The organism is Dankookia rubra, assembly GCF_004355005.1.
In the GTDB taxonomy this organism is placed as follows: domain Bacteria; phylum Pseudomonadota; class Alphaproteobacteria; order Acetobacterales; family Acetobacteraceae; genus Paracraurococcus; species Paracraurococcus ruber_A.
This window is the reverse complement of record NZ_SMSJ01000001.1, coordinates 1-55,126: the sequence shown is the minus strand read 5'-3', so window position 1 is coordinate 55,126 and position 55,126 is coordinate 1. Positions and strand designations below refer to the sequence as shown.

Sequence of the window (55,126 nt, the reverse complement as noted above, 5' to 3'; positions counted from 1 at the left end):
CAGCGTTCGCCCGCGAGGAACAGCGCCTCAAGCTTCGAGAGGTCGTGCTGAGACAGCAGCCTGCCATCTGGGTCGTCCCGCTTGATCGCGCGGATCGCGGTCGGCGCGGTGAACATCGCCTTGACGCCGTGCTGGGCGCAAACCCGCCAGAAGGTGCCGGCATCCGGGGTGCCGACCGGCTTGCCTTCAAACAGCACCGTGGTCGCACCGGTCAGCAGCGGTGCATAGATGATGTAGGAATGCCCGACGACCCAGCCGACATCGGAGGCGGTGAACATCACCTCGCCAGGCTCGATGCCGTAGAGCATGGCCATGGAGTTGCGCAGTGCGACGGCATGCCCGCCGTTGTCGCGCACCACGCCCTTTGGCTTGCCCGTGGTGCCGCTAGTATACAGGATATACAACGGGTCGGTCGCGGCGACAGAAACGCAGGCGGCAGGCGCTGCGGTGACTTCGGCCGCCAGCCAGTCCTCGTCGCGGCCTGCGAGCAGCTCGGCCACGGCCTGTTCGCGTTGCAGCACCAGCACAGCGTTCGGCTTGTGCGGCGACAGAGCGATGGCCGCGTCCAGCAGCGGCTTGTAGGCGACGACGCGCCCGGGCTCGAGCCCGCAGGAGGCCGCCAGGATCACCTTCGGCTTGGCATCCGCGATGCGCGCCGCAAGCTCGGCCGCGGCGAAGCCGCCGAAGACCACCGAATGCACCGCGCCGAGCCGGGCGCAGGCCAGCATGCCGATCGCCGCTTCAGCCACCATTGGCATGTAGAGCACGACGCGGTCGCCAGCGCCGACGCCGCGAGCGGCCAGCGCGCCGGCAAGCCTCGAGACCCGGTCGAGCAGCGCAGCATAGCTCAGCGTCTCGACCCGTCCGGTCATTGGGCTGTCCCAGATGATGGCAGGCTGCGCACCGCGGCCGGCGGCGACATGGCGGTCGACGGCGTTGTGGCAGGTATTCAGGCGGGCATCCGGGAACCAGCGGCCATAGGGGCCGGATGCAGGGTCAAAGATCCGCTGCGGCACGCGGTCCCAGTCGATGCGCCTGGCCGCTGCCGCCCAATAGCGTTCCGGGTCTGCCTGCCAAGCGGCGTAGGTGGCTGCGTATTGGCTCGAGCCGTCGCTGGTTTGCATGTATGCCTCCCGGGTTGCCCCCCGGCAAACTGGCAAGGCCCGGCACAGGCCGCAAGCCGCTGCGGGGGCAAGGCGACGTATCCCGAAGCGATGGGACTGGCGCGTCCTGCGCGGGGCGGTTAGGCGAGGCCCGCTGACGCTGCATTGCGCTGGATCAATACGCCGGCGATGGCGCCCAGCCTATGCTGCAATGCACCTAAACTAGCCGCCAGGGAGGACTTGACGTGGCAACATCGGAACAGGACCGTATTCTCGGCAATCCGAAATTCCAGGAACTCGTGCGCACCCGCTCCAGCTTCGCCTGGACCCTCGCCGCGGTCATGCTGGCGATCTACCTCGGGTTCATCTTCCTGGTGGCTTTCGCGCACGATCTGATGGCGGCGAAGGTGGGCGGCGGGGCAACCTCGGTCGGCATCGTGCTCGGCCTGATCGTCATCGTCTCCGCCTTCCTGCTCACCGGCATCTATGTGCAGCGCGCCAATGGCCGCTTCGATGCGCTGACCCGCGACCTGCAGAAGGACATCGCCTGATGCGCCGCCTCACTCTCGCGACGGGGGCCGGCCTCGTCGCTTTCCTCGGAACGCATGCGGTGGCCTGGGCGGCCGGCGCGGTCGACGGCGCGGTGGACAAGCAGGGGCTGAACATCGCCGCCATCGCTATGTTCTTCCTCTTTGTCATCGGCACCCTGTTCATCACCTATCGCGCCGCTGCCTCGACCAAGTCGGCGGCGGATTTCTACGCGGCGGGCGGCGGCATCACCGGATTCCAGAACGGCTTGGCGATCGCCGGCGACTATATGTCCGCGGCCTCCTTCCTCGGCATCTCGGGCCTCGTCTTCGCCTCCGGCTTCGACGGGCTGATCTACTCGATCGGCTTTCTGGTGGGCTGGCCGATCGTGCTCTTCCTGATCGCCGAACGGCTGCGTAACCTCGGCAAGTTCACCTTCGCCGACGTCGCCTCCTTCCGGCTCGACCAGACGCAGATCCGCATCCTGTCGGCGACCGGGACGCTGGTGGTGGTGGCCTTCTACCTGATTGCCCAGATGGTCGGCGCGGGGAAGCTGATCCAGCTGCTCTTCGGCCTCGATTACCTCTATGCCGTCGTCATCGTCGGCGCGCTGATGATCGTCTACGTCGCCTTCGGCGGCATGAAGGCGACCACCTGGGTGCAGATCATCAAGGCCTGCCTGCTGCTCGGCGGTGCCACCTTCATGGCCTTCATGGTCATGCTCCATTTCGGCTTCAGCCCGGAGGCGATGTTCGCCGAGGCGGTGAAGGTGCACCCGAAGGGCGATGCCATCATGGCGCCCGGCGGCATGGTCGCCGACCCGGTTTCCGCCATTTCGCTGGGTCTGGCGTTGATGTTCGGTACCGCCGGCCTGCCGCATATCCTGATGCGCTTCTTCACCGTCTCCGACGCCAAGGCGGCACGGAAGTCGGTGTTCTACGCCACCGGCCTGATCGCCTACTTCTACATCCTAACCTTCATCATCGGCTTCGGCGCCATCACCTTCCTCATGGTGGACCCGGGCTACTACGCGGCCGGCCCAGGTGGCGTGATTAACAAGATCACCGGTCTGCTGGGCGGCACCAACATGGCGGCGGTCCACCTGGCGAACGCGGTCGGCGGCAGCCTCTTCCTCGGCTTCATCTCGGCGGTCGCCTTCGCCACTATCCTTGCGGTTGTTGCCGGCCTGACGCTTTCAGGCGCCTCGGCGGTCAGCCACGACCTTTATGCCGAGGTCATCGCCCGCGGCCGCACCAACGAGAAGAAGGAGGTCAACATTTCGAAGATCTCCGCCGTGGTGATCGGCATCGTCGCCATCATCCTCGGCTACGTCTTCGAGAACCAGAACGTCGCCTTCATGGTGGGCCTGGCCTTCGCCGTCGCGGCGAGTTGCAACTTCCCCGTCCTGCTGATGAGCACGATGTGGAAGGGCTGCACCACCCGCGGCGCCATGGTCGGCGGCTTCCTCGGCCTTTTCTCGGCGGTGGCGATGGTGGTCCTGTCGAAGGCGGTCTGGGTGCAGACGCTGGGCAACAAGACGGCCCTCTTCCCCTACGACAATCCGGCGCTGTTCTCGATGACCATCGCCTTCGTCGGCATCTGGGCGGTCTCGAAGCTGGACAGCAGCGCCCGGGCCAGGAGCGAGCTGGCCTCCTACGACGCGCAGTATGTGCGGTCGGAAACCGGGATCGGCGCCGCCTCGGCGCATATCCACTGAGACGCGGCGGGCGACCGGGCAACCGGTCGCCCGCATCACGCCGATGCCAAGCGCCTTCGATGCCAGCAACCCACCCTTCGATCGCCTCACGCAGGAGGAGATTGGCGAACTCCGCGCCGCCCTCGACATCGCCTATCTGCGGCCGGGCGAGGCGGTGCTCATCCCGGGCCAGAAGTCCGAGCACCTCCACGTCGTCATCAAGGGTTCCATCGAGGTCCGCGACGGCGGCACCCTCAACGCCGTGCTCGGCCCGAAGGACGCCTTCGACAGCCGAGCCCTGGTGCACGGCGCAGCCGGCGAGGACTTCATTGCCACCGAGGAGACGCTCTGCTACCTCATCCCGCGCGGCGTCGTCCTCAACCTCATCTCCCGCAATGCCGGCTTCGCCGCCTTTTTCTACTCCGAGGTCTCCGCCAAGCTCGACGCCTTCGCTCGTGCCCATCGGCAGGAGGGCATGGAGAGCGTGCTGCGCGCCCGCGTCCGGGAGGCCAGCCGCGGACCAGCCGTCATGGTGCCGGGCGATGCGACGCTTGCCGAAGCTGCGGCGCGCATGCAGGAGGCCAGCATCAACGCTGCCTATGTGCGGGAGGATGGGCGGATCGGCGTTGTCACCGGCATGAACCTGGCCAAGGCGGTGCTGCTGAAGCAGCTGCCGCTCGACACGCCGGTGCGGCAGGTCTGCCACTTCGACGTCATCGCCGTCGACGCCGAGGATTTCATCTTCGAGGCGCTGCTGCTGATGACCCGGCACGACAGGCGCCGCGTCGCGGTACGGACCGCGGGCGAGTTCACCGGCTTCCTTGAGGACATCCATATCCTCGGCCTAGTCGCCGGTAATTCGCAGCTCATCCCCGGCCGCATCGATCGTGCCCGCAACGTGGCGGACCTTGCCGCCCCGGCGCAGGATATTCAGGGCCAGGTCGAGCGGCTACATCGCCAGGGCGTCAAGGTGGAGCAGATCGCCGAGATCACCTCCGATCTCAACCGGCGGCTCTTCGTCAAGCTGTTCGACCTGTTGGCGCCGCCCGCCATCCGCAAACATGGCTGCCTGATGATCATGGGCTCGGAGGGCCGCGGCGAGCAGACCGTGCGGACCGACCAGGACAACGGGCTGCTGCTGGACGGGCCAGTGCCGGCGGCGGAGTTGACGCGGTTTCGCCAGGATTTCTCCGGCGCCCTGGCCGACTTCGGCTTCCCGCCCTGCCCGGGCGACGTCATGGTCCGCAACCCGCTCTGGTCGCAGCCGCTGGACGGGCTGCTGCGGCAGCTCCGGCTCTGGATCATGGACCGCACGCCGGAAGCGGCGATGAACCTTGCGATCTTTTTCGATGCGGTTGCCGTCACCGGCCGGACCAGCCTGCTGGCCGAGGCGAAGCACGCCCTGGCCGAGATGATGCGCGGCGAACGCGCGCTGATCGCCCGCTTCGCCAACTTGGTCGAGAGCTTCGAGACGCCCGGCCTCGGCGCGTTCTCGGCCCTGATGGAAAAGGTCGGGGTCGCCGCCGACGCAATCGACATCAAGAAGGCCGGCATCTTTCCGATCGTGCATGGCATGCGCGCGATGGCGATGGACCGCGGCATTATGGCGACCTCGACCGCTGGGCGGATCGAGGCGCTGGTCGCCGCCGGCGCCTTCAGCGCGGCCTTCGGGCAGGAGTTGCTTTCGGCGCTGCGCGTCTTCATGGAATACCGGCTGCGGGCGCAGCTGGAAGCCGTACGGCGCGGTGTGCTGGAAACGGAGGCGCTGGTTCTGCCAGGCAGCCTCTCGCCGGCCGACCGCGACATCCTGCGCGACGCGCTCCGCATCGTCCGGCAATTCCGAGAGACGCTGCGGTCCCGCTACAACTTGGCTGCCTTCGGATGAGCCGCGGCGCGCTGTGGCGGCTGTTCTACAGAGCCTCGCTCGGCGACCATGCCTACAAGTTCCTCTTCGAGCCGGGGCCGCCGGATGAGGCAGTGGCGCTTGACTGCGAGACCACCGGACTCGATCCGCGGCACGACGACATCGTGGCGGTCGCCGCTGTACGCATCCGCGGCAACCGCATCCTGACCAGCGAGCGCTTCGAGGCTTTCGTCAGGCCGGAGGACAGCCAAGCCGGCGCGGAGTCGATCAAGGTGCACCGCATCCGCCAGCGCGACGTGGCGGATGCCCTGCCGATGCGGAAGGTTCTGCCGGACCTGCTTCGCTTCATCGGTGGCCGGCCGCTGGTCGGCTACTACATCGATTTCGATGTCCGCATGCTGGACAAGTATGCAATGGACCTGATCGAGGTGAAGCTGCCCAATCCGCAGATCGAGGTCAGTGGGATGTACTACGATCGCAAGTATGGCAATGCGCCGCCCGGGACGGTCTTCGACCTGCGCTTCGATAACATTCTGAAGGACCTCGGCATTCCGCCCTTGGCGGCGCATGACGCGCTGAACGACGCGGTGATGGCGGGGATGGCCTACCTCGCGCTGCGCGACATGAAGGCGCGCGGTGTCCGCATCCGGCGGGATCGGATGGGGCAGGGGCCGCCGCCGCCGACTGGCGGGTGAAGGGCATGAGAAAAGGCGCCGGGGTTACCCCCGGCGCCTTCCTTGTTCGACTGGTCCAACTACGCCCTGTCTTCGGCGTAGATATCCACGTCCTTGGTTTCCGGCACGAAGAGCACGCCGATGACCACCGTCGCCACGGCGATCACAATCGGATACCAGAGCCCGAAATAGACGTCGCCGGTCTGCGCGATCATGGCGAAGGACGTCGCCGGCAGCAGACCGCCAAACCAGCCATTCCCGATGTGGTAGGGCAGCGACATCGAGGTGTAGCGGATCCGCGTCGGGAAGAGTTCCACCAGCGCCGCGGCGATCGGGCCGTAGACCATGGTCACGTAGATGACCAGGATGGTCAGGATCCCGACCAGCACTGCCGGCTGCTCGCGGAAGATGTCGAAGGGGTTCGACATCTTGACGACCGTCGGGTTGGACGCCGCCGGGTAGCCGGCCGCGGTCAGTGCCTTCCCGAGGTCAGTGGCGAAGGTCGGGCTATTGGCCGGGATGAGTTCGCCACCTTGGATGCGGACCGCGGCAACCGCGCCTGGTGCGTTCTCGACGGAGTAGTTGACCGAGGCGCGGGCCAGGGCGGCTTTGGCGATGTCGCAGGGTTGGGTGAACTTCGCCGTGCCAGTCGGATTGAACTGGAAGGAGCACGCGGACTGGTCGGTCACCACCTGAACCGAGATCTCGCTATGGGCCTTGGACAGGGCCGGATTGGCCTCGTGGCTCATCAGCTTGAACAGCGGGAAGTAGGTCAGCGCAGCCAGCAGGCAGCCGCCGAGGATGATCGGCTTGCGGCCGATCTTGTCGGACAGCCAGCCGAACAAGACGAAGCCACCCGAGCCCAGCAGCAGCGACCAAGCTATCAGCATGTTGGTGGTGAAGGGATCGACTTTCAGCACCGTGCCCATGAAGAACAGTGCATAGAACTGGCCGGTGTACCAGACCACTGCCTGACCCATGACCAGGCCAAGCAGGGCAATGATGGCGACCTTGGCGTTCTTCCACTGGCCGAAAGCTTCGGAGATCGGCGCCTTCGAATGGGTGCCCTCCGCTTTCATCTTCTTGAAGGCTGGGCTTTCCTCCATCTGTAGGCGGATCCAGACGGAGATGCCAAGCAGGGCGATCGACAGCAGGAACGGCACGCGCCAGCCCCAGGCCTTGAAGGCGTCCGGGCCCACCGCGACCTGGGTAAACAGGATGACCAGCAGCGACAGGAACAGGCCGGCCGTGGCGGTGATCTGGATGAACGAGGTGTAGAAGCCGCGCCGGCCGTGCGGCGCATGTTCCGCCACATAGGTCGCCGCGCCGCCGTACTCGCCGCCAAGCGCCAAGCCCTGCAGCAAGCGCAGCACGATCAGCACGATTGGCGCTAAGATGCCGATGCTGTCTGAGGTCGGCAGGATGCCCACCACGAAGGTGCTGCCGCCCATGATCAGGATGGTGACGAGAAAGGTATACTTGCGCCCGACCAGGTCACCGAGCCGGCCGAAGACCAGTGCGCCGAATGGGCGCACCAGGAAGCCCGCTGCAAATGCCAGCAGGGCGAAGATGTTGCGGGTGCTCTCCGGGAACTGGCTGAAGAAGTTGGCGCCGATGACGGCAGCCAGAGACCCATAAAGATAGAAGTCGTACCACTCGAACACCGTGCCGAGCGAGGAGGCCAGGATGACCTTTCTTTCCTCGGGGCTCATGGGAGGGGTCTTGTCGTCGGTTTTCATTGTAGCCGCTTGGCTGGCCATTCCTCGCCCCTGTCAACGATCTTATGCCTTGCGCTGCCACGGCGACCATCCCTTTCACCGGACCCGGCGTCCGGCACAATTTCAGGACATGCCTGCCACGGCAAACGTAGGAATGAGCGTCAATCAGAACGGTGATGCACCGTCAATCCGATTTCAGCAAACAGGATAGAAATAACAACGCGAGCAATGTTCCTGGATGGCAGAGCAGGCTTCTGCCTAATCGAACCGGACGCTGACGCGGCCGAGCCGGCCGAAGGAGGCATGCAAGTCGAGCCCAGTCTCAGGTTCCAGCGATTCGCCCAGCGGCACCACCAGGAAGGAGCCGCGCGGCAGCCCGCCGGCCCGGCGCGCCGCGAGCGCCGCCGCCATCAGTGCCTCCTCCAGGTCGACTTCCTCGCCGCGTCGCCAAGTTCCGGTCGGGGCGAGGGAGATCCGCAGGCGCATCGGCGGCATCCGCTTCGCCCTGCCTAGTATTATGAAGCCGAGCCCGGCAAGGTCTGCCGCGGCCAGGGCACCTGTCGAGGGCGGCTCGGGAAGGCGCCAGCTGGCAACATCGACGGCGGGGTGCAGGGCGGCAAAATTCGGCGTCTCGTCGCCGCGCCGGGGCAGGTCTTCAGCCAGTTCCCCGACCACTGCGGCGCTGGCACGCGGATGCCGCAACATCGACATGGATACGCTTGCGCCTTCCTTGAGCAGTCGCTCTTCCAACACCGGGCCAGGAACTGGCCGGCTGTGGGTAGGATTGGTCAGGCGCAGGCCACAGGTGGAAAGATCCAGCATGTCGAGGACCCGCGCGGCGATCCGCTGGCCGTCTAGCATGCTGCGCGGCGTTGCAAAGGCGGGCAATGGCGCCCCCGAATCACCGGATTTCACCGCGTCCGCCAGCCATCTTGCTGCGCCGTCGCGCAGGGCTGCATCCATCGGTCGTCCTTTCCCAGTGATGGCGCCTGCGACAGCGCCCAGCACCGGGCCCTGGGATACCTCACCCAGCCGCATGCGGTACAGATGCTGGCACGCAACCGATCCCGAAGCCCTTCCCGCCAAACGAAACCGTGATTGATACAACTCGGTCCCGTTGGGTCCGCCTTGAATGGCGTGGCCATGCGGACGGCGGTGTTGCGGGCTACTGGAGAAGCCCGGCTGAGGTCGCCACTATTTTGTAACGAACGCCTTTTCGACCACGTAAGTGCCGGGCTCGCTGTTCGAGCCCTCGGTGAATCCGCGGGCTTCGAGCAGCGCCTTCACGTCGGCATTCATCGCCTCCGAGCCGCAAAGCATAACCCGGTCGTGCTCGGGCGAGAGGGGCGGAAGGCCCAGATCGGCGCATGCCTTGCCGCTCTCGAGCAGAGTGGTGACCCGGCCCTGAGTCGGGAAAGCTTCCCTGGTCACGGTCGGATAGTACAACAGCTTGCCCTGCAGCATCTCGCCAAGGAACTCATGCGCCGGAAGGTCATTTCCGATATAGTCATGGTAGGCAAGCTCCTTGACCTCTCGCACCCCGTGCATGAGCACGACATGCTCATAGCGCTCGTAGACTTCGGGTTCGCGGATCAGCGACATGAAAGGGGCGAGGCCCGTACCGGTCGAAACCATCCAGAGCGTCTTGCCGGGCAACAGGTTCTCAATCAGCAAGGTGCCGGTCGGCTTCTTGCCGATCAGCACCGTGTCGCCAGCCTTGATATGCTGAAGACGAGAGGTCAGCGGGCCGTTCTGCACCTTGATGGAAAGGAATTCGAGTTCCTCGTCCCAGGGCGGACTGACCATGGAATAAGCCCGCACCAGCGGTTTGCCGTCGACCATTAAGCCAATCATGGCGAACTGCCCGGCGACGAAGCGAAGCGCTGGATCGCGCGTGCAGCGGAATGAGAACTGCTTGTCGGTCCAGTGATGGACCCAGGTCACCCTCTCGCCGAAGAAGGCGGGCGGGATGGCGGGCTTTGCGGCGGCAAGGGGAAGGGCGTCCATGGCCGACCTAGATGCGGAACTGTGCGCCGCAGTGCAACAGGTGATGGCGCAATCCTGCCTTGCGTCGGTATCGCTCGGTGTCGGGCGCCGTCGGAAGTCTCGCGAACTATCACTTCCATGGGCAATAAATTGCTGTTAGGTTAAAATATATCCACTTAAGGGAGGCAGTCGTGCCCGCCATGGAATTGACCGAGGTTGTCGCCTGGGCATTGATTATGGGCGGTGTCGCTTTCGCGGCGCTGGAGCGGTGGGGCGGCCTGCCTGCCGCTGCGGTGACCGCCACCCTCGCAGCGTTGGCCACCAAAACGGTACTGCTGGGCTGACCGGCGGGCCGCAGCGGCGCTCGGCAACCATTTTACTTGGCAGCGGAGTTGCAACATCCTGCCACCTACAGGCGGGATGGAAAGACGATGGCCGAAGCTCGGGATTCTGGCGACCTGACCGACACGGTGGGCGCTTTCGTGCCGGGGCCGAGGGTGGAACGCCCGGGCGCCGCCATCGGCGCGCTGGCCGGCCTCGCTTTCGCGGTGAAGGACCTTTACGACGTCGCCGGCACGCCGACGACCTATGGCAACCCCGATTGGGCCCGCACCCATCCCGTCGCCGCCGCCACGGCACCGGTGGTTCAGGCGCTGCTCCAAGCCGGCGCTTTCCTGCGCGGCAAGACCAAGACGGTTGAGCTCGCCTATGGGCTCACCGGGGAGAACGTCTGGCACGGCACGCCGGTGAACCCCGCGGCACCGGACCGGTTCCCGGGTGGCTCCTCCTGCGGCTCGGCGGCCGCGGTCGCCGCCGGCCTGGTCGATTTCGCCATGGGATCGGATACCGGCGGCTCGGTCCGCATCCCAGCCAGCTATTGCGGCGTCTTCGGGATCCGCCCCACCTGGGGTGCGGTCAGCCTGGCCGGCGCCTGCGGCCTCGGCCCCAGCTTCGACACGGCCGGCTGGTTCGCCACCCGGGCCGGCGTGCTGGCTCAGGTCGGCGACGTGCTGCTGCCGGAGGACAGCGCGCCCGGCGCCAGCCTGGGCCCCTTGCTGAAGGTCGAGGAAGCCTGGATCAACGCGCTGCCCTCGACCGTGCTGGCATTGGCTGGGCCGCTGCAGGCAGTGGAGAAAATGCTCGGCCGCGCCACGCAAATCGACTTGGTTCCGGAAGGGTTGGCCACCCTATACGAGAGCTTCCGCTGCGCGCAGGCTGAGGAAGCCTGGGCGACGCTCGGCAGCTGGGTCACCGCCGCGAAGCCGAGCTTCGGTCCCGGCGTGCAGGAACGCTTCGATGCCGCCCGTACCATGCCGCCGGAGAAGGCCGCTACCGGGCGGGCCTTTCGGCGCATCTTCCAGGCGCGAATACGGGCGTTGCTCGCCGGCGGCGCGGTGCTCGTCTACCCGACCAGCCCGGCCGCGGCGCCGAAACTGACTGCGACTTTGGCGGACCAGAATGCGGTGCGAGAGCTGACCATGGGAGTCGGCGCGATCGCCGGCTTGGCCGGGCTCTGTGAGATTTCCATTCCGGCGGGCCGGGATGGCGGCGCCCCGGTCGGCCTTTCGCTGGTCGCCGCGCCGGGCCGGGATCGCGCCCTGCTGGCCCTGGCGGCGCGGCTGGCCGAAACGATGGGCCTGCCCGGCTGACGCGCTTGTCGCTGGGGAAGCAGGCCGCTACAGCTTCCCTAACATGGGCTGATCAGTACGAGGACGCTTGCATGCACATCCGCGACGCCGTGGTGGCCGACCTTCCGGCCATCACCGCCATCTACGCGCATCATGTGCTGCATGGCACCGGCACCTTCGAGGAAGTGCCGCCGACCGAGGCAGAAATGGCGGCGCGCTTCACCGAAGGCAAGGCGCGCGGCTGGGCCTGGCTGGTGGCGGAGGGCGAAGGCCTTCCCGGTGAGGCGCCCGGGCTGATCGGTTATGCTTATATCGCGCAGTTCCGCAACCGCTCAGCCTACCGCTTCGCTGCGGAGAACAGCGTCTATGTGCGGAATGATGTCCGCGGCATGGGGGTGGGCAAGGCGCTGGTCGCGGTGCTGATCAAACGGGCCGAGGCGGCCGGGTTCCGGCAGATGTTCGCGGTAATCGGCGACAGCGACAATGTCGGTTCGATCGGCCTGCACCTCTCGCTGGGCTTCCAGCGTGCCGGTGTCCTGAGGGCGGCCGGGGTGAAATTTGGACGCTGGTTGGACGTTGTGTTTATGCAGCGCAGCATCGGTGTCGGCGATCGCGACGTTCCGGAGTGACGTCAAGGTACAGCTGGGAAGGGAAAGGTACTCGCGTCGCAAGCCCCACCCTTCTTTTTTTTGAGTCGGCGGCCAACGTGCGGAAGTAGCCGACCGAGAGTAGGTTCTGGGGCGATTCCTGCTTGCCTGGCTTACCTGATAACCAACTGTCGGACGGCATCTCAGACAGTCAACAGCCGCCGCACCGCCTCGTCATCCAGCTCGTCGACCGGGCCGCCCAGCGCCACCTCGCCGCGGACCATGACGGCGATGCGATCGGCTAATTCGCGCGCGAATTCGTAGTATTGCTCTACCAGTACAACGGCGAAATTTTTCTCCCGCGCCAGCAGCCGGATGACCCGGGCAATATCCTTGATGACGCTGGGCTGGATGCCCTCGGTCGGCTCGTCGAGGATGAGCAGGCGCGGTCGCGCGGTCAGCGCTCGGGCGATCGCCAGCTGCTGCTGCTGGCCGCCCGAGAGGTCGCCGCCGCGCCGCCTGAGAAACTGCTTGAGAATGGGGAAAAGCGCGTAAATCTCCTCCTCCGGCACCCTGCTGCCCTTGGGGGCTGCGGCGAGCGCGGTCTCCATGTTCTCCTGGACGGTGAGGAAGGGGAAGATCTCGCGTCCCTGTGGCACGTAGCCGATGCCAGCGCGGGCCCGGTCGGCCGGCGCCAGTCCGGCGATGTTCCGGCCATCCCACATGATCCGGCCGGACTGGACGCGTTCCAGCCCGACGATCGCCCGCATCAAGCTGGACTTGCCGACCCCATTGCGGCCCAGCACGCAGGTGATCCTACCGGGATCGGCTTCCAGCGAGACGCTGCGGAGGCAGCGGGAGGCGCCATAGGAGAGATCGATGGTCTCAACGCGAAGCATCCGTCAACGTCCCAAGTAGACTTCGATGACCCGCGGGTCGCTCTGGACATGGTCGATGCTTCCTTCGGACAGCATGGTCCCCTCACAGAGCACCGTCACCTTGCTGCCGAGCGCGCGGACGAACTCCAGGTCGTGCTCCACCACCACCACGCTGCGCGCGCCGGCGATGCGGACCAGCAGCGCGGCGGTATGCTCGGTTTCCTGGTCCGTCATGCCGGCCACCGGCTCGTCCACCAGCAACAGCTCGGGATCCTGCATCAGCAGCATGCCGATCTCGAGCCACTGCCGCTGGCCATGGCTCAGCACGCCGGCACGGTCGTGGGCGCGGGCACCGAGCCCGACCTCCTCCATCACCCCCTCGATCTTCCGCCGCGCTTCGCCGGTCAGGATCCAGCGCAGGCAGGCGAAGGGGCCACGCGGCGCCTTCAGAGCCAACTCCAGGTTCTCGAAGACCGTCAACGCGTCGAACATCGTCGGCTTCTGGAATTTCCGCCCGATGCCGAGATTGGCGATCGTCGCCTCGTCCAGCTTCGTCAGGTCGTGCTGGTGGAAGCGGACGGTGCCTTCGGTCGGCCGGGTTTTGCCGGTGATGACGTCCATCATCGTGGTTTTGCCAGCACCGTTGGGACCGATGATGGCGCGAAGCTCGCCCGGCTCGACGAAGAGCGACAGGTTGTTCAGCGCCTTGAAGCCGTCGAAGACGACGGAGACGCCATCGAGGTAGAGGACCGGATTGCCGCTGCCGCCGCTCATGACTTCGCCTTCGAGAAAAGGCCAATCAGGCCGCGCGGCAGGAACAGGGTGACCGCCACGAACAACCCGCCGAGGGCGAAGAGCCAGAGGTCGGGGGCCACGGTGGTCAGCCAGGTCTTCAACGCATTGACCGAAAAAGCGCCGAGTACCGCCCCGACCAGCGTGCCGCGGCCCCCGACCGCGACCCAGATCACGGCCTCGATCGAGTTGCCCGGGCTGAACTCGCCGGGATTGATGATGCCGACCTGGGGCACATAGAGTGCGCCGGCGAGTCCGGCGAGCACCGCCGAAAGAACGAAAACGAAGAGTTTGTGCTGCGTCACGTCGTAGCCGAGGAAGCGCACCCGGCTTTCGGCGTCGCGGATCGCCACCAGCACCCTGCCAAGCTTCGACTGCGCGACGCGGGTGCAAAGAAAGAAGGCGACAACCAGCAGCACGAGCGAGGCATAGAAGAGCACGGCGCGGGCATTCGCCGTGTTCAGCGACATGCCCAACAATTCCTTGAAATCGGTGAAGCCATTGTTGCCGCCGAAACCCATGTCATTCCGAAAGAAGGCGAGCATCAGCGCATAGGTCATCGCCTGGGTGATGATCGAGAGATAGACCCCGGTGATGCGGCTGCGGAAGGCGAGATAGCCGACCACCAGTGCCAGTAGGCCCGGTACCGCCATGGCCATGAACAGCGCATAGGGGAAGCTGTCGAAGCCTAGCCAATACCAGGGCAATTCCTTGTAGCCGAGAAAGACCATGAAGTCCGGAAGGGTCGGATGGCCGTAGACACCGCGGGTGCCGATCAGCCGCATCAGGTGCATGCCGATGGCATAGCCGCCGAGCGTGAAGAACGCGCCGTGCCCGAGCGAGAGGATGCCCGCATAGCCCCAGGCCAAGTCGATCGCCAAGGCCAGGATGGCATAGGTGATCCACTTGCCGGTGATGCTGATGAGGAAATCCGAGACATGCAGCGCGCTGTCGGCCGGCAGCCGGTTCAATGCCGGCATGACCGCCAGCACGAGCAACGCACCCAGCAAAACAAACCGCAGCGTCATGCGCCCGGCGCCACCGGGCAGCGGGGAGGCGATAGTGGCGCTCACGATTCGGCGGCCCTTCCCTTCAGCGCAAAAATGCCCTTCGGCCGGCGCTGGATGAACAGCATGATGGCGACCAGTACGAAGACCTTGGCCAGGACCGCACCGGCCCAGGGCTCGAGCATCTTATTGACGACGCCGAGGGTCAGCGCCCCGACCAGCGTACCGGCGAGCGAGCCGACGCCTCCAAACACCACCACCATGAAGCTGTCGATGATGTAGCCGGTACCGAGGTTGGGCGAGACGTTGTCGATCTGGCTGAGCGCGACGCCGGCGAGGCCAGCGAGGCCCGAGCCGAAGGCAAAAGTCATGGCGTCCACCCGCCCGGTGCGGATGCCCATGGTCGCGGCGATCCGGCGGTTCTGCACCACCGCCCGCATTTCGAGCCCGAAGCGGGTGAGCCGGATCGCGGCGAAGACCATGGCCAGAACGGCAAGACCGAAGAAGATGATCCAGAGGCGGTTCTGCGTGACCGCGACGCCGCCCGGCAGGGTCAGCGTGCCCTGCATCCAGGACGGCGAGAGGACTTCCCGGTTCTGCGCCCCGAAGGCGACGCGGACGGCCTGCTGCAGGATCATGCCGACGCCGAAGGTCATCAGCAGCGTCTCGAGCGGCCGGCCGTAGAGGTGGCGGATCAAGCCTCGCTCCAGCAGCGCGCCGGCGGCAGCCGTGACGAGGAAGGCGGCGGGCACCGCCAGCGGCAGGGCCCAGGGCACCAGCCAGGAGGTGCCACGGCAGAGCTCCTGCACCACGAAGGTGGCATAGGCGCCGAGCATGACGAACTCGCCGTGCGCCATGTTGATCACACCCATGACGCCGAAGGTCACGGCGAGGCCGAGTGCCGCCAGCAGCAGCACCGAGCCGAGCGAGAGGCCCTGGAACAGCGTCTCCGCCATGCGGCGGATCTGCAGCTGCTTTTCGATGGTGGCGATCGAGACGTCGATAGCGGCGGCAAGGCTCGGGTTGGCGGTACGGGCCTCGATCAGCAGGGCGCGGGCCTCGACCGAGCCGGCGGCGCCGAGGCGCGCGATGGCGTCGCGCTTCGCCGCCTCGTCCGGCGCGACAAGCTGCGCGGCGGCAAGCGCCAGCTCCATCTTCGCCCGCACCGCGGGGATCTGCTCGCGCGCGATGGCGGCCTGCAGCAGCGGCACGTCCTCGGCGCTGCGACCGCGGAAGATGGCCTCGGCCGCGGCGCCGCGCTGCGCCGGATCGGGCGAGACGAGCTGCAGCCGGCCGAGCGCGCCGCGCAACGCCTGGCGGACGCGGTTGTTGAGGCGCACGGCTTCGGCGCCTGCCACGTCGGCGGGCTGGCCGGTGACGGCATCGGCGGTGCCGGCGCCTTCGGGCAGCAGCAGGCGGCCATCGGGCGTCTTCTGCAGCTTGCCCTCCTGCAGCGCCCGGAGGAGAGGCAAGGCGCGCGGGTCACCCAAGGCGCCGAGGCGGTCGACCGAGGCGGCGATGTCGCTGAAGCCGCCGGCGAGGCCGGGCAGGGCAGCGATGAAGGCGTCCTGCGCGCGGGCCGGCAGGGCCAGCAGCAGCAGGAGGGCAATGCGGAGAATGAGAGCGGTCATGGTGCCCTTCGCAGGATGGCGGCGCCGGTGAACCCGGCGCCGCCCCCATCGCGGGTTACTTCTTCGCGCGGTTCGCGTTCTCGGGGATGAAGGGCGACCAGTTCTCCGCCTTCACGACGCCCGCGGTCTTCCACACCGTGTTGATCTGGCCGTCGGCCTGGATTTCGCCGATGAGCACCGGCTTCGACAGGTGATGGTTCGGCAGCATCTCCTCCTCGAAGCCGCAGGGTGCCATCAGCTTCTGGCCGATCAGCGCCGGCGTCACCGCGGCGACCGCGGTGGTCTTCGCCTTCTCGACCGCCTGCATCCACATCCGGAAGCCGGTATAGATGGCTTCCATCGGATCATTGGTGACGCGCTTCGGGTTCTTTATGTATGCCTGCCACATCGCCTTGAACTCTTCGTTCGGCTTGCCGGGGGTCGACATGAAGTAGTTCCAGGCAGCCAAGTGGCCTACCAGCGGCTTGGTGTCGATGCCGGCCAGCTCCTCCTCGCCGACGCTGAAGGCGACGCAGGGGATGTCCTCGGCCTTGATGCCCTGGTTGCCGAGCTCGCGGTAGAAGGGAACGTTGGCGTCGCCGTTGATGGTGGAGACGATCGCGGTCTTCTTGCCCTCGGCGGCGAAGCGCTTCACCCGGGCGACGATGCCCTGCCAGTCGCTGTGACCGAAGGGGGTGTATTCCTCCATGATGTCGGCATTGCCGATGCCTTTGGAGTTGAGGAAGCCGCGCAGGATGCGGTTGGTTGTGCGCGGATAGACGTAGTCGGTGCCGAGCAGGACGATGCGCTTGGCCTCGCCGCCATCCTTCGACATCAGGTACTCGACCGCCGGGATCGCCTGCTGGTTCGGCGCGGCGCCGGTGTAGAAGATGTTGGGACTCTCCTCCTCGCCCTCGTATTGGACGGGGTAGAAGAGCAGGCCCTTCAGCTCCTCGAAGACCGGCAGGACCGACTTGCGGGACACCGAGGTCCAGCACCCGAAGGTCACGTCGACCTTGTGGACCTGCAGCAGTTCGCGCGCCTTCTCGGCGAACAACGGCCAATTCGAAGCGGGATCGACGACCACGGCTTCCAGCTTGCGGCCGAGCAGGCCGCCCTTGCTGTTGGCATACTCGACCATCATCAGCACGGTGTCGCGCAGCGCGGTCTCGCTGATCGCCATGGTGCCGGAGAGGGAGTGCAGGACGCCGACCTTGATGGGCGCGCCCTGGCCAAAGGCCGGCTGGATCATCGGCGCGGCAAGGCTGGCACCAAGGCCGGCCAGCGTGGCGCGACGCGTGAAGTTAGGGGTCGTGGTAGGCATTCGGCTGTCGTTCCTCATCAGGCCTTGGCCTTGCGGGCCCTGGCGGCACGCGCCTGACCACCCCCCTTGGGTGCGCGGGCGCCGCTGACGGCTAGCGAGAGTCGTGCCACCGGCGGGGCGGCATGCTGGATGCTGCGGGAACACGGATTGCTCAAATTGGAGGCAATAAACCGCTGCCGTATTGACCGTCTGCAATATGCCGGGGCAGCTCTGGCCGTGTTTCAGCGTGTGGGGCGCTTCGCCAGCCAAAGGCGGGGAACTAAGGGTAACCAGCGCCATCGCGACCAAGGACGCTGCCGCCCAGCGCTTTGCCCAGCAGAAGCGCCCCGGCCAGGACGCCGCAGACCGGCGTCAGCACGCCGATGGCGCCGGGCGTGAGGTGGCGCGGCGCGAAGCCAGCCAAAACCAGATCAGATGACCCATCCCGCCGACGCCTGCGGCCTGACACGGGAAGGTGTCGAGGGGCAGCGGCGAGGAGTGGATTGCTCAGGTTGCGCCGCAACGCGGGGAGGCGACGAGCATCGGCGGCGCCGAGACCACCGGCTGGCATTGCGGCACCAGGGCCGGCGGCGCGCACCGCGGGGGCCTGGACCAGCACGGTCGTCGCCACCCGGAGCACGTCGCCGACGAGTCCGCGCAGGTCGCCGATCAGCTGATCCGACCCAGCCGAAGCGCCCGGCTTGCCCACCGCCTGCCGCGCCCCTACCGTCCCCGCCCGTCAGCCGGGGGGGACAGGGCGATGCTGCGACGGGATATGCTGTTGGCGGGTGTCGGCGTGGTGGCAGGGCTTGGGCTCGCCGGCCAGGCACTTGCGCAGAAGGCTGCCGAAACGCTGCGCATCGTCATGCGCGACGCGCTGCCGAATATCGACCCCTACTACAACAATCTCCGCACCGGCCTGGTTATGGCGCACCAGGGCTGGGACATGCTGATCTACCGCGACCCCGACAGCTTCGAGCTGAAGCCGTTGCTGGCGACCGCTTGGCGCTTCCCGAAGCCGACCGTGCTCGAGCTCGACATCCGCCAGGGTGTCAAGTTCCACGACGGCAGCGATCTGACGGCAGAGGACGTGGTCTATACCATCAACACGGTCTCCAGCCCGGATGCGCGGGTCTCCACGCCCAGCAACTATGCGTGGATCGAGAAGGCCGAGGCGACCGGGCCCTTCGCGGTGCGCGTGACGCTGAAGCGTCCGACGCCTGCGGCGCTGGAGTACCTGGCGCTGGTCACGCCGATCTACCCGAAGGCCTATCGGGAGAGGGTGGGGCCGGAAGGCTATGTCCGCGCCCCGGTCGGTGCCGGCCCTTACCGCATCACCCGCTTCGATCCCGGCGCCGCGGTCGAGTTCGAGCGCTTCGAGGGATACTGGCAGGGAAGCCCAAAGGGAAAGGCTGCGATCCGCAAGCTCTCGGTCCGCTTCGTCCCCGATGCAACGACCGAGATGACGGAACTGCTGAGCGGCCGCGCCGACTGGATCTGGAACCTGAACCCCGACCAGTTCGACCAGGTGAACAGGCTGCCGATGGTGCAGGCGGTTCGCCAGGAATCGATGCGGGTCGGCTATCTCTCGATCGATGCGGCTGGCCGCAGCGGGCCGGACAATCCACTGACGAAGCTGAAGGTGAGGCAGGCGATCTGGCACGCGGTCGACCGGAAATCCATTGCCGACAAGCTGGTGACGGGTGGGTCCCGCGTGCCGCCTGCGCCCTGCTATTCCAGCCAGTTCGGCTGCGACACAGCTGCCGCAGTGACCTACGACTATGACCCGGGAAAGGCAAAGGTGCTGCTGGCCGAGGCCGGTTTCCCCAATGGCTTCGAGACCGAACTGGTCAGCTATGTCCTGCCGCAATGGGGCTCGGCGGTGCAGAATTATCTGCAGGCGGTCGGGATCAAGGCACGACTGACCCAGATGCAGGTGGCGGCGGCGATCCAGCGCAGTTGGCAGGGCAATACGCCGCTTTTCCTCGGCAGTTGGGGCAGCTACTCCATCAACGACGTCTCGGCGATCATGCCGGTCTTCTTCGGCGGCGGAAACGACGACTATGTCCGCGATACGGAGATGCAGAAGCTGATGCTGGAAGGTGGCAGCAGCATGGACACGGAGGCGCGCAAGACGGCCTACAGCGCCGCCATCAGGCGGGCGACGGAAAACGCCTTCTGGCTGCCGCTGCACACCTATGTCACGACCTACGGCTTCTCCCGCCAGCTCAACTTCAAACCCTTCGCGGATGAGCTGCCGCGCTTCTACCTGGCGAGCTGGAAATAGGACAATGGGACTGAAGGCAGCAATCGTCCCCGTCACACCCTTCCAGCAGAACTGCTCGCTGTGGTGGGACGAAGCGACAAGCGAGGGTGTGGTTGTCGATCCCGGCGGCGACGTGGAGCAGATCCTGCACGCGATCGGCAAGCTGAAGCTCAAGGTCGGCAGCATCCTGCTGACTCATGGCCACCTGGATCATGCCGGCGGCGCGGCGGCGCTGCAGCAATCACTGCCGGGCCCGCCGCCGATCATTGGGCCGGACGAGCGCGACCGGTTTCTGCTGGAAGGAATCGAGAAGCAGGGCGCGGAGTACGGCTTCGAATGCCGTAACGTGACGCCGGATCGCTGGTTGACCGAGGGAGAGACGGTCTCGATCGGCGGCGAAGAATTCGCCGTGCTGCACTGCCCGGGTCATACGCCGGGGCACCTGGTCTTCGTCAGCGAGGCATTGCGCATCGCCATCGTCGGCGATGTGCTGTTCCAGGGCTCGGTCGGGCGAACCGATTTCCACTACGGCGACGCCGAGGCGCTGATCCGCTCGATCCACGACAAGCTGCTGCCGCTGGGCGACGACATCGCCTTTCTCTGCGGCCATGGCCCAGGCTCGAGCTTCGGCCAGGAGCGGCAGACCAATCCGTTTCTCAGGGGCGGTTAGGGCGGTCGCGCTTGCGGCGGAAGACGCTGGCGTATTCCAGCCGGTCGAGCACGACCAGCACGACGACTAAAAGGAGCAGCGCAAGCAGGATCCACATCGGCGACATCCCCGGTGATCCGGCCTGAAAGCGCCGGGCACGTCCGGGTTCACGGAGTGCCGGCACCCTCCAGCAGCAGGCATTCGGCGCCGGCGACGGCGAGCGGCGTCTGCGTCGCGCAGCGCGGCTGCGCCACCGGGCAGCGCGGGTGAAAGCGGCAGCCCGGCGGGATATTGGCGGGATCGGGTAGCACGTCGCCGAGGCCGACATCCGGCACGCCGAGCCCTGGCTCCGGCGTCAGGACGCTGGCGAGCAGCGCCTTTGTATAGGGGTGCTTCGGGGCGCGGAACAGCGTCCCGGCCACGTTGCGCTCGACGATGCGGCCGAGATACATGACCGCCACGTCACTCGCCACATGTTCCACCACCGCGAGGTTGTGGCTGATGAAGAGATAGGTGAGGTTCAGGTCCCGCCGCAGCTCCGCAAGCAGGTTCAGGATCTGCGCCTGGACCGAGACGTCGAGCGCGCTGGTCGGCTCGTCGCAGATGACGATGCGTGGCCGCAGCACCAGGGCGCGGGCGATCGCCACCCGCTGGCGCTGGCCGCCTGAAAGCTGCGCCGGGAAGCGCTCGCCCTGCTCGGCCGAGAGGCCGACGCGCGCCAGCATCTCCGCCACCCGGCCGGCGATCTGGCGGGAAGGGATGCCGCCCTGCGCCACCAGCGGCATCGCCACGATGTCGCGGATGCGCCGTCGCGGGTTGAGCGAGGCAAAGGGGTCCTGGAAGACCGGCTGGATCAGCCGCGCGCGGGCGCGGCGGTCGAGGGTCGAGAGGCGCTGGCCCTCGACCAGCACCTCGCCGGCCGAGGGCGGCAGCAGGCCCAGGATGACGCGCGCCAGCGTGGACTTGCCGCAGCCGGACTCACCGACCAGGCCGAGCACGCCGCCGGTCGGCAGGCTGAAGGAGACGTCGTCGACCGCGACGATCTGCTTGTCCTCACCGAACAGTCCGCTGCGGACCCGGAAGGTGCGGCGCAGGTTGCGAACCTCGATTGCCGGGGTCATGCGGCTTGGCCCGTGGCGGCCCAGCCAGGCGGCAGGCGGCAAAGGAACTCATGCGCGTTTCCGGCATGCTGGCGCGGTACGGTGCCGGCACACACGGGGGCGGCATGGGTGCAGCGGTCGCGGAAGCCGCAGCCGGCGAAGCTCGGCCGGATGCGCGGTACCGTTCCCGGAATGCTGCCGAGCGCATCGCCTGGCTTCACCTTGCCCGGCACCGGCACGCAATCCAGCAGGCCGCGGGTATAGGGATGCGAGGGATCGGCAAACAGCGTGGCGGTCGGCGCGCTCTCTACCACCTCGCCGGCATACATGACGCTGACCCTGTCGGCGATGCGGGCGACGATGCCGAGGTCGTGGGTGATCAGCAGGATGGCGAGGCCGAGGTCGCGCTGCAACTCGGCCAGCAGCCGCAGGATCTGCACCTGCACGGTGACGTCGAGTGCCGTGGTCGGCTCGTCGGCGATCAGCAACTCCGGATCGCACATCAGCGCCATGGCGATCATCACGCGTTGGCGAAGACCTCCCGAAAGCTGATGCGGGAACTGGCCGAGCCGCATGCCCGGCGCGGTGATGCCGACGCGGCCGAGCAGCGCCGCGGCGCGGTCCAGCGCCGCGTGGCGGCTGCCGCCGCGGTGGCGGGTGAAGACCTCGGCCATCTGCGAGCCGACCGTATAGGCCGGGTTGAGGCTGGTCATCGGTTCTTGGAAGATCATCGCCATGCGGTCGCCCCGCAGCAGCGACATCTGCTGTTCGTTCCGTGCCAGCAGGTCCTTGCCGGCGAAAGTCAGGCAATCGGCGCTGCGGCGAGCGCCGCGCGCCAGCAGGCCCATGACCGCGAGCGCTGAGACCGACTTGCCGCAGCCGCTCTCGCCGACGATGCAATGGGTCTCCCCGCGCGCGACGGTGAAGGAGGCGCCGCGGACCGCGGCGGTGTCGCCGAACTCAACGCGAAGACCTTGGATGTCGAGTAGTGCCTCGCTCATCGGGTGTCGCCCGCACCGAGCAGGTCGCGCAGCCCGTCGCCCAGCAAGTTGATTCCGAAGACCAGGATGAAGAGCGCCACGCCGGGGACGAAGATCACCCAAGGGGAGAAGAACATGTAGTCCTTTCCCTCCGCGATCATCAGCCCCCAGGAGGGCAGCGGCGGCGGTACGCCGAGTCCGAGGAAGGACAACGCCGCCTCCAGCAGGATCGCCAGCGCCATCTCAAGCGTCGCTACCACCGCCAGATGGCTGGCGATGTTGGGGAGAATCTCCTTCACCAGGATCGCCGGCGTGGAGAGGCCGGAAGCCCAGGCGGCGGCGACGTAGTCGAGGTTGCGCACCTGCATGGTGGTCGAGCGCGCGACCACGGCGAACCGGTCCCAGAGCAGCAGACCGAGTACTAGGATGACGAGCATCAGGCTCGACCCCAACAGCCCGACCACGGCCAGCGCCACCAGCACCACCGGGATGGCCAACCGGCAGGTGATGGCGAAGAGCACCGCATCGTCCACCTTGCCGCCGAAGAAGCCGCCGAGCACGCCGAGCGTGGTGCCGATGACGCCGGAGGTGACGACGGTCAGCAGGCCGATCAGCATAGAGATTCGCGCGCCGTAGATCAGCCGCGAGAGGTAGTCCCGCCCGAGCCCATCAGTGCCCAGCAGGTGGTCGGGCTCGGCGCCTTCCATCCAGAAGGGCACGGCCAGCCGGTTGTCGAGGTTCTGAACGAAGGGGTCGTGCGGGGTGATCCAGGGCGCCAGGATTGCCACCAGCAGGACGAGGCCGACGATCAGTGCGCCGGCCACCAGCCCCGTGCGGCGCATCCAATCGAAGCGCCGCCGTGCCGGCATCACCACCGTGCCGCTCACGACGCACGCAGCCTGGGATCGAGCAGCGCATTCAGCAGGTCGGCGGCCATGGTCAGGCCGATGTAGATCAGCGCCAGCACCAGCACGACGGCCTGCACCACGGGAAAATCATTCTTGCTGATACTCTCCCAGGCGAGGAAGCCGACGCCGTGCAGGGCGAAGACCGTCTCGATGACGATCGATCCGCCGAGCATGAAGCCCAGCTGCACCGCTGCGATCGAGACCACCGGGATCGCCGCGTTGCGCAGCGCATGCTTGCCGAGGATCGACAACCGGCTCAGCCCCTTGGCCCGTGCGGTGCGGATATAGTCCGACCCCAGCGCCTGGATCATCCCGCTGCGGGTCAGTCGCGTCAGCGCCGGGATGGCCGAGAAGGACAACACGATTCCCGGCATGACGTAGTGTTCCCAGGACCCGGTGCCGGAGATCGGCAGCCAGCCGAGCTGCAGGCCGAGGGTGATCATCAGGATTAGCCCGAGCCAGAAGCTCGGCATCGCCTGGCCGATCATGGCGACGAGCTGCACCAACCGGTCCACCCAGGTATTCTCCCGCACCGCCGCGAGCACGCCGAGAGGGATCGAGACCAGCAGTGCGATGCCGAGCCCAACCAGCCCGAGCGTCAGGGTGATCGGCATGCGGTCCATGATCAGGTCGGCAGTGCGTGCCTTGAAGAAGAAGCTCTCGCCGAAATCACCGACCGCGGCGCGGCCGATCCAGTCGATGAACTGCATCGCCAGTGGTCGGTCCAGCCCATAGGCGTGGCGAATGATCTCCACATCCTGCTGCGTGGCACTGGCGCCAGCGATGGAGATGGCCAGATCGCCCGAGACCCGGGTGAGCATGAAGCTCAGCACCATCACCGTCAGGGCGACGAGCAGCGCGACGGTCAGGCGACGGAGGGCGAAGCGGAGCATCGGTCACGAAGGCTAGGGGCGATGCTGCGCCGCGGCAAGCCGCGTTAATAGGCTGCGGCCCAGCCGTCGCGGCGCGGGTCGCTGCCCGCCATGCGCACGCCGTTCTCCAGCACGCGGATTGCCTCGACGCTGCAGGGTCCTTCCAGCGGCGGCACCACCCTCACCTGGTGCCCCAAGGCCTCCAGCGCCTTCGCCGCATCGGCCAGGCCGGCTTCCAGGGTCAGGACAGCGTCGCCGGCATGCGGGTAGTTGGCGGGCTGGCCGACCTGGTTACTGGTCCAGCGCGGCATCTCCAGCGCCTGCTGTGGGTCCAGGCCGAAGACGGCCATGGCCACCATGACCTGCATGTTCACCTGCACTTGGTTGTCGGCGCCCGGCGTCCCGAAGACGCCCCAGAGCTTGCCGTCCCTGAACACTATCGGCGCGTTCATGGTGTGCCGCACCCGCATCCCCGGCCGGAGCCGGTTCGGATGTCCGTCGTCCAGGTGCCAATAGGCCATGCGATTGTTCAGCAGCACGCCGGTATCGCCGGCAGTCACGCCGCTGCCGAAGGCGGAGTTGATCGACTGGATGGCGGAGACCGCATTACCTGCCGCATCGACCACGCAGAAATAAGTGGTGTCGCTTTCCGTCCCGGGCCGCACCGGCAGGTCGGCGGAGCGACGCGGGTCGATCAGCGCGGCCTGTTCCATGGCGTAGTCCGCCGAGAGCAGGCGAGCGAGTGGAATGTCGAGCCCGCGTGGATCGGCGCCCCAGCGTTCCCGGTCGAGGAAGGCTCGCTTCTTCGCTTCCACCATCAGGTGAATGAGCCCGGCACCGCCCAGATCATGCGCTTCCAACTCGAACCGGTCGAGGATCCGGAGCATCTGCAGGAAGGTGAAGCCGGTCGAATTCGGCGGGGTCTGGCGCACTTCGAAGCCACGGAAAGGTATGGCGATGGGGGCCTGGATCTCGGCGGTGCAGGCAGCGAGGTCGGCTGCCGCAACCATGCCGCCCGCCTCGGCGATGCCGGCCACTAGGCGCTCGGCAAGCCTGCCGCGGTAGAAGCCCTCGGCACCGTTTGCGCCGATCGCCTCGAGCGTCTCCGCCAGTTCGGGCTGTACCACAAGCGCACCGAGGGCAGGGGGCCCGCCATCCGCGAGGAACCGCGCCGCACTCGGGGCGCTGGCCCGCAACTTCGGCAAGCATTCGTTGGCGAAATGGCCATACGCGTGCGTCGCGGCGAAACCGTCCCGCGCCGCCTCGATCGCCGGCGCGACCAGTCGCACCCAAGGCAGGCTGCCGTGCCGCGCATGCAGCAACGCCAGCCCGGCCAGCAGCCCGGGCGTCGAGGTGCTGCGCGGGCCGGCAACGGGGATGCCGTCCCCATAGGCCTCAGGCGTCGCCGCCCGCGGCGCGGCACCGGTGGCGTTGACGCAGAATCCGCTGCGGCCGGCCAGGTGGATGTTGAAGAACCCGTCACCGCCAAGGCCGGACATGGCCGGCTCGACCACCCCTAGCAACAGAGATACAGCGATGGTTGCGTCTACTGCCGTGCCTCCAGCCCGCAACACGTCCAGCCCCGCCTGGGTGGCGACGGGATGGTTGGTGGCGACCGCGCCGCGGCGCCCCATGATCAACGACCGGTGGCTGCGCAGGGCCGGATGCATGACGGGGCTCCCTCGATGAACCCCGCCATCGCAGCACGCCCCGCGTCGCAGCGGAAGTCTACTCCGCCGCTTGCCGCCCGGCGTGGCGGCCCTCGCGGAACTCCTCGATCATCTTCTTCGAAAAAGCGGGGATGTCGTCCGGCTTGCGCGAGGTGACGAGGCCCTGGTCGGTGACGACCTCCTGGTCCACCCATTCCGCGCCCGCATTGCGCAGATCGGTCTGCAGGGAGGGCCAGGAGGTCATCCGCCGTCCTTTCACTCCGCCTGCATCGATCAGCGTCCAGGGCCCATGGCAGATCGCCGCGATCGGCTTCTTCTGCTCAACGAAATGCCGGACGAAGGCAATTGCCTTCGGCTCCAGCCGCAACTGGTCCGGGTTGATGACGCCGCCCGGCAGCACCAGCGCCGCGTAGGCTGCGGGATCCGCCTGGTCGAGGGTCTGGTCAACCGGGATCGTATCGGCTTTGTCGAAGTGGTTCCAGCTCTGCAGCGATCTGCTTTTCGGCGAGACCACATGCACCGTCGCGCCGGCCGCCTGCAGTGCCTTCACCGGTTCGGTCAGCTCCACCTGCTCGACGCCGTCCGTTGCCAGAACGGCGACCTTCATGCTGTTCAACTCGTTCGCCATGCTGTGGCTCCTCAGCTCTGCATGTCACGTTCGGCCTCGCCGACCGCCCTCATAACCTCGGCGATGCTGGAGACTTTCTATTCGTTCATGCCGTTCAGCATATCCATGACGACCCTCCCAGAACCCTTGTGCTTCGCCTGCTTGATCAGGTCCTGCTTCTAGGCCCGGAAATGAATGCTCCCCGGGGAGGGAGCATGCCGTTCGCGGGCGAGTGCCCTCCGAGACCGCGCGTCAGGGCTTTCGCCTCCGTGCCCTGCCGGCCCGCAGAACGGTCCGGTGGGGCGGTGGTTGCCCCGGCTTGACGCGCCCGGCCCGGGGTCGGATCGTCCCCGGTGCGCGGCATGCCGAAAGGGCAGCCGCGGAGGAGGAAACGATGCGGAGAGGAAGCGGTCCCTTGGCTGGAATGCCTGCGTCACGCCGTACGCTGCTGGCAACCAGCCTAGCCGCACCGCTCGCGGCCCGCGCACAGGTGGTCTGGCCGGACAAGCCAGTCCGCATGCTGATCGGCTATCCCGCCGGCGGCCCGACCGACTTTGCCGCGCGCCTGCTGCAGCCGCATCTCCAGGCGCTCTGGGGCCAGCCGCTGGTGATCGAGAACCGCCCGGGCGCCAGCGGCATCATCGCCTCCGAGGCTGCGGTGCGCAGCCCGGCAGACGGCTATACGATCCTGCTGGGCAATAGCCCGAACACCATGAACCCGGCGATCATGCCACGCATGCCCTACGAGCCATCCGAGCTGGCGCCGGTAGTGCTGATCTACATCTCGCCCACCGTGCTCTTCGTCGGCATCGATTCGCCCTGGCGCAGCGTGGCGGATCTGGTCGCCACGGCGAAGGCGCGGCCGGGGCTCGCCTACGCCGTGTCAGGCAACGGCTCGCCCGGGCAGTTCGCCGGTGAATCCTTCGCCCGCGCCGCCGGGATAGAGCTGACCGCGGTCGCCTACCGCGGCGCACCACCGGCGCTGACCGACGTGGTGGGCGGGCGTGTGCCGCTGACCTTTAGCACGCTGGCCGGCGCCATGCCGCTGCTCCGCGACGGCAAGCTGCGGGCGTTGGCGGTCGCCGGCGACAGCCGCGTCTCGGCGTTGCCGCACTTGCCCACGCTGAAGGAACTCGGCTTCGACATTCCCGATTGCGGCGTCTGGTACGGGCTGTTGGTCCCGGCTGCGACGCCGCGCGCCGTGCAGGAAAAAATTGCCGGCGACGTCATCGGGCTGCTGCACCAGCCGGAGATCCAGGCCCGCTTCGTCGAACAGGCGGCGATCCCGGTGGGCGAGGGGCCGGCCGAGTTCACCGCCCGCTACAATGCCGAGATCCCGCTCTGGATCGGCATCGCCCGGGCCGCCGGCATCAAGGCCGAGTAGAGGAGACGTCCATGCGCGTCAGCCGCCGTTCCCTCACGCTGGTGCCGCTACTGCCCGGGCTTGCCCGTGCGCAAGCGCCCTGGCCGGACAAGCCGATGCGGCTGATCGTCGGCTATACCGCAGGCGGGCCGACTGATTTCGTGGCGCGGCTGTTCCAGGACCCGCTATCGGCGATCTGGGGCCAGCCACTGGTGATCGAGAACCGGCCCGGCGCCAGTGCCGTGCTGGCAACCGAGGTCGTCGCTCGCAGCGCACCGGACGGATACACCCTGCTGCTGGCAACCAGCGTGCAGAGCAGCAATCCGGCGATCTATCCGAAGCTGCCCTATGACAGCATCGCCGACTTTACGGCGATCGCACTGCTTTATGGCTCGCCCACGGTGCTCTTTGTGCCGAAGGACTCCCCGCTGAGGACGGCGCGGGACGTGGTGGCGCTCGCGCGGAAGGAGGGGACGCTGGCATATGCGACGTCCGGCAACGGCTCCTCCGGCCACTTCGCCGGCGGCATGTTCGCGCGGAAAGCCAACATCGACCTGACCCACATCGCCTATCGCGGCGCGGCGCCCGCCCTGCAGGACCTGGTCGGCGGCCGGGTGCCGATCAGCTTCGCCACCTTGTCGGGCGCGCTGACCCTGGCGCGCGCTGGGGCGATCCGCGCCGTCGCGGTCTGCGCCCCGCGGCGGGTGGAGGTGCTGCCCGATGTCCCGACTCTCGCTGAGAGCGACCTCGACATCCCCGATACCAGCCCCTGGTTCGGCCTGGTCGGCCCGGCCGGATTGCCGCCCGCCGTGGTGCAGCGGATCGCTGGCGATGCTCGCAGCGTCCTGCGGCGTCCGGAGATCCGCGCCCGCATCATCGACCAGGGCGGCGTGGTCATGGACGAGGGACCGCCGGAATTCACGGCCCGCATCAAGCGGGAGATGGAGGAAAGCATTGAAGTCGCCAGGGCCATCGGGATCCGTGCAGAATGATCCGGACCCGACGCGCACTGCTGGCGCTGCCGGCGCTGCTGGCGGCGTGCCCCGCGCGGGCGGCCTGGCCGGAGCGTCCGGTGCGGCTCTTCGTCGGCTTCCCGCCGGGCGGACCGACCGACTTCATCGCCCGCGCCGTGGCGCCCGGGCTGCAGGCGGCCTGGGGCCAGCCGGTGGTGATCGAGAATCGCGGCGGCGCCAATGCGACCATCGCGACCGAGGTCGTGGCACGCGCGGCCCCGGACGGCCACACGCTGCTGCTGGCGGCGAACAATCATGTCATGAACCCGCCGCTCTATGCGAAGCTGCCCTACGACCCGATCGGCGACTTTGCGCCGGTGCATGCCATCGCGGTCTCGCCCAACGTCCTTTGGTGCGGCACGCAGCAGCCCTGGCGCAGCCTTGCGGAGCTGGTCGCGGCCGCAAAAGCCAGGCCCGGCGCGATCAGCTTCGCGACTACCGGTATCGGCGGCAACGGGCATTACGGCGGGGAGTTGCTGCAGCGCGCGCTCGGCATCCAGCTGACCCATGTGCCCTACAAGGGCACCGCACCCGCCATGCAGGACGTCGTCGCCGGGCTGGTGCCGGTCACGGTCGGCACACTGGTCGGCACCATCGGCGGCTTCCGCAATGGCCAGATCCGGCCGCTGGCGGTGCTCTCTCCGCAGCGGGCGCCGGAGCTGCCGGAGGTGCCGACGCTGGCCGAGCTCGGCCATCCGCTGACCGATACCGGCGTCTGGTACGGGCTGCTGACACCGGCCGGGACGCCGGCGCCGCTGGTTCGCCGCATCGCCGGCGACATGGCCGCGTTGCTGCGGACGCGGGAGGTGCAGGACCGTCTGGCAAGCCAGGCCTCCGTCGTGATGGCCCTTGGGCCGGAGGAATTTGCCAGCCGCATCAGGTCCGACCTTGGCGCCTGGGCAGAGGTCGCCCGCGAGGCAGGCATGAAGGCCGAATAGGGGGAAACGTCACCGATGCGCATGCAGGCCGCAATTATGTTCGAGCAAGGGAAGCCGCGCCCCTATGCCACCTCCAACGCCCTGGTCATCGAGGACGTGGAGCTGGAAGGCCCCGGCCCGGGCGAGGTGCTGATCGAGGTCGCTGCCGCCGGACTCTGCCACTCTGACCTCTCCGCCATCGAGGGCATCCGGCCGCGGCCACTGCCGGTGGTGATCGGGCACGAGGGCGCCGGGATCGTCCGCGAATGCGGCGAGGGCGTCACCGACTTGAAGCCGGGTGACCATGTGGTGACGGTCTTCGTGGCGTCCTGCGGTGTCTGCCGGAACTGCGTGCGCGGGCGGTCGAACATCTGCAATGCCGGCAATGCGGCGCGGGCGGCGGGCACATTGCTGTCGGGCGCCAAGCGGATCAGGCGGCTGAACGGAGAGGCGATCAACCACGGCAGCGGGTTGTCGCTCTTCGCGCAATATGCCGTCGTCGGGCGGCGTTCCGCGGTGAAGATCGACCCATCCGTGCCGCTCGAGGATGCGGCAATCTTCGGCTGCGCAGTGATGACCGGCGCCGGCGCGGTGTTGAACACGGCGAAGATGCAGGCGGGCGACACCATCGCGGTGGTGGGGCTCGGCGGCGTCGGGATGAATGCCCTGTTCGCCGCCATCGCCGGCGGCGCGGAGCGGATCATCGCCATCGATACCAGCGCGGAAAAGCTCGGCCTCGCGCGGCAATGGGGCGCGACCGACACCTTCCTGGCGACTGACAAGGATTGCGTCGAGCAGGTGAAGGCGGCCACCGATGGCGGCGTCGATACCGTCATCGAGACCGCGGGGAACATCCGCGCGATGGAGCTAGCCTATGCCATCACCGCGCGGGGCGGCAGCGTGGTCAGCGCCGGGCTGCCTGCGCAGGGGGCAAATTTCTCCTACATGCATTCGGGGCTGGTCTCGGACGAGAAGAGCATCCTCGGCAGCTACATGGGCTCCTGCATCGCCGAGCGTGACATTCCGCGCTTTCTCGGTCTCTACAAGCGCGGCAAGCTGCCGGTGGGATCGCTGAAGAGCGGCTTCCTGCCGCTGTCCGACATCAATGCCGGCTTTGACCGGCTGTCGGATGGCAGCGTGCTGCGGCAGGTGCTGCGACCGAACATGTAGCGGGGCAGGGGGCTACTCGCCCCCCTCCCGTCTGGTCACACCACGCGGATGTTCTTGAACTGCCAGGGATCGCTTTCGTCCAGATCCTCCGGGAACAGCGCCGCACGGTCCTGCAGCGGCGTCCAGTCGGAATAGACTCCAACGACCTCGCCGAGATAGGGCCGGCAGATCTCGAGGATGCGGGCATGGTCAATCTCGTCCGACTCGACCAGGCCGCGGCGCGGGTTCTCCATCGCCCAGATCACTCCGGCCAGCACCGCCACCGTCACCTGCAGGGACGTGGCGTTGTTGTGCGGCACCAGCCCGCGCGCCTGCTCGATCGTCAGACGGGAGCCATACCAGTAGGCGCCCTTCTCGTGCCCCATCAGCAGGACCCCGAGCTCATCCATGCCGCGGATGATCTCGTCGGTCATCAGCCGTTTCTCCGGCTGCATGTGCCAGTTCTTGCCGGCCAGCTCATGCACCGAAAGCACCGCATCGTCGCAGGGATGATAGGCATAGTGCGCGGTAGGCCGGTAGGTGACCGTGCCGTCCGCGTTCCGCACCGTGTAGTAGTCCGCGATCGAGATGCTCTCGTTGTGCGTGATGAGGAAGCCGTGAAAGGGGCCCTCCAGCGGCGTCCAGGTGCGGACGCGCGTGGAGGCGCCCGGCCGCAGCAGGTAGATCGCCGCGTCGCAGCCGCTCTCGTGCCGGCGGCCATCGGGCGGCAGCGCCTTCTCATGCGTGCCCCAACCCAGCTCGGCCGGCTGGCAGCCCTCGCCGACGAAGCCGTCGACCGACCAGGTGTTGACGAACTCGCCCGGCCGCTTTGGCCGGTCGGCGACCTGGGTGTCGCGCTCGGCGATGTGGATCACCTTGATCCCGAGCCGCTGGGCGAGGCGCGCCCAGGCCGCGCGATCGGAAGCGGGCGGCGGGCTCGCCACCGGCGCGCCGGTGTCGCGGGCGATGTCGAGCAGCGCCTGCTTGACGAAATGACTGACCAACCCGGGATTGGCGCCATGCGCCGTGACCGAGGTCGGGCCGCCGCGCGCGGCATCGCGCAGCGCCAGCGCGCTCTCGCGCATCGCGTAGTTGGATCGCGCCGATGGCGATAGCGACGGGTCGGTATAGCCGCCCAGCCAGGGCTCCACGACGGTGTCGAGGTAAAGCACGTCCAGTTCCCGGCACAACTGCATCAGCGCGACCGAGGAAACATCGACCGAAAGGTTGAGCAGGAAATCGCCCTTCCGCAGCAGCGGGGTGAGCAGGTCGCGGTAGTTCTCCGGCGTCGCCGCCTGGACCATGAACCGGATGCCGTATTCGGCCGCAACCGCATGCCCCCGCGCCTCGGCGGTCACGATGGTGATGCGGTCCTTCGGCACGTCGATGTGCCGGAGGATGAGAGGCAGCACGCCCTGGCCGATGCTGCCGAAGCCGAGCATCACCAAGCGGCCGGCGAAGGAAGCATGGATCATGGGTGGGTCACTCCTGGGCACGCAGGGCGTCAGTCCCGCCGGCCCTAGCCGGCGGGGGAGGCGCGGTAAATGGACAATCCGAAGTCAGGCCGCGATGGCGGCCGGGCTCTCCTCGCCCAGCATCGGGCGGTCGCGGACTTCGACCAGGCGAGCCCGGTCGAAGCCGTTGAAGGCGGTGCGCAGGCAGGCGCCATAGGCACCGAGCTGGCCGATCTCGATCCAGTCGCCCTCCCGCACCCCCGCCGGTAGCCAGAACGGCCCGGTCATCCGGTCGGCGCTGTCGCAGGTCGGACCGTAGAGCGCAAAGCCCTGCAGCGCCTCCGCCTCGCCCGATCCATCCTCCCCTGGCCGGATCAGCCGGCAGGGGAAGACGAAGCCCGGCGCGCCAGCGTCCGACAGCGCGCCATAGACGCCGTCGTTCACGTACAATTCCTGACCACGGCGCTGCTGCACCTGCACCACGACGCTGCCGCCGCCGGCCACCAGCGCCCGGCCCGGCTCGGCCCAGAGCACCGCGCCCGGCAGGGCCAGTGCCTCGAAGGCCGCCTCGATTTCGGCGAAGAAGGCGCCGAGCGGGGGCGGTGTCACGTCCGGATAGGCGACCGGGAAGCCGCCGCCGACATCCACCACTTCGATCGGCACGCCGGCGGCTTGGATGACCTCGCCGGCCAGGGCCATGGCGCGGCGCCAGGCCAGCGGGTCCAGGCACTGCGAGCCGACATGGAAGTGCAGGCCGAGCCGCGCCGCATGCGGCCGCGCGGCGCGCAGCAGCGCCGCGGCCTCGGCCGCCTCGGCGCCGAATTTGCCGGACAGGTCGTAGCGGGCGACACCCTTCGGCAGCGCCAGCCGGACGAAGATCCCGAGCCCCTCGGCCGCGCCGGCGCCGGTCTCGGCCAGGATCTTCGCCAGTTCCTCAGCGGTATCGAGAACGAAATCCTGCACGCCATGCCGGCTCCAGGCCTCGCGGATCGCGCCGCGTGCCTTCACCGGGTGCATGAAGTGGATACCTGCCTTGGGGAACATGTTGCGGACCAGCGCCACCTCGGTGGCCGAGGCGCAGTCGAAGTGCCGCACCCCGCCCTCCCAGACCGCGCGCAGCACGGCGGGTTCCGGGTTGCACTTCACCGCATAGAGCGTCTCGCCCGGGAAGCCCCGCACGAAGTTGGCGGCGGCCGCGGCGATAGCGGTTGGGCGAAGGCAATGCATCGGTTCCTCCGGCCGCGCGACGGCGACCAGCGCGTCGACGGTCGGCAGCGCGTTGGCGGCCTCGTGGTCACGGCGCAGCGGGGCGACGGCGGCGCGGGCGCGGGTCAGGTCCATCGGTGGGGTCCTCACGGCATCACGCCACGCGCGCGGGCGCGGCGGGTCGGCATGGCATGGATGAGGCGCCGGGCTTGGCCCAGCCGGCCTTCAGACGATGCGGTGCGGACAGGGCAGCGCCGCGAAGCGTTCGAGCGACATAGACAATCCCTTGCGGCCCCGACCCCCGAAGGGGCCGGCATGGACGGAAAGGACGCGTCCCGTCGTTGCTGTGCCCCGGGTCACTGGACCGGGTCGGGGCTCGCGGCACGTGCGATGGCGTCAGCGCCGCCCTTCCTGGGTGGCGCGGCCGGAGAAATAGTGCGTCCCGGATGGAATTGCCATGTTTTTTTGTGGGGGCTCAGGGGAGCCACGGGCATGACCGCCGGATTCGGTTGTAGCTTGCCGGAAACTTGCCGGCGCGCGATCTCAGCCCTTCGCCAGCAGCGCCAAGTATTCCCAGGCCATGGTGGCGCCGGCCAGCGCGGTGATCTCGGCTTGGTCATGCGCCGGGGAGACCTCGACCAAGTCCATCCCGGCCCAGGCAAGGCCGTCCAGCCGGCGCAGCAGCCCCTGCGCCTGCCATGTGGCCAAGCCGCCGACCTCCGGCGTTCCGGTCCCCGGGGCGAAGGCCGGGTCCAGTGCGTCGATGTCGAAGGAAAGGTAGCAGGGCGCGGCGCCGAGCACCCCGCGCACCCGGGCGGCGAGCGCCGCGGGGGTGGCCTCGTGCGCCTCCTGCGCCGTCACCACGGTGACACCCTGGGCGAGGGTCCAGTCCCAGGTCTCCCGATCCACAGGTGAGCGGATGCCGACCTGTATCATCCGCTTCGGGTCGACCAAACCTTCGTTGATGGCGTGGAAGAAGACCGAGCCGTGCGCCAGGCTCTGGCCGAAATTCGTCTCCCAGGTGTCGACATGCGCATCCATGTGCAGCAGCCCGACCGGCCCGCCACCCCGCCTTGCCAGGGCGCGCAGCAGCGGCAGGGTCACCAGGTGCTCGCCGCCGAGGCTGATGATGTGGGCGCAGGCGGCGGCCTGCTGCTCGATAAGCGCCAGGCTGGCGGGGATGTCGCCGAGGGCGATGGCGAAGTCGCCGATATCGGCGATGTCGAGGTTACGCGGGTCGGTCCAGTGCTGCGGGTGGACGCCATCCACCAGCATGCGGCTGGCCCGGCGGATCGCCGCCGGGCCGTCGCGCGTGCCGGCGCGGTTGGTGGTGCCGATGTCGAGCGGCACGCCGGCGATGCAGAAGCCGGCCCCCGGATCCTGCCGCGTGATGCCGAGGAAGCCCGGCGGGGTCGCGAAGGTCGGGGTGCCGGCCATCCGGATGCGCTGCCTACTTGACGGCGGAGAAGGCGGTCGGCTGCAGGAACATGTTCTCGACCCGTTCAAGGATCGGCCCGTCGGCCTCGGACGCCGTGCGGGCGGCCACCCAATCCGGGTCCGCGGCGAAGCGGTTCCACTTGTCCTCGCGCTCCGCCAGGCTCTCCCATTCCACGAGGTAATAGAGCGCGTGGTTGGAGGGACCGACCAGGGTGGTCCAGAAGCCCGCCTGGCGGATGCCGTACTTGTCCCAGAGCTTCAGCGTGACCGTGTTGAAGCGGTTCAGCAACGCCGGCAGGCGGTTCGGCAGGCAGTGGTAGATTCGGAGCTCGTGGATCATGGCGGGTTCCTCCCTTGTGGGTGGGTGATGCTAGCCCGCGATCGGGGGCGGCTGGAAGCCGGGCGCCGGGCGGTGCAGGATAACGCGAAAGGGGAGACGCGCATGTCGATCGCCACCGCCGTGGAGGCGGGCACCGACCTTGTCGAATACTACTATGCCGCGGGCTGGACGGACGGGCTGCCGGTGGTGCCGCCGACCCCGGCCAAGGTGGCGGATTTCGTCGCCGCGTTGGGCGGCGAGCCCGAGCTGGTGGAATGCAAGGTCGCGCCGCGCTGGGGCCTGCTCACGCGGGAGGTGCTGGCGATCAACGCCGTCATGGCCGGCTGCCTGCCCGCCCATGCCTCGGTGCTGCGGGCGGCGATGCTGGCGTTGTGTGACCCCGCCTTCAACCTGAATGGCGTGCAGGCGACGACCCACATGGCCGCGCCCCTGGTCATCGTGAACGGGCCGGCGGCGCGCGCGGCCGGCATGAATGGCGGCGCCAATGCCTTCGGCCCCGGCAACCGTGCCAATGCCACCATCGGCCGCGCCATCCGGCTGGTGATGCTGAATGTCGGGGGTGCGCATCCGCCCGACCTCGACAAGTGCACGCTCGGCAACCCGGCGAAGTACAGCTATGCCATCTGCGAGAACGAGGCGGAGAGCCCCTTCGCGCCCTATCACGTCGAACACGGCTGGAAGCCCGGTGACAGCACGGTCTTCGCCATGGCCGCGGAGGCGCCGCACAGCGTCACCGACCACCAGTGCAACGACCCCGAGGGCATCCTCGATACCATCTGCTCGGCGATGAGCACCATCGCGTCCAACAACGCGGTGCTGTCGGGGCATTGCGCGGTGGCGCTGGGGCTCGAGCATGCGCGCGACATCGCGCGGCATGGCTGGACCCGGCACGACATCCGTCATTATCTCTGGATGCACAGCGGCAACGTCTTCCGGCTCATCACCCGGGACCATCGCTATGGCCGCGTCTACAACCGCAACCTGCCGAAATGGTACAAGCGGGACCCGGACAGCCGCATCCCCATCGTGCCGAGCCCGGACAACATCCACCTCTTCGTCGTTGGCGGCCATGCCGGGCGGTTCTCCGCTTTCATCCCGGGCTGGGGGCACATGAACACGCCGGTGCTACGGCCGGTCGGCGATGCGACGGCGCCCGAAGGCCCCGACTGCGTCGGCGGCGTCTGCGCGATCTGAAGGGAAAGCCATGCTCACGACACTTGATGCCGATAGTCGCTTCGTCTTCGACCCGCGCGGCCGGGTCGAGAGCGCCGAGACGCCGATCGCGCCGCGTCCCGCCGCGCTGGACGGGCTGCGCCTCGGCATCCTCGACAACAGCAAATGGAACGCCAGCAAGCTGCTGCGCGGGGCTCAGGCAGCGCTGGAGAGCTCGCTGCGCTTTGCCGCCGTCACCTACGCGGTGAAGCACAGCTTCTCCAAGGATGCCGACCCGGATCTGATCGCGCGGCTGGCCACCGATTGCGACATCGTGCTGACGGCGATCGGCGATTGCGGGTCCTGCTGTTCCTGCTGCGTGCGGGACAGCATCGCGCTGGAACGGATGGGCGTGCCCTCCGCCTGCATCGTCACCACCGAATTCGTGCAGGAGACGGCGCTGACCCGCGCCGCCCTCGGCATGCCGGGGCTGCGTCCCGTGGTGATCGACCATCCCGTCAGTTCGATCACCGCCGAGGAGGTGGCGGCGCGTGTCGCGCAGATCGCGTTGCAGGCACAGGCCGTGTGGCTGGGGCGCTGATGGCCCGGTGAGCTACGAATTCTGGAAGCTGATCCACCTGTCCGGCATGGTGCTGCTGGTCGGCAACGTCACGGTCACCTCGATCTGGAAGATCTATGCCGACCGCACGCGCGACGCGCGCATCATCGGCTTCGCCCAGCGCCTGGTAACCATCACCGACTGGTTCTTCACCTTCTGGGGCATCTTGCTGCTGGTCGTCGGCGGCTTCGCCGCGGCGTGGATGGCGGGCATGGACCCGCTGCGCGACGATTGGCTGGTCTGGTCGGAGGTGCAGTTCGTCCTTGCCGGGATGATATGGCTTTTCCTGCTGGTGCCGATCCAGGTCCGCCAGGCGCGCATGGCGCGCGGCTTCGCTGCAGGCGGGGAGATCCCGGAGGCCTATTTCGTGCTCGGCCGCCGCTGGATCGTCTGGGGGCTGGTCGCCACCGTGCCGCTGGTCGGGGCGATGTGGAGCATGGTAGCGAAAGCCTGAACCAAGGGGGGAACAAGACGATGATGCTCTATGATTCGATCGGGCCGAATCCCCGCGTCGTCCGCATGTTCATGGCCGAGCGCGGGATCGATCTGCCAAAGACCACCATCGACCTGCGCGGCGGGGAGAACCGCCAGCCGGCCTACCTGGTGAAGAATCCGGCCGGACAGATGCCCTGCCTCGAGCTCGACGACGGCTCCGTCCTCGGCGAAATCACCGCTATTTGCGAATACCTGGACGAGATCTCGCCGGGCAGCAGCCTGATCGGCGACACGCCGCAGCAGCGCGCGGAAACGCGGATGTGGACGCGGCGCATCGACCTCAACATCGTCGAGCCGATGATCAACGGGTTCCGTTTCAGCCAAGGCCTCAAGCTCTTCCAGAACCGCATCCGCTGCATCCCGCAGGCGGCCGACGACCTGAAGCTGACGGCGCAGGAGAAGCTGGCCTGGCTGGACGGGCTGATCCAGGGGCGGGAGTTCGTCTGCGACGACCGCCTGTCGCTTGCCGACATCATGCTGTTCTGCTTCCTCGACTTCGGCGTGCAGGTCGGCCAAACGGTGAATCCGGAGCTGACCGCGGTGACCGGCCTGATGGAGCGGATGAAGGCGCGGCCTTCCGCCGCGGCCTGAGAGAAAAGGCAAGGCCGGGGGAAGGTGTTCCCCCGGACCCCATCGGTTTTCCGAGTCGGGTTCCAACTTAAAAAAAGGGATGGAGGGATTTGGGGAGGAAACACTGTTCCCCCCAAATCCTTCTTTCGCTCTTCAGACCACCTTGCCGGCCCGCAGCGCGGCGATTTCGTCGGCCGAATAGCCGAGCCCGCTCAGCACCGCGTCGGTATGCTGGCCAACCATTGGCGGCGGGCTGTCCACCTGAGGCCCGCCATGCGCCAGGGTGAAGGCGGCGACCGGCACACCGAAGCTTTGCGGCACGCCGGGCGCGCCGCCCTCGAAGCGGTGGACCACGCCGCGTGAAGCGAGGTGCGGATCGGCCAGCGCCTCCTCCATCCGCCGCACCCGCGCTGCCGGCACGTGCTTCGATTGGAGGTATTCCTCCCACTCGTCGGCCGTGCGGTTCAGCATGATCTCGTCCAGCAGCGACTCCTCGGCGTCGCGGGCGGCCAGGCGCTGCTCGTTGGTCGCCTTCGCCATTTCCGGTCGGCCGAGTGCCGCCCAGAGCCGCTTCTGCTGCCGCAGGTTGCTGGCACCCAGCATCACCATGCCATCCTTGGTCTTGTAGGCGCTGTTGGTCGCCTGTGGATGCTTGTTGCCGCTCGGCTTCGCCGCCTTTCCAGAGGCCAGGAAGGCCGTCACATGGCTCGCCTGCATCATCAGTGCGACGTCGAGCATGGCGAGGTCGATCCGCTGGCCGCGGCCGGTCCGCTCCCGCTGGAACAGCGCGGCCGAGAGCGCGAAGGCACCCATGGTGCCGGTGGCGTAGTCGATCGCAGGTGCGCCGAACTTGATCGGGTTCACTTCCGGGGTGCCGGTCGCCGCCATGATGCCGGAGGTCGCCTGGATGACGTGGTCATAGGCGGTCTGCACGCCGCGCGGGCCCTTCTGGCCGAAGGCGGACATGGAACAGTAGATCAGCCGCGGGTTGATGGCGCTGAGCGCCTCCCAGCCGAGGCCCAGCGCCTCGAACGCCCCGGGGCGGAAGTTCTCGACGAGCACGTCGGCACCGGCCACCAGCTTTTTCAGGACGTCCTGGCCTGCCTGCCGCTTCAGGTCGAGCGTGATGGCGCGCTTGTTGGAGCCCTGAGTCAGGAAGTAGCTGCCCATATTGGCCCGGTTCAGGGCCGGGTCGGGGCCGCTGTCGCGGCTCTGGTCGGGATCGCCCGGTGGCTCGACCTTGATGACGTCGGCGCCGAGCAGCGCCAGCTGGTAGGCCGCGAAGGGCCCCGCCAGCACATGCGTGATGTCGATGATCCGGATGCCTTCGAAGGGACGCATGGCGGGTCTTCCCTGGACGTCTTTTTGACCGGCCGATTCACGGCTTCGGGCCGCGGCCGGGCGCCGCTCGGACGGTTGGTCGAAACCAGTATGCCCACCCTGGCGGCCCGCGCCAATCGGCTGCACCATGCCCGCCATGGAGGGAACGACCAGCCTGACCGCGCCGGCGGATGCTTCGCCGCGCCCATTCGCCTATCCCGATTTCCGCCGGCTCTGGGGCATCGGGCTGGTGGTCTTCATGGTCCGTTGGCTGGAGATGCTGGCGGTCTCGATCTTCGTCTGGCAGGCCACCGGCTCTGCGTTCCTGGTCGCCATGATGGGCATGCTGCGGATCCTGCCAATGGGACTCTTCGGCGCACCGATCGGCGTGCTGGCGGAACGCGTGCAGCCGCGCAGTGCGCTCACCGCCATCGTGCTGGTGAGCCTGCTGACCTCGGCGGCGCTCGCGGCGCTGGCCATGGCAGGGTTGCTGGCGGTCTGGCACCTCGCCCTCGCCAGCTTCGTCAACGGCATCGCCTGGGCCGCGGACAACCCGGTGCGGCGGATGCTTATCGGCCAGGTGGTCGGCCCCGCGGGCATGGGTCAGGCGATGTCCTTCGATGTCGGCAGCAACAATGCCAGCCGCATGCTGGGCCCGACCATCTCCGGGTTGCTGTTCGCCGCAGTCGGCATCGAGGGAAGCTTTGTCGTCTCCGTCGCGCTCTACCTTCTCGCGCTGGTTGCCGCGGTGACGTTGCGCTATCGCAGCGCGGCGGTGGCCCCGGGCGGGGAGGGCGTGCTGGCGCGGATGGGGGAGGGGTTGCAGGCGGTCCGCCGCTCGCCCCGGCTGCGCGGCACGCTCGTTGTCACGATCCTGTTCAACATCTTCGGCTGGCCCTTCACCAGCTTGGTACCGGTGGTGGCGCAGCATCGCTACGGCCTCGGGCCGGAAGCGACCGGCATCCTGGCCAGCATGGACGGCGTCGGCGCTTTTGCGGGCGCATTGCTGATGGCGGCGCTGGCGCGGCCGGCCTGGTATGCGCGGCTCTATGTCGGTGGGTTGAGCCTCTATCTCCTGATGGTCACCGGCTTCGCGGTGGCGCCGAATGCGACGTTCGCTGGCGCCGCGCTGCTGCTGGTCGGCTTCGGCCAGTCCGGCTTCAGCATCATGCAGGCGACGCTGGTCTACCTGCTGGCACCGGCCGAGGTGCGGATGCGCGTGCTCGGCCTGCTGTCGGTCTGCATCGGGCTCGGGCCGATCGGCTTCCTGGCGCTGGGCCTTGCCGCCGATGTGCTGGGCGCGACCATGGCCTGCGCGCTGACCGGCGGGCTGGGGCTGCTGGCGCTGGCGCTGTGCTGGTCGCTCTGGCGTGCCATCCTGGTGAAGGGAGAGGAAACATAATGACCGACCTGACGATCCGCGAGATCCGCACCACGCTCCTGCAGCTGCCCTGGGCGGACGACCCCTGGCTCTTCGGTCATGCGCTGGGGAAGCAGCGCGACCTAGTGGTGGTGGAGGTCGTCACCGCCTCGGGCCTTACCGGCATGGGCTACCTGCATCTGCTGAACCTGCCCTTGCAGCGCACGATCGGCGCCTGCATTGCGGAAGCCCTGGCGCCGCGCGCCGTCGGCCGCAGCGCGACCGAGGTCGAGGGCATCTGGCAGGACCTTTGGCGCGCGACGCTGACCGGCGGGCGCGGCGGGGTGACGATGATGGCGCAATCGGCGATTGATATCGCGCTCTGGGACGTGGTGGGGAAGGCAGCGGGCCTGCCGCTGCACCGGCTGTGGGGCCATGTCCGCAGCCGAATTCCCGCCTATGGCAGCGGCTGCTTCCGCGGTGCGCTCGGGGAAGGCATGGCGGCCAAGGCAAAGCACTTCGCAGACCTGGGCTATACCGCCATCAAGATGCAGGCGGCGCATATCGGCGATTGGCGGCAGGACGTGCGGAACCTGCGGATGGTGCGCGACGTGGTCGGGCCGGATGTCGAGATCATGATCGACATCAACATGGGCTGGACTGCCGACCAGGCAATCATCGCCGGCCGTGCCTTCCAGGACTACGATCCCTACTGGATCGAGGAGCCGGTGCTGCCGGACGATTTTGCCGGTTATCTCCGCTGCGCCGAGGCGCTGACCACGCGCGTGGTCGGCGGCGAGACGCATTTCGGCCGGGCCGACCTGAAGCCGGTGCTGCAGAACCCGCGCCTGCCGATCCTGCAGCCCGACCCGATGCGCGGTGGGCTGACCGAGTTGCGGAAGATCGCCACGGTCGCCGACACCTGGGGCATGACCATGGCGCCGCACCTGTTTCCGGAGCTGAATGTACACCTGCTGGCCAGCATCCCGAACGGGCTGTGGGCGGAGAATATGGGCCTGCTGGACGATGTCTGGGTCGACCCGCCGATCTACGAGGTCGGGCACATCATCGCCCCCGAGCGCCCCGGCCACGGCCTGGCCTTCAAGCCGGAGGTGCTGCGGGACTTCGTGCTGAAGGCCTGATCGCGCAGAAGGCGGGAGCAGCGCCGCTTCCGCCCGGCCGCATCAGGCCATGGCCCTGGTCGCGCCGCGTTCGATCGCGCGGCCGGTGCGCGAGACATCCTGGCCCAGGCCGGCGGTAGTGTGGCGGGCCCCGAGCGGGGCGAAGGCGAGCAGGGTGCGGTTGCGCATCGGGATGCTGTCTCCGGTCGGTTCATGGACCTCGGCGGCGGCATCCCGCGACCGCGGGACCAGCCTCCGGAGACGCAACGCCGCCGCGGCACGGGCGTAACCGCGAGCGGCGCGCACATTATTACGGTTTCGTACCTTGTTTCAGGCCAGCGTGGCGATCGCCGCGTCCACCCCGCCCGGCGTGTGCGGCACGCCGGCGACCTTCATCGCCAATTCCACGGTCGCCAGGGTGCCGAGGATCATCGGCTCGTTCAGGTCGCCGAGATGGCCGATGCGGAAGACCTTGCCGGCTAGCGGCCCCAGCCCGCCGCCAAGCGAGAGGTTGAAGCGCTGCATCGCCACCCGGCGGAAGACATCGCCATCCACCCCTTCCGGCATCAGCACCGCCGTCACGCTGTCCGAGTAGCGCGACGGCGTCGTGCAGAAGAGCTGCGGGCCGTTGTTGCCCGACCAGTGCTGCACCGCCGCCCGCACCGCGGTCGCCAGCCTGGTATGCCGGGCAAACACGTTCTCCAGCCCTTCCTCCTGCTCCATCAACCGGAGCGATTCCTGCAGGCCGAAGAAGAAGCTGGTCGGCACGGTGCCGAGGAAGCTCTTCAGCGGGCGCTTCATCATGGCGCTCCAGTTGAAGTAGTGCTTCGGCAGCTTCGAGGACTCGTGCGCCTTCAGCGCCTTGTGCGAAACGCCGGTGAAGCTGAGCCCGGTCGGCAGCATCAGTCCCTTCTGACTGCCGCCGACCGCGGCATCGACGCCCCATTCGTCCATCCGGAAATCGAGGCTGCAGAGCGAGGAGATCGTGTCGGCCAGCAGCAGCGCCGGATGCCCGGCGGCGTCGAGCGCCGCGCGCACTTCGGGGATCGGGATCATCATCCCGGTCGAGGTCTCGTTGTGCACCACGCCGACCGCCTTGATGGCATGCCCGGTATCGGCGGCCAGCGCCGCCTTCACCGCGGCGATGTCGACGCCACGACGCCAGTCGGCGGCGACGGTCTGCACCTCGACCCCGAGGTCGGTCGCCATGCGACCCCAGGATTGCGAGAAATGCCCGCTCTCCAGCACCAGGATGGTGTCGCCCGGCGAGAGCAGGTTGGCCAGGCAGGCTTCCCAGGCCGCATGGCCTGAGCCGGTGTAGAGGAAGATTTCCTGCTGGGTCTTGAGGACGCGCTTCAGTCCCTCGATGCAGGCCCAGTACACCTCGCCGAAGGCCGGATCGGCGAAGTCCACGGTGTGGTGGGCCGTCGCCAGCAGCACGCTGTCCGGGATGTTGGTCGGGCCGGGATTGGCGAAGAACAGGCGGCCGCGGGGCTTCCGCGGGGTCTCGCTGGCGCTCATCGGGGTGTCCTCTGGTTCGGTCAGACCGGGAAGGGGTGCTTGCGCAGGTAGGGCATGTAGCTGTCCTCGACATCCACCTCGAGCGAGGCCAGCACGCGCACCACGGCGCAGTAGAAGCTGGCCGTGACGGTGAGATCGACAATGGCGTCGTTGTCGAGCGCGGCGCGCAGCGCGGCGAAGGTTTCGTACCCGATCCCCGGCCCGGCGAAGACCTCCCGCGCCGCCCGCAGCACCAGCCGGGCGAGCGGGTCGAGCGCGGTGGCCTCGCCGCGGGTCTCGGCCTTGATCGCCTCGATGTCCTCGTCGGTGACGCCGAAGTCGTAGCCGATCTTGACGTGGTGCGACCATTCATAGGGCGAGCGCGCCAGCCAGCCGACCTGCAGGATCGCCAGTTCGCGCAGGCGCGGGTCGAGCTTGGCGCCGTAGCGGATGTACTGGCCGAGGGTGCTGAAGGCGCGTGCCGCGCCGGGGCTGTTCACCAGCGCCTTGTGCAGGGTGATCTCGCGCTTCAGCAGGTCCTGGTCTTCCGGCTTGAGGTCGGATTTCTCTAGGTAGGGCAGGCGGGCCATGGGCTTTTCCCCTAAAGAAACTTGAAGTCGAAGCCGGCCACGCCGCCGGTGATGCGGCCGGCCGTCCGGCCGGGGAAATGGATGGGCAGCATCACCGCCGGGGTATCGGCGACCTCGTCGAAGAATTTGCGCCGGGCGGCCGCGGCCATCCTGGGGTCCCAGTCGAAGATGGTGGACCAGTCAGGCTCCCGCACCTGCAGCGCATGGTGCATCAGGTCGCCGGTCACGACCGCCCGCTGACCGCCCGAGCGGATGTTGATGCAGCAATGGCAGGGCGCATGGCCCGGGGTCGGCTGCAGGGTGATGCAGTCGTCGAGCGCGAAATCGTCGTCCACCAGCAGCGCCTGCCCGGCGGCGACCACGGGTTCGCAGTTGTAGCGCCAGACATTGCCCGGCGGGTTGGCGCCGCGCGCCGTCGCTTCCTCCCAGGCCGTGTATTCGCGCTTGTGGAAGACGTACTTCGCCTTCGGAAAGGTCGGCACCCAGCGTCCATTCACCAGCCGCGTGTTCCAGCCGCAATGGTCGATATGCAGATGGGTGCAGAAGACGTAGTCGATATCCTCGAAGCGCAGCCCCTCGGCGGCGAAGCCGTCCAGCCAGGGCTGCTTCGGGAAGTCCATGGGCGCCGGATAGCCCTTATCTTCCCCGGTGCAGGTATCGACCAGGATGGTGTGCTTCGGCGTCCGCACCACAAAGGTCTGGTAGGTGATCACCATCCGGCCGGTGGCCGGTTCGAAGACCACCGGGTCCAGCGTCGCCAGGTGCTTCGCCCCGACGGCCGCGTCATAGGCGGGGAACATCTCGGCCGGGCGGCGCCAGGGGCCGTCGCGCTCGACGATGCTGGTGATCGTGACGTCGCCGATCCGCAATGGCCGCATGGTCCATCTCCCCCGCCCGGCTTCGCCCGGTTGGGGCGAGCCTAGCCCCGGCGCCGGCGGCAGGCCAGCGCGCGGGACGGGTCGTGGCGAAGGGTGTCAGGCGTCCACGTGCTCGGTCGCCTGTACCGAGGGCCGGGCGGCGAAGCCGGCATGCCAGGCCGCCAAGGCGGGATGGCCCGCGCGCCAACCGGCCTCGGGCCAGCGGAAGTCGAGGTAGGAAAGCGCGCAGCCGATCGCCACCCGGCCGATCTCGAAGGGGCCGGCCGACAACTCGTCGGCGTCGGCCTCCAGCGCCGCCAGCAGGGCTGACAGCTTGGCGGCGAAGTTGTTGAGGATGCGCTGGTCGGGCGCCGCCCGGCCCAGTTCGCCGCGCCACAGCAGCAGGAAATCCATCGCGCCATTGCCGAGCGCGTGGCGCCGCAGCGACTCGATCCGCGCCGGCCCGGCCGCGGGGAAGAGCCGCGCCGCGCCGCCCAGCCCGTCGAGGTATTCACAGATTACGACCGAGTCGTAGAACGCTTTGCCATCTTCGAGCAGCAGGGTAGGGATCTTGCCCAGCGGGTTGCGCCGCAGCACCTCGGGGTCCGGCTTGGTCAGGGCCACCACCGTCGGGATGCGTTCGATCCGCCCGGCGACCCCAGCTTCATGCGCCACCACCATCACCTTGCGGACGAAAGGGGAGCGGGAGGACCAGTGCAGCCGCATCATGGGGCGCTGCATCCGCGGGCTTCCCGAATCGTCTCCATCAGCTATTCCCCCGTCCGAGGACGGAAGACTGCGCCGGGGCGGGCCGATGATGAAGCCCCCAAAAAGCGAAACCGCGGTCCACGGGTCATCCCCGTGCCGCGGCTGCTTCGGTCAGGTGCCGCCCGTCGGACGGGCGGAACGGGCTTAGAAGCCCTCGCGCTCCAGGCGCTTGCGCTCGACCTTGCGGGCGCGGCGGACGGCCTCGGCGGCTTCGCGGGCACGGCGCTCGGACGGCTTCTCGTAATGGCGGCGAAGCTTCATCTCACGGAACACACCTTCCCGCTGCAGCTTCTTCTTGAGCGCCTTCAGCGCCTGGTCGATGTTGTTGTCACGGACGACGACTTGCACGCGGCCCAGCCTCCTATCGCTGTTGGGACAAAAGCAAACGGCCGCAAGCGGCAGGCGGTTCCAGGCGGCCCCGACGAGCTCGGGACCCCGCGCGGTACCCCCTACCGTATTGCGGAGACGGGGCCTCTAGCATGGTTCCCGCCCCGACTGGAAGCCCTCGCCGGACCGGAAGGTCCATCCTATCTCCCTCTCCGGCAACAGAAACCGGCGGAGGCTCCCAATGCCAATCCTGAAGATCGCCCGCATGGGCCACCCGGTCCTGCTGCGGGAGGCCGAGCCAGTCGACGACCCGACCCATCCGGAGATCCGCCGGCTGATCGCCGACATGGTTGAAACGATGCAGGACGCCTCCGGCATCGGCTTGGCGGCACCCCAGGTCCATGTCCCGCTGCGATTGTTCGTGTGGCGTGGCACCGCCGGGGTCTCCGCCCTGGTCAACCCGGAGCTGGAGCCAGTGGGGGAGGAGGTCGAGAGCGCCTGGGAAGGGTGCCTGTCCATCCCCGGCCTGCGCGGCTGCGTCACCCGGCTGAAACGGATCCGCTTCCGTGGCCTGGATGCCGAGGGCAATCCGGTGGAGGGCGAGGCGGAAGGCATGACGGCCCGGGTCATGCAGCACGAGACCGACCACCTGGACGGAGTGATGTACCCGATGCGCATGCCGGACCTGTCGTTGTTCGGTTTCACCGAGGAGCTGGCCCGCGCCGCCGGCAGCGCCGGCCGATGACTGAGCACAGCGACGCCCGCGACCGGGCGATCCGCGCCATCCTGCCGATCGCTGCCCGGGATGGCTGGAATTGGGGCTCGCTCCGCGCCGGCCTGCGTGCCGTGGGGGAGGACCCGGCCCTGGCCGAGAGCCATTTCCCGACCGGGCCGGTCGGTGCCGTGCTGGCCTGGATCGACCTGGTGAACGGGGAGATGGAGGCGGCCGCCGCGGCCGAGGACATTGCCGCGCTGCGCGTCCCGCAGCGGATCCGTCGGGTGGTCGAGCTGCGGCTGATCGCCATGGCGCCGCACAAGGCGGCGCTGCGCCGGGCGCTTGCCCTGCTGGCGCTGCCCTGGAACGCGCCGCAGGGGCTGCGGGCGACGGCCGGGGCGGTGGATGCCATGTGGCATGCCGCCGGCGACACCTCGGCCGATTTCTCCTGGTATACCCGCCGGGCGACCCTCGGTGCCATCTACACCGCGACCATTGCCTGGTGGCTGCGGGACGAGGACCCCTCGATCTTCGGCGCCATGCAGTTCCTCGATCGACGGCTGGCCGACCTTGCCAAGTTGCAGAAGCGTCGTCCCCGGCGGCCCGCCGCCGCCTGACCGGCCGGCTGCGCACTGAACCCTCCCGCCGCTCGGGCGCTTGGGCCTGGACAGGGCAGGAAGGGAGAGCATGGCGAATCGCCGGGCGTGGGGTTGGGGCCTGGGGGTGGGGCTGCCTTTGGCAGCGCTCGTGCTGTTCCTCGCGTTGTTCCGCTGGGATTGGCTGATTCCGGTCATCGAAGCCCAGGCCGCCGCCAAGCTTGGCCGGCCGGTGACGCTGCAACACCTGCATGTGAAGCTGGGCCGCACCATCACCGTCACGGCGGAGGGCCTGCGCGTTGGCAACCCGCCCGGCTTCGCGGACGACCCGCCCCTGGCTCGCCTGCCGCGGGCCGAGGTCGATGTCGCCCTTGCCCCGCTGCTGCGCGGCAATGTCGTCATCCCCTCGGTCACCCTGGACCGGCCGCAGGTTGAACTGGTCGGCCGGCCGGATGGCACGACCAACTACGCCTTCGATGCTCCCGGCCCGCCTGGTGAGGGTGCCGATGGCGGCGGCCCGCAGGTCGGTGCGTTGCGCATCCGCGACGGCAAGGTGCATGCCGCCATTGCCGGCCTGAAGGCCGACTTCAACGTCGACCTGAAGACCGAGGAGCCGCCCGGCGAGGAACCGGCCCTGCTCGCCGACGCCGATGGCACCTATGCCGCCCAGCCCATCAGCGCGGCGTTCCGTGGCGGCGCGGTGCTGAACCTGCGCGACGCCGAACGGCCCTGGCCAGTCGACCTGCAGCTCTCCAACGGCCCGACCCGGGTCAGGCTGAAGGGCACGGTGAAGGATCCGGTGAAGCTGGCCGGCGCCGACCTGCGGCTCGAAGTCGAGACACCCGACATGGCGCGGCTCAGCGCGCTGACTGGCGTACCGATCCCAGCGACCCCGCCCTTCCGCGCCACTGGACGGCTGGACTATGCCGCCGGCCGCTTCCGCTTCACCGATGTCGAGGGCCGCGTAGGCAACAGCGACATCGCCGGCGCCTACACCGTCTCGACCGGCGCCCGCACCGATTTCACCGCGGACCTGCATTCGAAACGAGTCGATCTTGCCGATCTCGGCGGCGTCATCGGCGGCACGCCGGGTCGCGCCGGCACGCCCGGCCAGACGGCGGAGCAGCGGCGGGAGATCGCCCGAGCCGCGGCGAGCCCACGGCTGATTCCGACCACGCCGATCAATATCCCGCGCCTCCAGGCGGCCGATATCCATGTCCGCTACAAGGCAAACAGCATCCGCGGCAAGGGTATCCCCTTCGATGGGCTCGAGATGGCGCTCGACATAGTCGACGGCGTCATCCGCCTGCATCCCGGCAGCTTCAAGGTCGGCCGCGGCGAGATCAGCGCCGATGCCACCCTGACGCCGCAGGAGAACGGCATGCTGCGGGCCAAGGCGGAGATCGAGCTGCGTCGGGTCGACATCTCCCGCCTGATGCAGGCGGCCGGCGCCGGCGGTGCGGGCAGCCTGGGTGGGGTCGGGAGCATCGAGACCACCGGGCGCTCGCTGTCGGAGATGCTGGGCAACGGCAACGGCTCGCTCACCGTCGTATCCGTCGGCGGCAATATCAGTGCCTTGCTGGCCGACCTGTCCGGCCTGCAATTTGGCCGGGCGCTGCTCTCGGCGCTGGGAATTCCGGAACGAACGCAGATCGAGTGCCTGATCGGCGATTTCGGCCTGCGCCAGGGCGCGCTCTCGGTCCGCACCCTGCTGCTCGATACCGAGAGCCATGTCGTCTCGGGCAGCGGCCTGGCGGGGTTGGGGAAGGAGGTGCTGAACCTCCGGCTGCGCACCGACAGCAAGCATTTCAGCATCGGCTCGCTGCCCACCAGCATCGGCATAACCGGCAGCTTCAAGTCTCCCGAAATTGCGCCCGATCTCGGCGAGATCGGTGCGCGGGCCGGGGCGGCGGCAGGGCTCGGCGTGCTCTTCGCCCCGCTGGCGCTGCTGCCGACAATCCAGCTCGGCGTTGGCGAGAACAGCCAGTGCGAGCGGCTGGCCAGGGTAGGGCAGGGATCGCAAGGCGGCGGAGCGGCCCCGGCGCAGCGCTGACCGGCTTGACCGGCCGGCTGTCGCAGCATCGTGTCCCACTTCGCCGGCAACCGGTGACTACAAGGCGCGCATTCTACTATTCCGTACCTGACACCCGCCCCGCCCCCGGCGCGAATACCTCAAGAGACGCAATGAACCGCACCCCTGCCGAGAAGCCGGCGGCTGGTCCTCGACCAACGCTGGATGCCGGCCCGCCATTCGATCCGAACAACCGTCACAGCGAGGTTTTCTTCGCCGCGGTCGAGACGACCCGGATGCCGATGATCGTCACCGACCCGCACCAGCCGGACAATCCGATCATCTTCGCCAACCAAGCCTTCCTGGCGATGACCGGCTATGATTGGGATGAGATCGTCGGCCACAACTGCCGCTTCCTGCAGGGCCCGCAGACCGATCCCGAGACGGTCTCTGCGATCCGCGACGCCATCCGCGACCGCACCGAATTGGCGACCGAGATCCTGAACTACCGCAAGGACGGCTCGTCCTTCTGGAATGCGCTCTTCGTCTCCCCGGTGCTCGATAAGCAGGGCGGGCTGCTCTATTTCTTCGGGTCGCAGCTCGACGTCTCCCGCCGCCGCGACGCGGAAGACGCGTTGCGCCAGGCGCAGAAGATGGAGGCACTGGGCCAGCTCACCGGCGGCATCGCGCACGACTTCAACAACCTGCTGCAGGTGGTGCTCGGCTATCAGGAGCTGCTGCTGCAGGGGCTCGACCGCGACCCTATCGACATTGCCCGGCAGAAGCGCGGTCTGACCAATGCACAGGCAGCGGCGGAGCGTGCCGTCACCCTGACGCAGCAGCTGCTCGCCTTTGCCCGCAAGCAGCGGCTCGACGGCAGGGTCCTGAGCCTGAACCAAGCGGTGCGCGGCATGCACGACATGGCCCGTCGCACGCTGGGCGAGGGGATCGAGCTGACGCTGGCCCTGTCCAGGAACTTGTGGAATTGCCGCATCGATCCGAGCCAGTGCGAGGTCGCGCTGCTGAACGTGCTGATCAATGCACGGGACGCCATGGCCGGCTGTCCGCTGCGGCGGGTCACGGTGGAGACCGCCAATATCGTGGTCGGTCCTGAGGAGGCCGCGAATTTCGCCGGCCTGCCTGCCGGCCGCTATGCCATGGTTGCGGTCACCGATACCGGCGCCGGCATGTCGGCCGAGGTCAGGGCCCGCGTGCTGGAGCCCTTCTTCACGACGAAGGAGGAGGGCAAGGGCACCGGCCTGGGGCTATCCATGGTATATGGCTTCACCCGGCAATCGGGTGGCGCGGTCCGCATCGAATCCGAGGAAGGCGTCGGTACCACGGTGCGGCTCTACTTCCCGGCGGATGAAGGCGAGAGCCGCCCGGCGGCCGAACCTGTGCAGCGCGCCATGGACCGCCCGGGCAGCGAGTGCGTGCTGGTGGTCGACGATCGGCCCGACGTCGGCGACGTTACCCAGGCCTTCCTCGAGGATTTCGGCTACCGCGTGCTGCGCGCCGCCAATGGGCGGGAGGCCCTTGCGGTGCTGGATGGCGGCGGGCTGGTCCACATGCTGCTGTCCGACCTGATCATGCCGGGCGGCATGAACGGCGTGCTGCTGGCGCGTGAGGCGCGGCGGCGCCGGCCGCGGCTGAAGGTCCTGCTGATGACCGGCTATGCCGAGACCTCGATCGAGCGGGTCGATGTCGGCGGGTCGGAGTTCGAGGTCATCAACAAGCCCTATCGACGGCTGGAACTCGGCCGCAAGGTGCGGCAGGTGCTGGACGGCCCGACAAGCGTCGGCTGAGGGGCGGCGCACCCCCATCCGGCGTTCATTCAGCCCCCCTGGCTGACGCCCGCGCCGCCCCTGTCCCCCGGTGTCGGTCATGACTGCTCGCGTTCGGACCATCGCGGCACGGCGACAGGTTGCTGCCCGCCGCGGCCTTCTCCTAGCCTGCGCTGCGCTTCGCTAGGCAGTCCTTCATGAAGGCCCTGCGCGGGTCGGCATGCAGGCCCTTCTCCTTTGCGGTGGCGCTGCACTGTCGCATCTTGTCCTGCTGCGCCTGCTGGGCAGGCGTCGGCTCCCGCTTCGGCTTCGGCTCGGCGGCAAGGCTTGGCGCGGCGGCGGCGACGAGCAGGAGAAGGGGGAAGACAAGGCGGCGCATTGTTGGTTCTCTCTGAGGGATATCGCAAAAATAGATTATACGACCGATTCTGTTCAACTATGACGCTCGGACTGTTGTCGGGCACGCGGCTTGCTACCCTTGGCTCCGAAGGCGCCGCCGGGCGGTGCTGCCGAAGGGGATTGCCATGCCGACCGAACCCGACCTCGTGGTGCCGACCCTCGAGGCGATTAGCCGCTGGAGCGGCGTGTCGCTGCCGAACGAGGCGGCCCGCCTGGGCCTGGCCGATTACGTCGCGCTGCTCGCCGAGCTCGAGGCGCTGCGCGGCACCGTGGTCTTCGAGGATGAGCCGAGCAGCTTCGAGGCCGCGCTGCGCGACTGCATGGAGCCAGCGCAGAAGGGGGCTGCCCAGTGAGCGACCTTACCACGCTGTCGATGACCGAAGCCGCCGATGCCTTCGCCCGCGGTGAGGTCGCGGCGGAAGCCCTGGTGCGCGCCAGCCTCGCGCGGATCGCGGCGCAGGACGGCAAGGTGAACGCGGTGGTCCGCCTGGACCGCGAGGCGGCGCTCGAGGCCGCCGCCGTGCAGGACAAGGCGCGTGCCGTGGGGACTGTGCCGGGCCCGCTCGCTGGTGCGCCGATGATGCACAAGGACATGTACTACCGTGCCGGAAAGGTGAGCACCTGCGGCTCCGCCATCCGCAAGGAATTCACCCCGAAGGCGACCGCCACCGTGCTGCAGCGGCTCGACGCCGCCGGCGCGATCGACATGGGCACGCTGAACATGGCGGAGTTCGCGCAGAACCCGACCGGCCACAACGCGCATCACGGCGACTGCCACAACCCCTGGAACCTCGACTACTGCACGGGCGGGTCTTCCTCCGGCTCCGGTGCCGGCGTCGCGGCGCGCTTCTTCACCGCGGCGCTTGGCAGCGACACCGGCGGGTCGATCCGCTTGCCGGCGACGCTCTGCGGCGTGACCGGCCTGAAGGCGACGCAGACCCGCGTCTCCCGCGCGGGGGTCATGCCGCTGAGCTTCTCGGCCGACAATGTCGGCCCGCTGGTGCGGACCGCGCGCGACGCGGCGCGCTTTCTCGGGGTCATCGCCGGCCGCGATCCGAAGGACCCGACCAGCGCGCCGGAGCCGGTGCCGGACTACGAGGCGGCGCTGACCGGCGATGTGCAGGGGATGCGGATCGCGGTCTGCGAGTCCTATTTCCTCGACGGCGCCGATGCGCCGGTGGTCACCGCCTTCGAGGCGGCGCTGGCCACGCTGAAATCCGCCGGGGCCGAGGTCACGCGGGTCAAGGCGCCGAGCCTGCGGGCGGTCGCCGCCTATACCGCGCTGGTCAGCCGGGTGGAGGGCGCGGCGATCCACGCGCACTGGATGCGCGAGCAGCCGGGCGACTACGCGACCCACCTCTCCGCCCGCCTGTTCGGCGGCTATGCGGTCCCGGCGCACCTCTATGTCGAGGAGCTGGCGCGGCGCGGCCCCCTGCTGCGGGAATTCGTGGCGGAAACCCTGACCGGCTTCGACCTGGTGGCGACGCCGACGCTGCGCACCCGCGTGCCGACGCTGGCGGAGACCGACATCGACGCCGACCCGGCCAACTGGTCACGATTCATGGCGGTCTCGGCCAATACCCGGCCATTCAATTATCTCGGCCTGCCCACCATCAGCGTGCCCTGCGGCTTCGACGATCGCGGCCTGCCGGTCGGGTTGCAGCTGGCGGGCCGGCCCTTCGCCGAGTCCACGGTGCTGCGGGCGGCGGATGCCTATCAGCAGGTGACCGACTGGCATCGGCGGGCGCCGGCGCTCTGAGGCAAGGTCGGGGAGGAACAACAGTCCCACCGTTCCTTTTCGTAGGTCGGATGGCGCCGCGCGTCGGCTGCCGGCTCAGACAAACAGATGAGACGTTCGGGGAGAATACCTTCTCCCCGACCTTTCCGCTCAATAGAGCTGCGCCTTGATCCGCGCCTGGTACTCCGCCTCGTATTCCGCCGGATCGATCCCGCCGCCGGCGGTATGCGCCGCGATCATCGCGCCGTTGGTCGGCACGCCCGGCGGCCGTTCCCGCCCGGCCCAGAGCCCGGACCGCATCAGCGCCTTGGCGCAATGCGCATAGACCTCCCGCACCATCACCAGCAGCACCGTGGCGGGCAACCGGCCGGCCACCGCGAAGCGCGAACCCAACGCCGGGTCGGTGGTGATCCGCGCCGTCCCGTGCACCCGCAGCGTCTCACCCACCCCGGGAATCAGGAAGAGCAGCGCGACCTGCGGATCGTCGAGGATGTCGCGCAGCCCGTCCAGCCGGTTGTTGCCGCGCCGGTCGGGCAGGGCGAGCGTCCGATCGTCGAGCGGCACCACGAAGCCCGGCGCGTCGCCGCGCGGCGTCGCATGCGGGCCGTGCCGCCCCGTGGTCGCCAGGATGCAGAAGGGGGAGGCGGCGATGAAGGCGAGGGACGTCGCCTCCAGCCGGTCCGTGACCTTGGCCAGAAAGCGCGGGTGCGGCGCCTCGTAGGCGGCTGCGAGCTGCGCCGGCGTGGTGATGGCGAAGCGGTCGTTCATCCGCGCAGCGCCTTGATCTGCGCCGGGTAGCTGCCTGGATCGACCCGCACGTCGAGCAGCGCCGGGCCGGGCGCCGCCAGCGCCTCGGCCAGCGCCGCGCGGAAGCCGGCTTCGTCCGCTGCCCGCAACCCGATGCCGCCGAGCGAGCGCATGGTCCCGGCGAAATCCGCCATAGGCCAGCCGAGCGCACCGCCCGGCAGGTCGCGCCCGCCCTTCTTGATGTCGATCAGCGAGAGCGTCGCGTCGTTGAACACCACGATGGTCAGCTTCACCCCCAGCGCGGTGGCCGTCGCCAGCTCGCCCAGCGCCATCAGCAGCCCGCCATCGCCGGTGAAGGCCAGCGCGCCGCGACCCGGGTCGTGCAGCGCGGCGGCGATGCCGGCGGGCAGGGCGAAGCCCATGGTCGCCAGCCCGTTCGAGATCAGCAGGTCTCCCGGCCGCGTCGCCTGCCAGAAGGTGGTGCAGGGGAACATATGCGCGCCTGCATCGACCGAGATGCGCGGGTCGCGGCCCGCGGCGCGACACGCCGCCTGGGCGATCTCCACCACGGCCTGCGGCGAGAGGCCGCGGTTGCCGCCGGGCGCATTGGCCAGGCAGGCAAGCCAGGTGGCGCGATGCGCGGCGATCGTCCGGGCATCCCAGGCGCCAGGCGCCGCCGCCTCGGCCAGCGCCGCGAGCGCCGGGGCCAGCGGCCCATACAGCGCTGCGGCCGGCGCCCGGTATTGCAGCGGCCGCGGCGCGGTGCCGAGGTCGATGACCGGTGCGGCGTAGCGCCAGGGCTGCGGGATGAACTCCACCGGATCCGCCCCGGCCAGCAGGATCAGGTCGGCCTCGCGCAGCACCGGCGCCTCGGCCTCGCCGCCGGTGAAGACGCCGGCGAAGAGCGGGTCGGCATCCGGCAGCACGCCCTTGGCCTTGTAGGTCACCAGGACCGGGCAGCCGAGCCGGGCCGCCAGGTCGCGCAACGCGGCGCAAGCCTCGGGCCGGTTCGCTTCCAGCCCGGCGACCAGCACCGGGCGGCGGGCGCCGCGCAATAGGCCGCGGGCAGCCTCGAGCGCCGGGCCTTCCGGCGCGCGGTCCGGCGCGGCGAGGGCGGTCGCGGGCAGGGGCGCCGCCGGCGCCCGCGCGGTG

At 68.4% G+C, this 55,126-nt stretch carries 55 protein-coding genes (1 of these 55 cut by a window edge); 25 read left to right on the top strand and 30 right to left on the bottom strand.

What is annotated here, in order from left to right; genetic code table 11:
- Window positions 1-1,124 carry the 5' portion of an AMP-binding protein gene (locus E2C06_RS00270; RefSeq protein WP_133286573.1) on the bottom strand. Its footprint begins 781 nt before the window's first position, so the window shows 1,124 of its 1,905 coding nt (coding positions 1-1,124); the start codon lies at window positions 1,122-1,124; the stop codon falls past the left edge of the window.
- Between the two features lie 224 nt (window positions 1,125-1,348).
- Between E2C06_RS00270 and E2C06_RS00265 the strand changes: the two genes are divergently transcribed.
- The 4 genes from E2C06_RS00265 to E2C06_RS00250 are packed head-to-tail and all read left to right on the top strand — an operon-like array spanning window position 1,349 to window position 5,886.
- A complete protein-coding gene (locus E2C06_RS00265; protein WP_133286572.1) occupies window positions 1,349-1,654 on the top strand; it encodes a DUF485 domain-containing protein in 306 nt (101 codons plus the stop codon).
- Window positions 1,654-3,348: a cation acetate symporter gene (locus E2C06_RS00260; RefSeq protein ID WP_133286571.1), complete on the top strand. Its 1,695-nt coding sequence runs from the start codon at window positions 1,654-1,656 to the stop codon at window positions 3,346-3,348. Before E2C06_RS00265 ends, E2C06_RS00260 begins: the two co-directional genes overlap by 1 nt.
- Window positions 3,349-3,391: 43 nt before the next feature.
- Window positions 3,392-5,212 carry a putative nucleotidyltransferase substrate binding domain-containing protein gene (locus E2C06_RS00255; RefSeq protein WP_133286570.1) on the top strand — a complete coding sequence of 607 codons (1,821 nt, stop codon included), beginning with the start codon at window positions 3,392-3,394 and terminating at the stop codon, window positions 5,210-5,212.
- Window positions 5,209-5,886: a 3'-5' exonuclease gene (locus E2C06_RS00250; RefSeq protein ID WP_133286569.1), complete on the top strand. Its 678-nt coding sequence runs from the start codon at window positions 5,209-5,211 to the stop codon at window positions 5,884-5,886. Before E2C06_RS00255 ends, E2C06_RS00250 begins: the two co-directional genes overlap by 4 nt.
- A 59-nt stretch (window positions 5,887-5,945) precedes the next feature.
- On the opposite strand, the gene E2C06_RS00245 is transcribed toward E2C06_RS00250, so the two are convergent.
- From E2C06_RS00245 to E2C06_RS00235, 3 genes are all read right to left on the bottom strand, one after another.
- Window positions 5,946-7,577: an MFS transporter gene (locus tag E2C06_RS00245; RefSeq protein WP_133286568.1), complete on the bottom strand. Its 1,632-nt coding sequence runs from the start codon at window positions 7,575-7,577 to the stop codon at window positions 5,946-5,948.
- 264 nt (window positions 7,578-7,841) lie between these two features.
- Window positions 7,842-8,546, bottom strand: coding sequence for a hypothetical protein (locus E2C06_RS00240; RefSeq protein WP_133286567.1), 705 nt, complete (start codon window positions 8,544-8,546; stop codon window positions 7,842-7,844).
- 231 nt (window positions 8,547-8,777) lie between these two features.
- Window positions 8,778-9,590, bottom strand: a complete 813-nt coding sequence (locus E2C06_RS00235; RefSeq protein WP_133286566.1) for a ferredoxin--NADP reductase — start codon at window positions 9,588-9,590, stop codon at window positions 8,778-8,780.
- A 179-nt stretch (window positions 9,591-9,769) separates the two neighbouring features.
- On the opposite strand from E2C06_RS00235, the gene E2C06_RS37255 reads away from it, so the two are divergent.
- From E2C06_RS37255 to E2C06_RS00225, 3 genes are all read left to right on the top strand, one after another.
- On the top strand, window positions 9,770-9,913 hold the full coding sequence (locus tag E2C06_RS37255) for a hypothetical protein (protein ID WP_165982119.1): 144 nt from the start codon (window positions 9,770-9,772) through the stop codon (window positions 9,911-9,913).
- Between the two features lie 87 nt (window positions 9,914-10,000).
- Entirely contained in the window at window positions 10,001-11,218 is a 1,218-nt protein-coding gene (locus tag E2C06_RS00230; RefSeq protein ID WP_133286565.1) for an amidase, read from the top strand.
- Window positions 11,219-11,289: 71 nt separating this feature from the next.
- On the top strand, window positions 11,290-11,826 hold the full coding sequence (locus tag E2C06_RS00225; protein ID WP_133286843.1) for a GNAT family N-acetyltransferase: 537 nt from the start codon (window positions 11,290-11,292) through the stop codon (window positions 11,824-11,826).
- A gap of 161 nt (window positions 11,827-11,987) precedes the next feature.
- Here the strand turns inward: E2C06_RS00225 and urtE are convergent, their stop codons facing one another.
- From urtE to E2C06_RS00195, 6 genes are all read right to left on the bottom strand, one after another.
- A complete protein-coding gene (gene urtE, locus E2C06_RS00220) occupies window positions 11,988-12,683 on the bottom strand; it encodes an urea ABC transporter ATP-binding subunit UrtE (protein ID WP_133286564.1) in 696 nt (231 codons plus the stop codon).
- Window positions 12,684-12,686: 3 nt separating this feature from the next.
- Complete coding sequence (gene urtD, locus E2C06_RS00215) at window positions 12,687-13,436, bottom strand: urea ABC transporter ATP-binding protein UrtD (protein ID WP_133286563.1); 750 nt, start codon at window positions 13,434-13,436, stop codon at window positions 12,687-12,689.
- Window positions 13,433-14,482, bottom strand: coding sequence for an urea ABC transporter permease subunit UrtC (urtC, locus tag E2C06_RS00210; protein WP_133286842.1), 1,050 nt, complete (start codon window positions 14,480-14,482; stop codon window positions 13,433-13,435). The genes urtD and urtC overlap by 4 nt, the downstream gene beginning before the upstream one ends.
- Before the next feature lie 41 nt (window positions 14,483-14,523).
- Window positions 14,524-16,092 carry an urea ABC transporter permease subunit UrtB gene (gene urtB / locus E2C06_RS00205; RefSeq protein ID WP_133286562.1) on the bottom strand — a complete coding sequence of 523 codons (1,569 nt, stop codon included), beginning with the start codon at window positions 16,090-16,092 and terminating at the stop codon, window positions 14,524-14,526.
- A gap of 55 nt (window positions 16,093-16,147) precedes the next feature.
- A complete protein-coding gene (gene urtA / locus E2C06_RS00200; RefSeq protein ID WP_133286561.1) occupies window positions 16,148-17,395 on the bottom strand; it encodes an urea ABC transporter substrate-binding protein in 1,248 nt (415 codons plus the stop codon).
- Between the two features lie 259 nt (window positions 17,396-17,654).
- Window positions 17,655-18,083: a hypothetical protein gene (locus E2C06_RS00195; protein WP_133286560.1), complete on the bottom strand. Its 429-nt coding sequence runs from the start codon at window positions 18,081-18,083 to the stop codon at window positions 17,655-17,657.
- 51 nt (window positions 18,084-18,134) lie between these two features.
- On the opposite strand from E2C06_RS00195, the gene E2C06_RS00190 reads away from it, so the two are divergent.
- On the top strand, window positions 18,135-19,661 hold the full coding sequence (locus E2C06_RS00190; protein WP_133286559.1) for an ABC transporter substrate-binding protein: 1,527 nt from the start codon (window positions 18,135-18,137) through the stop codon (window positions 19,659-19,661).
- Window positions 19,662-19,665: 4 nt separating this feature from the next.
- Window positions 19,666-20,310 carry an MBL fold metallo-hydrolase gene (locus tag E2C06_RS00185; protein WP_133286558.1) on the top strand — a complete coding sequence of 215 codons (645 nt, stop codon included), beginning with the start codon at window positions 19,666-19,668 and terminating at the stop codon, window positions 20,308-20,310.
- Window positions 20,311-20,456: 146 nt separating this feature from the next.
- On the opposite strand, the gene E2C06_RS00180 is transcribed toward E2C06_RS00185, so the two are convergent.
- The 6 genes from E2C06_RS00180 to E2C06_RS00155 are packed head-to-tail and all read right to left on the bottom strand — an operon-like array spanning window position 20,457 to window position 26,447.
- On the bottom strand, window positions 20,457-21,410 hold the full coding sequence (locus E2C06_RS00180; protein ID WP_133286557.1) for an ABC transporter ATP-binding protein: 954 nt from the start codon (window positions 21,408-21,410) through the stop codon (window positions 20,457-20,459).
- Complete coding sequence (locus E2C06_RS00175) at window positions 21,407-22,390, bottom strand: ABC transporter ATP-binding protein (RefSeq protein WP_133286556.1); 984 nt, start codon at window positions 22,388-22,390, stop codon at window positions 21,407-21,409. The genes E2C06_RS00180 and E2C06_RS00175 overlap by 4 nt, the downstream gene beginning before the upstream one ends.
- Complete coding sequence (locus E2C06_RS00170) at window positions 22,387-23,256, bottom strand: ABC transporter permease (RefSeq protein ID WP_338324192.1); 870 nt, start codon at window positions 23,254-23,256, stop codon at window positions 22,387-22,389. The genes E2C06_RS00175 and E2C06_RS00170 overlap by 4 nt, the downstream gene beginning before the upstream one ends.
- Window positions 23,253-24,170 carry an ABC transporter permease gene (locus E2C06_RS00165; protein ID WP_133286555.1) on the bottom strand — a complete coding sequence of 306 codons (918 nt, stop codon included), beginning with the start codon at window positions 24,168-24,170 and terminating at the stop codon, window positions 23,253-23,255. The genes E2C06_RS00170 and E2C06_RS00165 overlap by 4 nt, the downstream gene beginning before the upstream one ends.
- Before the next feature lie 44 nt (window positions 24,171-24,214).
- Window positions 24,215-25,819, bottom strand: a complete 1,605-nt coding sequence (ggt, locus tag E2C06_RS00160; RefSeq protein ID WP_133286554.1) for a gamma-glutamyltransferase — start codon at window positions 25,817-25,819, stop codon at window positions 24,215-24,217.
- Between the two features lie 58 nt (window positions 25,820-25,877).
- Window positions 25,878-26,447: a type 1 glutamine amidotransferase domain-containing protein gene (locus E2C06_RS00155; protein WP_133286553.1), complete on the bottom strand. Its 570-nt coding sequence runs from the start codon at window positions 26,445-26,447 to the stop codon at window positions 25,878-25,880.
- Between the two features lie 403 nt (window positions 26,448-26,850).
- On the opposite strand from E2C06_RS00155, the gene E2C06_RS00150 reads away from it, so the two are divergent.
- Genes E2C06_RS00150 through E2C06_RS00135 form a run of 4 tightly spaced genes read left to right on the top strand, consistent with a single transcriptional unit; the run spans window position 26,851 to window position 30,889 of the window.
- Window positions 26,851-27,810, top strand: a complete 960-nt coding sequence (locus tag E2C06_RS00150; protein WP_241671070.1) for a Bug family tripartite tricarboxylate transporter substrate binding protein — start codon at window positions 26,851-26,853, stop codon at window positions 27,808-27,810.
- A gap of 11 nt (window positions 27,811-27,821) precedes the next feature.
- Window positions 27,822-28,781, top strand: coding sequence for a Bug family tripartite tricarboxylate transporter substrate binding protein (locus E2C06_RS00145; RefSeq protein WP_133286551.1), 960 nt, complete (start codon window positions 27,822-27,824; stop codon window positions 28,779-28,781).
- Window positions 28,778-29,740: a Bug family tripartite tricarboxylate transporter substrate binding protein gene (locus E2C06_RS00140; protein ID WP_133286550.1), complete on the top strand. Its 963-nt coding sequence runs from the start codon at window positions 28,778-28,780 to the stop codon at window positions 29,738-29,740. Before E2C06_RS00145 ends, E2C06_RS00140 begins: the two co-directional genes overlap by 4 nt.
- A 15-nt stretch (window positions 29,741-29,755) precedes the next feature.
- Window positions 29,756-30,889, top strand: coding sequence for a zinc-dependent alcohol dehydrogenase family protein (locus E2C06_RS00135; protein WP_133286549.1), 1,134 nt, complete (start codon window positions 29,756-29,758; stop codon window positions 30,887-30,889).
- A 35-nt stretch (window positions 30,890-30,924) separates the two neighbouring features.
- On the opposite strand, the gene E2C06_RS00130 is transcribed toward E2C06_RS00135, so the two are convergent.
- The 4 genes from E2C06_RS00130 to E2C06_RS00115 form a co-directional block, all read right to left on the bottom strand.
- On the bottom strand, window positions 30,925-32,343 hold the full coding sequence (locus E2C06_RS00130) for a homospermidine synthase (protein WP_133286548.1): 1,419 nt from the start codon (window positions 32,341-32,343) through the stop codon (window positions 30,925-30,927).
- Between the two features lie 84 nt (window positions 32,344-32,427).
- On the bottom strand, window positions 32,428-33,663 hold the full coding sequence (locus tag E2C06_RS00125) for a type III PLP-dependent enzyme domain-containing protein (protein ID WP_133286547.1): 1,236 nt from the start codon (window positions 33,661-33,663) through the stop codon (window positions 32,428-32,430).
- Between the two features lie 408 nt (window positions 33,664-34,071).
- Window positions 34,072-34,965 carry an agmatinase gene (speB, locus tag E2C06_RS00120; protein ID WP_133286546.1) on the bottom strand — a complete coding sequence of 298 codons (894 nt, stop codon included), beginning with the start codon at window positions 34,963-34,965 and terminating at the stop codon, window positions 34,072-34,074.
- 13 nt (window positions 34,966-34,978) lie between these two features.
- A complete protein-coding gene (locus tag E2C06_RS00115) occupies window positions 34,979-35,305 on the bottom strand; it encodes an NIPSNAP family protein (protein ID WP_133286545.1) in 327 nt (108 codons plus the stop codon).
- 102 nt (window positions 35,306-35,407) lie between these two features.
- Here E2C06_RS00115 and E2C06_RS00110 point away from each other — a divergent pair, with 102 nt between their 5' ends.
- The 4 genes from E2C06_RS00110 to E2C06_RS00095 are packed head-to-tail and all read left to right on the top strand — an operon-like array spanning window position 35,408 to window position 38,162.
- Complete coding sequence (locus E2C06_RS00110; protein ID WP_133286544.1) at window positions 35,408-36,499, top strand: hypothetical protein; 1,092 nt, start codon at window positions 35,408-35,410, stop codon at window positions 36,497-36,499.
- A gap of 10 nt (window positions 36,500-36,509) precedes the next feature.
- Window positions 36,510-37,058, top strand: coding sequence for a UGSC family (seleno)protein (locus E2C06_RS00105; RefSeq protein ID WP_133286543.1), 549 nt, complete (start codon window positions 36,510-36,512; stop codon window positions 37,056-37,058).
- A gap of 7 nt (window positions 37,059-37,065) precedes the next feature.
- Window positions 37,066-37,530 (top strand): DUF2269 family protein, encoded by a 465-nt coding sequence (locus tag E2C06_RS00100; protein ID WP_133286542.1) that lies wholly within the window; start codon window positions 37,066-37,068, stop codon window positions 37,528-37,530.
- Window positions 37,531-37,550: 20 nt separating this feature from the next.
- Window positions 37,551-38,162 carry a glutathione S-transferase family protein gene (locus E2C06_RS00095; RefSeq protein WP_133286541.1) on the top strand — a complete coding sequence of 204 codons (612 nt, stop codon included), beginning with the start codon at window positions 37,551-37,553 and terminating at the stop codon, window positions 38,160-38,162.
- 132 nt (window positions 38,163-38,294) lie between these two features.
- On the opposite strand, the gene E2C06_RS00090 is transcribed toward E2C06_RS00095, so the two are convergent.
- Complete coding sequence (locus E2C06_RS00090) at window positions 38,295-39,482, bottom strand: CaiB/BaiF CoA transferase family protein (RefSeq protein ID WP_133286540.1); 1,188 nt, start codon at window positions 39,480-39,482, stop codon at window positions 38,295-38,297.
- A gap of 127 nt (window positions 39,483-39,609) precedes the next feature.
- Here E2C06_RS00090 and E2C06_RS00085 point away from each other — a divergent pair, with 127 nt between their 5' ends.
- Together E2C06_RS00085 and E2C06_RS00080 are read left to right on the top strand one after the other, a co-directional pair.
- Complete coding sequence (locus E2C06_RS00085; RefSeq protein WP_133286539.1) at window positions 39,610-40,863, top strand: MFS transporter; 1,254 nt, start codon at window positions 39,610-39,612, stop codon at window positions 40,861-40,863.
- Window positions 40,863-41,963, top strand: a complete 1,101-nt coding sequence (locus E2C06_RS00080; RefSeq protein WP_133286538.1) for a mandelate racemase/muconate lactonizing enzyme family protein — start codon at window positions 40,863-40,865, stop codon at window positions 41,961-41,963. The genes E2C06_RS00085 and E2C06_RS00080 overlap by 1 nt, the downstream gene beginning before the upstream one ends.
- Window positions 41,964-42,005: 42 nt before the next feature.
- Here E2C06_RS00080 and E2C06_RS00075 read toward each other — a convergent pair whose 3' ends face one another.
- The 6 genes from E2C06_RS00075 to rpsU all read right to left on the bottom strand — a co-directional run bounded on the left by E2C06_RS00075 (window position 42,006) and on the right by rpsU (window position 46,005).
- Window positions 42,006-42,131 carry an entericidin A/B family lipoprotein gene (locus E2C06_RS00075; RefSeq protein WP_133286537.1) on the bottom strand — a complete coding sequence of 42 codons (126 nt, stop codon included), beginning with the start codon at window positions 42,129-42,131 and terminating at the stop codon, window positions 42,006-42,008.
- A 141-nt stretch (window positions 42,132-42,272) separates the two neighbouring features.
- The gene (locus E2C06_RS00070) at window positions 42,273-43,463 is read right to left on the bottom strand and encodes a pyridoxal-phosphate-dependent aminotransferase family protein (protein ID WP_133286536.1); all 1,191 of its coding nucleotides are present in this window, start codon (window positions 43,461-43,463) and stop codon (window positions 42,273-42,275) included.
- A gap of 20 nt (window positions 43,464-43,483) precedes the next feature.
- A complete protein-coding gene (locus E2C06_RS00065) occupies window positions 43,484-44,032 on the bottom strand; it encodes a carboxymuconolactone decarboxylase family protein (protein ID WP_133286535.1) in 549 nt (182 codons plus the stop codon).
- A gap of 11 nt (window positions 44,033-44,043) precedes the next feature.
- The gene (locus tag E2C06_RS00060) at window positions 44,044-44,910 is read right to left on the bottom strand and encodes an MBL fold metallo-hydrolase (RefSeq protein ID WP_133286534.1); all 867 of its coding nucleotides are present in this window, start codon (window positions 44,908-44,910) and stop codon (window positions 44,044-44,046) included.
- 96 nt (window positions 44,911-45,006) lie between these two features.
- On the bottom strand, window positions 45,007-45,630 hold the full coding sequence (locus E2C06_RS00055) for a glutathione S-transferase N-terminal domain-containing protein (protein WP_241671035.1): 624 nt from the start codon (window positions 45,628-45,630) through the stop codon (window positions 45,007-45,009).
- A 171-nt stretch (window positions 45,631-45,801) separates the two neighbouring features.
- Window positions 45,802-46,005, bottom strand: coding sequence for a 30S ribosomal protein S21 (gene rpsU / locus E2C06_RS00050; protein WP_007006360.1), 204 nt, complete (start codon window positions 46,003-46,005; stop codon window positions 45,802-45,804).
- Window positions 46,006-46,225: 220 nt separating this feature from the next.
- On the opposite strand from rpsU, the gene def reads away from it, so the two are divergent.
- From def to E2C06_RS00030, 4 genes are all read left to right on the top strand, one after another.
- Window positions 46,226-46,729 (top strand): peptide deformylase, encoded by a 504-nt coding sequence (gene def, locus E2C06_RS00045; protein ID WP_133286533.1) that lies wholly within the window; start codon window positions 46,226-46,228, stop codon window positions 46,727-46,729.
- On the top strand, window positions 46,726-47,316 hold the full coding sequence (locus E2C06_RS00040) for a COQ9 family protein (RefSeq protein ID WP_133286532.1): 591 nt from the start codon (window positions 46,726-46,728) through the stop codon (window positions 47,314-47,316). The genes def and E2C06_RS00040 overlap by 4 nt, the downstream gene beginning before the upstream one ends.
- 70 nt (window positions 47,317-47,386) lie before the next feature.
- On the top strand, window positions 47,387-49,348 hold the full coding sequence (locus E2C06_RS00035; protein ID WP_133286531.1) for an AsmA family protein: 1,962 nt from the start codon (window positions 47,387-47,389) through the stop codon (window positions 49,346-49,348).
- Between the two features lie 131 nt (window positions 49,349-49,479).
- A complete protein-coding gene (locus tag E2C06_RS00030) occupies window positions 49,480-51,111 on the top strand; it encodes a histidine kinase famiy protein (protein WP_133286530.1) in 1,632 nt (543 codons plus the stop codon).
- Between the two features lie 142 nt (window positions 51,112-51,253).
- Here E2C06_RS00030 and E2C06_RS00025 read toward each other — a convergent pair whose 3' ends face one another.
- A complete protein-coding gene (locus E2C06_RS00025) occupies window positions 51,254-51,469 on the bottom strand; it encodes a PsiF family protein (protein ID WP_133286529.1) in 216 nt (71 codons plus the stop codon).
- 145 nt (window positions 51,470-51,614) lie between these two features.
- Between E2C06_RS00025 and E2C06_RS00020 the strand changes: the two genes are divergently transcribed.
- Together E2C06_RS00020 and E2C06_RS00015 are read left to right on the top strand one after the other, a co-directional pair.
- On the top strand, window positions 51,615-51,842 hold the full coding sequence (locus E2C06_RS00020) for a hypothetical protein (protein WP_133286528.1): 228 nt from the start codon (window positions 51,615-51,617) through the stop codon (window positions 51,840-51,842).
- A complete protein-coding gene (locus E2C06_RS00015) occupies window positions 51,839-53,248 on the top strand; it encodes an amidase (RefSeq protein ID WP_241671034.1) in 1,410 nt (469 codons plus the stop codon). The genes E2C06_RS00020 and E2C06_RS00015 overlap by 4 nt, the downstream gene beginning before the upstream one ends.
- Window positions 53,249-53,377: 129 nt before the next feature.
- Here E2C06_RS00015 and E2C06_RS00010 read toward each other — a convergent pair whose 3' ends face one another.
- Window positions 53,378-53,995, bottom strand: coding sequence for a pyridoxamine 5'-phosphate oxidase family protein (locus tag E2C06_RS00010; protein ID WP_133286527.1), 618 nt, complete (start codon window positions 53,993-53,995; stop codon window positions 53,378-53,380).
- A partial coding sequence (locus E2C06_RS00005; protein WP_133286526.1) for a thiamine pyrophosphate-dependent enzyme occupies window positions 53,992-55,126 on the bottom strand: 1,135 nt, incomplete at its 5' end. The genes E2C06_RS00005 and E2C06_RS00010, both read right to left, overlap by 4 nt.

Excerpts from the sequence above, each read along its gene's own strand:
- E2C06_RS00080 (WP_133286538.1), top strand. The coding sequence starts at position 40,863 with ATGACCGACCTGACGATCCGCGAGATCCGCACCACGCTCCTGCAGCTG.
- E2C06_RS00250 (WP_133286569.1), top strand. The coding sequence starts at position 5,209 with ATGAGCCGCGGCGCGCTGTGGCGGCTGTTCTACAGAGCCTCGCTCGGC.
- E2C06_RS00070 (WP_133286536.1), bottom strand. The coding sequence starts at position 43,463 with ATGAGCGCCAGCGAGACCCCGCGGAAGCCCCGCGGCCGCCTGTTCTTC.
- urtA (WP_133286561.1), bottom strand. The coding sequence starts at position 17,395 with ATGCCTACCACGACCCCTAACTTCACGCGTCGCGCCACGCTGGCCGGC.
- E2C06_RS00180 (WP_133286557.1), bottom strand. The coding sequence starts at position 21,410 with ATGACCCCGGCAATCGAGGTTCGCAACCTGCGCCGCACCTTCCGGGTC.
- urtB (WP_133286562.1), bottom strand. The coding sequence starts at position 16,092 with ATGACCGCTCTCATTCTCCGCATTGCCCTCCTGCTGCTGCTGGCCCTG.
- E2C06_RS00140 (WP_133286550.1), top strand. The coding sequence starts at position 28,778 with ATGATCCGGACCCGACGCGCACTGCTGGCGCTGCCGGCGCTGCTGGCG.
- E2C06_RS00245 (WP_133286568.1), bottom strand. The coding sequence starts at position 7,577 with ATGAGCCCCGAGGAAAGAAAGGTCATCCTGGCCTCCTCGCTCGGCACG.
- def (WP_133286533.1), top strand. The coding sequence starts at position 46,226 with ATGCCAATCCTGAAGATCGCCCGCATGGGCCACCCGGTCCTGCTGCGG.
- ggt (WP_133286554.1), bottom strand. The coding sequence starts at position 25,819 with ATGCATCCGGCCCTGCGCAGCCACCGGTCGTTGATCATGGGGCGCCGC.
- E2C06_RS00010 (WP_133286527.1), bottom strand. The coding sequence starts at position 53,995 with ATGAACGACCGCTTCGCCATCACCACGCCGGCGCAGCTCGCAGCCGCC.
- E2C06_RS00255 (WP_133286570.1), top strand. The coding sequence starts at position 3,392 with ATGCCAAGCGCCTTCGATGCCAGCAACCCACCCTTCGATCGCCTCACG.
- E2C06_RS00135 (WP_133286549.1), top strand. The coding sequence starts at position 29,756 with ATGCGCATGCAGGCCGCAATTATGTTCGAGCAAGGGAAGCCGCGCCCC.
- E2C06_RS00190 (WP_133286559.1), top strand. The coding sequence starts at position 18,135 with ATGCTGCGACGGGATATGCTGTTGGCGGGTGTCGGCGTGGTGGCAGGG.
- E2C06_RS00105 (WP_133286543.1), top strand. The coding sequence starts at position 36,510 with ATGCTCACGACACTTGATGCCGATAGTCGCTTCGTCTTCGACCCGCGC.
- E2C06_RS00095 (WP_133286541.1), top strand. The coding sequence starts at position 37,551 with ATGATGCTCTATGATTCGATCGGGCCGAATCCCCGCGTCGTCCGCATG.
- E2C06_RS00030 (WP_133286530.1), top strand. The coding sequence starts at position 49,480 with ATGAACCGCACCCCTGCCGAGAAGCCGGCGGCTGGTCCTCGACCAACG.
- E2C06_RS00035 (WP_133286531.1), top strand. The coding sequence starts at position 47,387 with ATGGCGAATCGCCGGGCGTGGGGTTGGGGCCTGGGGGTGGGGCTGCCT.
- E2C06_RS37255 (WP_165982119.1), top strand. The coding sequence starts at position 9,770 with ATGGAATTGACCGAGGTTGTCGCCTGGGCATTGATTATGGGCGGTGTC.
- urtC (WP_133286842.1), bottom strand. The coding sequence starts at position 14,482 with ATGACGCTGCGGTTTGTTTTGCTGGGTGCGTTGCTCGTGCTGGCGGTC.
- E2C06_RS00040 (WP_133286532.1), top strand. The coding sequence starts at position 46,726 with ATGACTGAGCACAGCGACGCCCGCGACCGGGCGATCCGCGCCATCCTG.
- E2C06_RS00085 (WP_133286539.1), top strand. The coding sequence starts at position 39,610 with ATGCCCGCCATGGAGGGAACGACCAGCCTGACCGCGCCGGCGGATGCT.
- E2C06_RS00230 (WP_133286565.1), top strand. The coding sequence starts at position 10,001 with ATGGCCGAAGCTCGGGATTCTGGCGACCTGACCGACACGGTGGGCGCT.
- E2C06_RS00065 (WP_133286535.1), bottom strand. The coding sequence starts at position 44,032 with ATGGCCCGCCTGCCCTACCTAGAGAAATCCGACCTCAAGCCGGAAGAC.
- E2C06_RS00235 (WP_133286566.1), bottom strand. The coding sequence starts at position 9,590 with ATGGACGCCCTTCCCCTTGCCGCCGCAAAGCCCGCCATCCCGCCCGCC.
- E2C06_RS00130 (WP_133286548.1), bottom strand. The coding sequence starts at position 32,343 with ATGATCCATGCTTCCTTCGCCGGCCGCTTGGTGATGCTCGGCTTCGGC.
- urtE (WP_133286564.1), bottom strand. The coding sequence starts at position 12,683 with ATGCTTCGCGTTGAGACCATCGATCTCTCCTATGGCGCCTCCCGCTGC.
- E2C06_RS00115 (WP_133286545.1), bottom strand. The coding sequence starts at position 35,305 with ATGATCCACGAGCTCCGAATCTACCACTGCCTGCCGAACCGCCTGCCG.
- E2C06_RS00125 (WP_133286547.1), bottom strand. The coding sequence starts at position 33,663 with ATGGACCTGACCCGCGCCCGCGCCGCCGTCGCCCCGCTGCGCCGTGAC.
- E2C06_RS00025 (WP_133286529.1), bottom strand. The coding sequence starts at position 51,469 with ATGCGCCGCCTTGTCTTCCCCCTTCTCCTGCTCGTCGCCGCCGCCGCG.
- E2C06_RS00260 (WP_133286571.1), top strand. The coding sequence starts at position 1,654 with ATGCGCCGCCTCACTCTCGCGACGGGGGCCGGCCTCGTCGCTTTCCTC.
- E2C06_RS00175 (WP_133286556.1), bottom strand. The coding sequence starts at position 22,390 with ATGAGCGAGGCACTACTCGACATCCAAGGTCTTCGCGTTGAGTTCGGC.
- urtD (WP_133286563.1), bottom strand. The coding sequence starts at position 13,436 with ATGAGCGGCGGCAGCGGCAATCCGGTCCTCTACCTCGATGGCGTCTCC.
- E2C06_RS00020 (WP_133286528.1), top strand. The coding sequence starts at position 51,615 with ATGCCGACCGAACCCGACCTCGTGGTGCCGACCCTCGAGGCGATTAGC.
- E2C06_RS00185 (WP_133286558.1), top strand. The coding sequence starts at position 19,666 with ATGGGACTGAAGGCAGCAATCGTCCCCGTCACACCCTTCCAGCAGAAC.
- E2C06_RS00055 (WP_241671035.1), bottom strand. The coding sequence starts at position 45,630 with ATGCAGCGCCCCATGATGCGGCTGCACTGGTCCTCCCGCTCCCCTTTC.
- E2C06_RS00060 (WP_133286534.1), bottom strand. The coding sequence starts at position 44,910 with ATGCGGCCATTGCGGATCGGCGACGTCACGATCACCAGCATCGTCGAG.
- E2C06_RS00240 (WP_133286567.1), bottom strand. The coding sequence starts at position 8,546 with ATGGATGCAGCCCTGCGCGACGGCGCAGCAAGATGGCTGGCGGACGCG.
- E2C06_RS00225 (WP_133286843.1), top strand. The coding sequence starts at position 11,290 with ATGCACATCCGCGACGCCGTGGTGGCCGACCTTCCGGCCATCACCGCC.
- speB (WP_133286546.1), bottom strand. The coding sequence starts at position 34,965 with ATGGCCGGCACCCCGACCTTCGCGACCCCGCCGGGCTTCCTCGGCATC.
- E2C06_RS00165 (WP_133286555.1), bottom strand. The coding sequence starts at position 24,170 with ATGCTCCGCTTCGCCCTCCGTCGCCTGACCGTCGCGCTGCTCGTCGCC.
- E2C06_RS00145 (WP_133286551.1), top strand. The coding sequence starts at position 27,822 with ATGCGCGTCAGCCGCCGTTCCCTCACGCTGGTGCCGCTACTGCCCGGG.
- E2C06_RS00090 (WP_133286540.1), bottom strand. The coding sequence starts at position 39,482 with ATGCGTCCCTTCGAAGGCATCCGGATCATCGACATCACGCATGTGCTG.
- E2C06_RS00110 (WP_133286544.1), top strand. The coding sequence starts at position 35,408 with ATGTCGATCGCCACCGCCGTGGAGGCGGGCACCGACCTTGTCGAATAC.
- E2C06_RS00150 (WP_241671070.1), top strand. The coding sequence starts at position 26,851 with ATGCCTGCGTCACGCCGTACGCTGCTGGCAACCAGCCTAGCCGCACCG.
- E2C06_RS00075 (WP_133286537.1), bottom strand. The coding sequence starts at position 42,131 with ATGCGCAACCGCACCCTGCTCGCCTTCGCCCCGCTCGGGGCCCGCCAC.
- E2C06_RS00155 (WP_133286553.1), bottom strand. The coding sequence starts at position 26,447 with ATGGCGAACGAGTTGAACAGCATGAAGGTCGCCGTTCTGGCAACGGAC.